Annotated in this window: 49 protein-coding genes and 1 tRNA gene; 23 read left to right on the forward strand and 27 right to left on the reverse strand. The window is 50.1% G+C overall.

Features of this window, described 5'->3' with window-relative positions; genetic code table 11:
• The coding region (locus F1593_RS28975) for a hypothetical protein (protein WP_216368870.1) at positions 1 to 209 on the forward strand (209 nt) is incomplete at its 5' end.
• Positions 210 to 296: 87 nt separating this feature from the next.
• Here the strand turns inward: F1593_RS28975 and recF are convergent.
• Together recF and dnaN are read right to left on the reverse strand one after the other, a co-directional pair.
• On the reverse strand, positions 297 to 1,496 hold the full coding sequence (gene recF / locus F1593_RS14165; RefSeq protein WP_149402217.1) for a DNA replication/repair protein RecF: 1,200 nt from the start codon (positions 1,494 to 1,496) through the stop codon (positions 297 to 299).
• A gap of 132 nt (positions 1,497 to 1,628) precedes the next feature.
• Complete coding sequence (dnaN, locus tag F1593_RS14170) at positions 1,629 to 2,765, reverse strand: DNA polymerase III subunit beta (RefSeq protein ID WP_172632117.1); 1,137 nt, start codon at positions 2,763 to 2,765, stop codon at positions 1,629 to 1,631.
• Positions 2,766 to 3,249: 484 nt separating this feature from the next.
• Between dnaN and F1593_RS14175 the strand changes: the two genes are divergently transcribed.
• Both F1593_RS14175 and plsX read left to right on the forward strand, forming a co-directional pair.
• Positions 3,250 to 3,636, forward strand: coding sequence for a response regulator (locus F1593_RS14175; RefSeq protein ID WP_149402219.1), 387 nt, complete (start codon positions 3,250 to 3,252; stop codon positions 3,634 to 3,636).
• A gap of 20 nt (positions 3,637 to 3,656) precedes the next feature.
• Positions 3,657 to 4,712: a phosphate acyltransferase PlsX gene (gene plsX, locus F1593_RS14180; protein ID WP_172632122.1), complete on the forward strand. Its 1,056-nt coding sequence runs from the start codon at positions 3,657 to 3,659 to the stop codon at positions 4,710 to 4,712.
• Between the two features lie 142 nt (positions 4,713 to 4,854).
• Here plsX and F1593_RS14185 read toward each other — a convergent pair whose 3' ends face one another.
• The 10 genes from F1593_RS14185 to F1593_RS14230 form a co-directional block, all read right to left on the reverse strand.
• Positions 4,855 to 5,601 carry a response regulator gene (locus tag F1593_RS14185; protein WP_149402221.1) on the reverse strand — a complete coding sequence of 249 codons (747 nt, stop codon included), beginning with the start codon at positions 5,599 to 5,601 and terminating at the stop codon, positions 4,855 to 4,857.
• A 26-nt stretch (positions 5,602 to 5,627) separates the two neighbouring features.
• On the reverse strand, positions 5,628 to 6,419 hold the full coding sequence (gene pstB, locus F1593_RS14190; protein ID WP_149402263.1) for a phosphate ABC transporter ATP-binding protein PstB: 792 nt from the start codon (positions 6,417 to 6,419) through the stop codon (positions 5,628 to 5,630).
• A 153-nt stretch (positions 6,420 to 6,572) separates the two neighbouring features.
• On the reverse strand, positions 6,573 to 6,797 hold the full coding sequence (locus F1593_RS14195; protein ID WP_149402222.1) for a hypothetical protein: 225 nt from the start codon (positions 6,795 to 6,797) through the stop codon (positions 6,573 to 6,575).
• 79 nt (positions 6,798 to 6,876) lie between these two features.
• The gene (gene pstA, locus F1593_RS14200) at positions 6,877 to 7,809 is read right to left on the reverse strand and encodes a phosphate ABC transporter permease PstA (protein WP_149402223.1); all 933 of its coding nucleotides are present in this window, start codon (positions 7,807 to 7,809) and stop codon (positions 6,877 to 6,879) included.
• Positions 7,806 to 8,771: a phosphate ABC transporter permease subunit PstC gene (gene pstC / locus F1593_RS14205; RefSeq protein ID WP_172632118.1), complete on the reverse strand. Its 966-nt coding sequence runs from the start codon at positions 8,769 to 8,771 to the stop codon at positions 7,806 to 7,808. Before pstC ends, pstA begins: the two co-directional genes overlap by 4 nt.
• 122 nt (positions 8,772 to 8,893) lie before the next feature.
• Positions 8,894 to 9,838, reverse strand: a complete 945-nt coding sequence (locus tag F1593_RS14210) for a phosphate ABC transporter substrate-binding protein (RefSeq protein WP_172632119.1) — start codon at positions 9,836 to 9,838, stop codon at positions 8,894 to 8,896.
• Between the two features lie 420 nt (positions 9,839 to 10,258).
• Positions 10,259 to 10,621: a hypothetical protein gene (locus F1593_RS14215; RefSeq protein ID WP_172632120.1), complete on the reverse strand. Its 363-nt coding sequence runs from the start codon at positions 10,619 to 10,621 to the stop codon at positions 10,259 to 10,261.
• A gap of 380 nt (positions 10,622 to 11,001) precedes the next feature.
• Positions 11,002 to 11,637, reverse strand: a complete 636-nt coding sequence (locus tag F1593_RS14220; RefSeq protein WP_149402227.1) for a 50S ribosomal protein L25 — start codon at positions 11,635 to 11,637, stop codon at positions 11,002 to 11,004.
• Positions 11,638 to 11,838: 201 nt separating this feature from the next.
• On the reverse strand, positions 11,839 to 13,599 hold the full coding sequence (polX, locus tag F1593_RS14225) for a DNA polymerase/3'-5' exonuclease PolX (protein WP_149402228.1): 1,761 nt from the start codon (positions 13,597 to 13,599) through the stop codon (positions 11,839 to 11,841).
• Positions 13,600 to 13,653: 54 nt separating this feature from the next.
• On the reverse strand, positions 13,654 to 14,118 hold the full coding sequence (locus tag F1593_RS14230; protein WP_149402229.1) for a hypothetical protein: 465 nt from the start codon (positions 14,116 to 14,118) through the stop codon (positions 13,654 to 13,656).
• Between the two features lie 148 nt (positions 14,119 to 14,266).
• Here F1593_RS14230 and F1593_RS14235 point away from each other — a divergent pair, with 148 nt between their 5' ends.
• The 3 genes from F1593_RS14235 (at position 14,267) to F1593_RS14245 (ending at position 15,868) form a co-directional block, all read left to right on the forward strand.
• Positions 14,267 to 14,881, forward strand: coding sequence for a chromate transporter (locus tag F1593_RS14235; protein WP_149402230.1), 615 nt, complete (start codon positions 14,267 to 14,269; stop codon positions 14,879 to 14,881).
• Complete coding sequence (locus F1593_RS14240) at positions 14,874 to 15,386, forward strand: chromate transporter (protein ID WP_149402231.1); 513 nt, start codon at positions 14,874 to 14,876, stop codon at positions 15,384 to 15,386. Before F1593_RS14235 ends, F1593_RS14240 begins: the two co-directional genes overlap by 8 nt.
• A 179-nt stretch (positions 15,387 to 15,565) precedes the next feature.
• Positions 15,566 to 15,868, forward strand: coding sequence for a GlsB/YeaQ/YmgE family stress response membrane protein (locus F1593_RS14245; protein WP_149402232.1), 303 nt, complete (start codon positions 15,566 to 15,568; stop codon positions 15,866 to 15,868).
• A gap of 322 nt (positions 15,869 to 16,190) precedes the next feature.
• Here the strand turns inward: F1593_RS14245 and F1593_RS14250 are convergent, their stop codons facing one another.
• Positions 16,191 to 17,636, reverse strand: coding sequence for a replication-associated recombination protein A (locus F1593_RS14250; protein ID WP_149402233.1), 1,446 nt, complete (start codon positions 17,634 to 17,636; stop codon positions 16,191 to 16,193).
• Positions 17,637 to 17,726: 90 nt separating this feature from the next.
• Positions 17,727 to 18,608 carry a DMT family transporter gene (locus F1593_RS14255; protein WP_149402234.1) on the reverse strand — a complete coding sequence of 294 codons (882 nt, stop codon included), beginning with the start codon at positions 18,606 to 18,608 and terminating at the stop codon, positions 17,727 to 17,729.
• Between the two features lie 145 nt (positions 18,609 to 18,753).
• On the opposite strand from F1593_RS14255, the gene F1593_RS14260 reads away from it, so the two are divergent.
• Together F1593_RS14260 and F1593_RS14265 are read left to right on the forward strand one after the other, a co-directional pair.
• The gene (locus F1593_RS14260) at positions 18,754 to 19,668 is read left to right on the forward strand and encodes an alpha/beta fold hydrolase (protein WP_149402235.1); all 915 of its coding nucleotides are present in this window, start codon (positions 18,754 to 18,756) and stop codon (positions 19,666 to 19,668) included.
• Positions 19,669 to 20,180: 512 nt separating this feature from the next.
• Positions 20,181 to 21,353: an alpha/beta hydrolase gene (locus F1593_RS14265; protein ID WP_149402236.1), complete on the forward strand. Its 1,173-nt coding sequence runs from the start codon at positions 20,181 to 20,183 to the stop codon at positions 21,351 to 21,353.
• A gap of 995 nt (positions 21,354 to 22,348) precedes the next feature.
• Here F1593_RS14265 and F1593_RS14270 read toward each other — a convergent pair.
• From F1593_RS14270 to mutL, 3 genes are all read right to left on the reverse strand, one after another.
• Positions 22,349 to 22,420 (reverse strand) — tRNA-Asn (locus tag F1593_RS14270).
• 419 nt (positions 22,421 to 22,839) lie between these two features.
• Positions 22,840 to 25,467, reverse strand: a complete 2,628-nt coding sequence (gene priA / locus F1593_RS14275) for a primosomal protein N' (protein WP_149402237.1) — start codon at positions 25,465 to 25,467, stop codon at positions 22,840 to 22,842.
• A gap of 5 nt (positions 25,468 to 25,472) precedes the next feature.
• Positions 25,473 to 27,581 carry a DNA mismatch repair endonuclease MutL gene (mutL, locus tag F1593_RS14280; RefSeq protein ID WP_149402238.1) on the reverse strand — a complete coding sequence of 703 codons (2,109 nt, stop codon included), beginning with the start codon at positions 27,579 to 27,581 and terminating at the stop codon, positions 25,473 to 25,475.
• A 282-nt stretch (positions 27,582 to 27,863) separates the two neighbouring features.
• Here mutL and F1593_RS14285 point away from each other — a divergent pair, with 282 nt between their 5' ends.
• Positions 27,864 to 29,234, forward strand: coding sequence for a dipeptidase (locus F1593_RS14285; RefSeq protein ID WP_149402239.1), 1,371 nt, complete (start codon positions 27,864 to 27,866; stop codon positions 29,232 to 29,234).
• 170 nt (positions 29,235 to 29,404) lie between these two features.
• Here the strand turns inward: F1593_RS14285 and F1593_RS14290 are convergent, their stop codons facing one another.
• Positions 29,405 to 29,656 carry a hypothetical protein gene (locus F1593_RS14290; RefSeq protein WP_149402240.1) on the reverse strand — a complete coding sequence of 84 codons (252 nt, stop codon included), beginning with the start codon at positions 29,654 to 29,656 and terminating at the stop codon, positions 29,405 to 29,407.
• Between the two features lie 124 nt (positions 29,657 to 29,780).
• On the opposite strand from F1593_RS14290, the gene F1593_RS14295 reads away from it, so the two are divergent.
• Positions 29,781 to 30,557 carry an enoyl-CoA hydratase-related protein gene (locus tag F1593_RS14295; protein ID WP_149402241.1) on the forward strand — a complete coding sequence of 259 codons (777 nt, stop codon included), beginning with the start codon at positions 29,781 to 29,783 and terminating at the stop codon, positions 30,555 to 30,557.
• A gap of 125 nt (positions 30,558 to 30,682) precedes the next feature.
• Here F1593_RS14295 and F1593_RS14300 read toward each other — a convergent pair whose 3' ends face one another.
• Positions 30,683 to 31,144, reverse strand: coding sequence for an NUDIX domain-containing protein (locus F1593_RS14300; protein ID WP_172632121.1), 462 nt, complete (start codon positions 31,142 to 31,144; stop codon positions 30,683 to 30,685).
• 181 nt (positions 31,145 to 31,325) lie between these two features.
• Between F1593_RS14300 and F1593_RS14305 the strand changes: the two genes are divergently transcribed.
• From F1593_RS14305 to lepB, 4 genes are all read left to right on the forward strand, one after another.
• Positions 31,326 to 32,594, forward strand: coding sequence for a glycosyltransferase family protein (locus F1593_RS14305; protein ID WP_149402243.1), 1,269 nt, complete (start codon positions 31,326 to 31,328; stop codon positions 32,592 to 32,594).
• A gap of 642 nt (positions 32,595 to 33,236) precedes the next feature.
• Entirely contained in the window at positions 33,237 to 34,796 is a 1,560-nt protein-coding gene (gene rny / locus F1593_RS14310) for a ribonuclease Y (protein ID WP_235932582.1), read from the forward strand.
• 138 nt (positions 34,797 to 34,934) lie between these two features.
• Positions 34,935 to 35,819: a PHP domain-containing protein gene (locus F1593_RS14315; protein WP_149402244.1), complete on the forward strand. Its 885-nt coding sequence runs from the start codon at positions 34,935 to 34,937 to the stop codon at positions 35,817 to 35,819.
• Between the two features lie 213 nt (positions 35,820 to 36,032).
• On the forward strand, positions 36,033 to 36,590 hold the full coding sequence (gene lepB / locus F1593_RS14320; RefSeq protein WP_149402245.1) for a signal peptidase I: 558 nt from the start codon (positions 36,033 to 36,035) through the stop codon (positions 36,588 to 36,590).
• Between the two features lie 14 nt (positions 36,591 to 36,604).
• On the opposite strand, the gene F1593_RS14325 is transcribed toward lepB, so the two are convergent.
• A complete protein-coding gene (locus F1593_RS14325) occupies positions 36,605 to 38,167 on the reverse strand; it encodes an acetyl-CoA carboxylase biotin carboxylase subunit (RefSeq protein ID WP_149402246.1) in 1,563 nt (520 codons plus the stop codon).
• A 276-nt stretch (positions 38,168 to 38,443) separates the two neighbouring features.
• Here F1593_RS14325 and F1593_RS14330 point away from each other — a divergent pair, with 276 nt between their 5' ends.
• Positions 38,444 to 40,582, forward strand: coding sequence for a methyl-accepting chemotaxis protein (locus F1593_RS14330; RefSeq protein WP_149402247.1), 2,139 nt, complete (start codon positions 38,444 to 38,446; stop codon positions 40,580 to 40,582).
• A gap of 53 nt (positions 40,583 to 40,635) precedes the next feature.
• On the opposite strand, the gene F1593_RS14335 is transcribed toward F1593_RS14330, so the two are convergent.
• The 4 genes from F1593_RS14335 to F1593_RS14350 all read right to left on the reverse strand — a co-directional run bounded on the left by F1593_RS14335 (position 40,636) and on the right by F1593_RS14350 (position 44,129).
• Positions 40,636 to 41,481, reverse strand: a complete 846-nt coding sequence (locus F1593_RS14335) for a TrmH family RNA methyltransferase (protein ID WP_149402248.1) — start codon at positions 41,479 to 41,481, stop codon at positions 40,636 to 40,638.
• Between the two features lie 74 nt (positions 41,482 to 41,555).
• Entirely contained in the window at positions 41,556 to 41,915 is a 360-nt protein-coding gene (rplT, locus tag F1593_RS14340) for a 50S ribosomal protein L20 (protein ID WP_149402249.1), read from the reverse strand.
• Between the two features lie 37 nt (positions 41,916 to 41,952).
• Positions 41,953 to 42,159 carry a 50S ribosomal protein L35 gene (gene rpmI / locus F1593_RS14345; RefSeq protein WP_149402250.1) on the reverse strand — a complete coding sequence of 69 codons (207 nt, stop codon included), beginning with the start codon at positions 42,157 to 42,159 and terminating at the stop codon, positions 41,953 to 41,955.
• A 266-nt stretch (positions 42,160 to 42,425) separates the two neighbouring features.
• Positions 42,426 to 44,129, reverse strand: coding sequence for a hypothetical protein (locus tag F1593_RS14350; RefSeq protein ID WP_149402251.1), 1,704 nt, complete (start codon positions 44,127 to 44,129; stop codon positions 42,426 to 42,428).
• 739 nt (positions 44,130 to 44,868) lie between these two features.
• On the opposite strand from F1593_RS14350, the gene rpsF reads away from it, so the two are divergent.
• From rpsF to recJ, 6 genes are all read left to right on the forward strand, one after another.
• Positions 44,869 to 45,384 (forward strand): 30S ribosomal protein S6, encoded by a 516-nt coding sequence (gene rpsF, locus F1593_RS14355; RefSeq protein WP_149402252.1) that lies wholly within the window; start codon positions 44,869 to 44,871, stop codon positions 45,382 to 45,384.
• A 112-nt stretch (positions 45,385 to 45,496) separates the two neighbouring features.
• Positions 45,497 to 45,898, forward strand: a complete 402-nt coding sequence (locus tag F1593_RS14360) for a single-stranded DNA-binding protein (RefSeq protein ID WP_149402253.1) — start codon at positions 45,497 to 45,499, stop codon at positions 45,896 to 45,898.
• 17 nt (positions 45,899 to 45,915) lie between these two features.
• Entirely contained in the window at positions 45,916 to 46,194 is a 279-nt protein-coding gene (rpsR, locus tag F1593_RS14365; protein ID WP_149402254.1) for a 30S ribosomal protein S18, read from the forward strand.
• A gap of 342 nt (positions 46,195 to 46,536) precedes the next feature.
• Positions 46,537 to 47,967 carry a peptidylprolyl isomerase gene (locus F1593_RS14370; protein ID WP_149402255.1) on the forward strand — a complete coding sequence of 477 codons (1,431 nt, stop codon included), beginning with the start codon at positions 46,537 to 46,539 and terminating at the stop codon, positions 47,965 to 47,967.
• 206 nt (positions 47,968 to 48,173) lie between these two features.
• The gene (gene hemW, locus F1593_RS14375) at positions 48,174 to 49,412 is read left to right on the forward strand and encodes a radical SAM family heme chaperone HemW (RefSeq protein WP_149402256.1); all 1,239 of its coding nucleotides are present in this window, start codon (positions 48,174 to 48,176) and stop codon (positions 49,410 to 49,412) included.
• Positions 49,413 to 49,449: 37 nt separating this feature from the next.
• Entirely contained in the window at positions 49,450 to 51,297 is a 1,848-nt protein-coding gene (gene recJ / locus F1593_RS14380) for a single-stranded-DNA-specific exonuclease RecJ (RefSeq protein ID WP_149402257.1), read from the forward strand.
• Positions 51,298 to 51,427: 130 nt separating this feature from the next.
• Here recJ and F1593_RS14385 read toward each other — a convergent pair whose 3' ends face one another.
• Positions 51,428 to 52,681 (reverse strand): Glu/Leu/Phe/Val family dehydrogenase, encoded by a 1,254-nt coding sequence (locus tag F1593_RS14385; protein WP_149402258.1) that lies wholly within the window; start codon positions 52,679 to 52,681, stop codon positions 51,428 to 51,430.
• Between the two features lie 683 nt (positions 52,682 to 53,364).
• Between F1593_RS14385 and rocF the strand changes: the two genes are divergently transcribed.
• Both rocF and F1593_RS14395 read left to right on the forward strand, forming a co-directional pair.
• Positions 53,365 to 54,258, forward strand: a complete 894-nt coding sequence (gene rocF / locus F1593_RS14390) for an arginase (RefSeq protein ID WP_149402259.1) — start codon at positions 53,365 to 53,367, stop codon at positions 54,256 to 54,258.
• Between the two features lie 221 nt (positions 54,259 to 54,479).
• The gene (locus F1593_RS14395; RefSeq protein ID WP_149402260.1) at positions 54,480 to 55,415 is read left to right on the forward strand and encodes a branched-chain amino acid transaminase; all 936 of its coding nucleotides are present in this window, start codon (positions 54,480 to 54,482) and stop codon (positions 55,413 to 55,415) included.
• 352 nt (positions 55,416 to 55,767) lie between these two features.
• Here the strand turns inward: F1593_RS14395 and F1593_RS14400 are convergent, their stop codons facing one another.
• Complete coding sequence (locus F1593_RS14400) at positions 55,768 to 56,280, reverse strand: hypothetical protein (protein WP_149402261.1); 513 nt, start codon at positions 56,278 to 56,280, stop codon at positions 55,768 to 55,770.
• 177 nt (positions 56,281 to 56,457) lie between these two features.
• The gene (locus F1593_RS14405; RefSeq protein WP_149402262.1) at positions 56,458 to 57,003 is read right to left on the reverse strand and encodes an ABC transporter permease; all 546 of its coding nucleotides are present in this window, start codon (positions 57,001 to 57,003) and stop codon (positions 56,458 to 56,460) included.
• Between the last annotated feature and the right edge of the window lie 195 nt (positions 57,004 to 57,198).

Below are 57,198 nucleotides of genomic sequence, written 5' to 3' on the forward strand. Positions count from 1 at the left end.
GGATAGGCGGGCCGCTTGCCTGTCATGGCGACGCGATGCTGACTTCTTCTCATCTCTTTTGCTCCTTCTGCTTTGATCTTTCTCCTTTCTTTATCGGCATTCTGATGGGAATCAAACACTATCTGACAAAGTGTTTGATTCCCATCACCATCGGGATACCTGCTGGCAGGCGCATGCGCGCCTGCGCCCTTTTTTATTATGTGATGTAGAAAAGGTTCTTCGAACCTTTTCTACATCACATAATAAAAATCTGTTTGAGCACCGCAGGTGCGAAAACTCATGCACCATGATCTTCGCTAATACTCCTCGGATACAGTGAGAGTGCCATTGGAGACGCGATAGCGTCGAAAGCGGCGCGCCAGTTCATCGGGAAAACCTTCGAGTTCAGTCGCGGTCAACAGGACCTGTTGATATGAGGCAATCTGGCAGAGAAGATATTCTCTACGCTGAGCATCCAGTTCGCTGAAGACATCATCGAGGAGAAGGATCGGTTGGTCACCGGTAGTATTATGCATAAAAGCTAATTCTGACAGTTTAGCGGCCAGGGCAGCGGTGCGCTGCTGGCCCCGCGAGCCATAGGAGAGCATATTGACGCCATTGACGCGAAATTCCAGATCATCACGATGAGGGCCACGCAAGCAAACCCCCTGATAAATCTCTTTTTTACGCACCGCATGTAGCTGCTCCATGTAATGTCCAGGCGCTTCCAGGGGATTCCAGTCAACATCGACCTGGAATGAAGGATGGTAGATGATACGCAATTCTTCCCGCCCACCACTGATCGCCTGCTGGAACTGATTGGCCTGCTCATTGAGCGCCTTAACCATCCGCACACGCTCATAGATGATCTGATTGGCGAGCTGCACCAATTGCTCATCCAGATAGTTCAACATCTGTGGATCTTCTTGATTTTCACGCACACGTTTCAGTAACGCTGAACGCTGGGTGACAAGCTTGCGATATTTGATGAGGGCAACGCTATAGAGCGGTCGCACCTGGCATAAGGCCCGGTCCAAAAACTTACGCCGCTCCTCGGGGGCTCCATCCACCAGATGCAAGTCGGTAGGAGCAAACATCACCACTTTCATCTGTCCAATAAAATCGACGGTTCGCTTGGGCGCGCCATTGACTTTATAGCGCTTGCGAGGCGCATGGGCAGGCAACTCAATGCTGCGGGCCGATGACGATGATCCAACCGTAGCGGGTATCAGTGCAGGTGAAGGGTCCAGCAAGGTAATCTCAAGTTGAGCCTGGCCTTCCTGCCGCTGCAACATCCCATCCAGATGCGCAACATGGGCTGGTGCCGACCAGCTAACAACCTCACGATCACTGGAGGCATGAAACGAGGTTCCTGTCGCAAGCATACTGACAGCTTCTAATAGATTGGTCTTACCCTGCGCATTCTCCCCATGGAACAGGAACAAACCTGGTCCCAGGGATACCTCCAACTGCTCATAATTGCGAAAATCGGCCAAAGTGAGGCGAGAAAGATACATGCACCCATCCGTGGAGAGAAAATTTGATCAACAATGAGAGAAAAAGGGCGAGGGTCTGCCTCGCCCTATAGAACTATTCTTAGTACCCACGCTAATCCAGGAAATTGTATCCAGATGCAGGACCACACAATGCTAGCGATTGGTACTCATGGGCATAATGACATAGGTATAATCAGCGGCGCTGACAGGCTTTACGACACCAGGGCGAGCGGCAGAAGTGACTTCTAGCGCGACTTCAGGTGTGTCCAGAATGCTCAGGACATCGGTCAGATAGCGCACGTTGAAGATAATCTCTTGGTCCGGACCATCCACAGCCGCATTAATTGTTGTGACGTTATTCCCAATATCTTCTGCCGTAGCTTCGAGGGTTAACGAACCAGCTTCAACACCATCGCCACCGCTCGAAATCTTAATGCGGGTAATATTGGAGCTATCGCGGGCAAATGGGGTAACGCGCTTCACAGCCGCTGCAAACTCTTTGGTCTCAATCACGGCACGTGTGGCATGCTCGCGGGGAATAGCCGCTTTAATATTGGGAAACGTCCCTTCGATCAGGCGGGATACCAGATCAACATGCTCGGTATGGAAGAGCACCTGGCTGCGGTTGGGCGTTACGACCATCTGAACAGCTCCCTCGGAGGGTAAGATGCGCGCCAGTTCGCTCAGGGTACGGGCCGGGATCAAAATGGAGCTATGGCTGCTGACATGTCCGGGCAAACCAGAGACACGTAAGGCCAGGCGGAAGGCATCCGCCGCCGCGAAAGAAACCTGCTCATTCGCCACCTCGACCAGCACACCCGTCAAAACGGGACGTGAGTCATCGTCAGCCGCCGCAAAGACGACCTGCGCGATCATATCTTTGAGCAAGTTGGCATCCAGCAGGATGGGCTCCTCATCGCCTTCTGCACTGGGGATCAGAGGAAATTCCGAAGGGTCCATGCCTTTAATATTGGCATTGCTTCCAGGACTCTTCACATTCACATCATAAGAGTCTTCAGCCACCGTCAGCTCTACCTGATCCTGGCGTAAGCTGCTCACCAGATCAATAAATGTCTTCGCAGGCACCGTTGTGGTGCCATTTTCGATGATCTCAGCATCAATCAGACAATTAATACCAATTTCCAGATTTGTCGCAGAGAGCTTCAGGCTCCCCTGCTCAGTTGACAATAAAATATTTGCCAGGATTGGGAGCGTGCTCCGGCTTGAGACTGCATGACTCACTGTAGAGAGACCACGGCTCAAATCCTGTTGCTTACATTTGATTTTCACGAAAGATGTTCCTCCAGACACAACCAAAACGCAGACTTTTCCACGTTAGTATAGCGCATGTTGATCTCGATTGTAAACGCGAGCGCGCCAAGTCATACCTACTCTTTTTATAGTACCTCATATGACCTACTACCTGCATCTTCACGCAAGGCGCTCCTTTCAAAAGCGGCATGATGGGCTGGACGATGAAGGATAACAGAGGGAGCGAGGACGTAGTCCTTGATCTGAGGTGTGAAGCGCTGTCCTGCGTTTTTCGTTTATGCACGCATTCCCTCTTTGCAATCCTGTTCTGATAGGAAAATAAAAAAGAACCATAGTCCTACTCTAAACGCAAATTGGAGGACGGAAACATACACACCATGTCACGTAGTGCTATAATACACTTATCTGCGCAGAGAGGCCCATACACTTACGCTCTGGATGAGTCCAGGGGGCCATCACTGTATGCCATGTTGTTTTTGAGAGACGAGGGGATGATGCTTCCATGGCCAAAAAAATTCTTATAATGGACGATGATCCAACAATCGCTGATCTTCTCACCGAAGCCCTGGCAGACGAGGGATATGAGACATTTATGACTACCCAGAGTCTGCGCTTCTATGACGCGGTTCGTGAACACCAACCCGACCTTGTCATGCTCGATCTTATGATGCCCTATCTGGATGGGCGTGATGAACTCAAATTGATGGCAATGGCGGTTGAACGTCAGGTGCCGGTAATTGTCGTAACCGCCTTCCTGAGTGCTAGCAACGAAGAGCAAGCCTTCCGCGAAGCCGGTGTAGTGCATATCGTCTATAAACCATTTGACCTCGACAAGCTGGTAGAGCTGGTCAAAGAAACTATCGGAGAGCCGGAGGGAAGAAAAGCATGAGTGCTTCCGAAAGTGCTCCTATTCGCGTGGCCCTTGATGCAATGGGTGGCGATAAAGCACCTGGTGAGATCGTTTTAGGCGCGGTACAGGCGGCCCGTGAATATGGCATCGGGGTCTATCTGGTTGGACGGGAAGAGGCCATTCGCGCCGAACTCGCGAAACATGATACCACGGGACTCGATCTGCCTATCATCCATACAGATGAAGTTATTGAAATGGATGATCATCCAGCTACTGCTGTCCGACGCAAGAAAAACGCATCGATGGTGCTGGCATTACAACTGGTACGCGATGGGAAGGCACTGGGAGCAGTCTCGGCTGGCAATAGTGGCGCGATGATGGCGGCATCCCTCTTTACCCTTAAGCGTATCCCGGGTGTGGATAGACCCGCCCTTGGTGGTGTCTTTGCGACGAAAAATAGCCCCTGTATGGTTATCGATATGGGAGCAAACACGGACTGCAAACCTGAATATTTACAACAATTTGCCCTGATGGGCTCTATTTATATGGAGCGCATCTTCAAGATTTCCTCGCCTCGTGTCGGGCTCCTGGCGAATGGCGAAGAAGAGACCAAAGGCAATCAGCAAGTCATCGAAACTCACCAATTGCTGAAAAAAGATGCGGCTCTGTTAGGCCTCAATTTTATTGGCAATGTCGAGGGACGCGACATCCCTGCTGACGCCGTCGATATCGTGGTCTGTGATGGCTTTGTCGGCAACATTGTACTCAAATTGAGTGAAGGACTGGCCGAGACAATCCTGGGATTGATACGCGAACAAATGACCAGTACCATCTGGGCCAAACTGGCTGCGGCAGTCCTCAAACCACGTTTGCGCAAAGTTTTTAAGAAACTAGACTATGCTGAATATGGCGGTGTGCCACTGCTAGGAGTCAATGGATCGGCGATCATTTCACACGGACGCTCCAATGCCAAGGCCATCAAAAATGCTATCCGCGTGGCCCGTCAGACAGCTGAAACAGGCGTAGCCGAGGCTATTGCTGAAGGATTGGCAAAATTGGAAAAGGACAGGCCAGCGTCCGCACAGGCAGAAAAGATGCCACAAACAGAAGCCTGAACACCATAATATATAAAAATCTTCGCACCTCTGTGCTCAAAAAGATTTTTATAAAGGATGAAAGCATTGAGGATCATGTGTATTGTGCATGGTCCCCAATGCTTTCATCCTTTATAAAAATCAAAAGAAAAAGAAGGTTGCTTTAAAGGCGGAATACGTAGCCGACACCACGAACAGTCTGGATGAGTTTTGGGCTGGCCGGTTCTTCTTCGAGCTTCTCACGGAGCCAGCGCACATGGACATCCACGGTCCGTGTGTCACCCGCATAGTCATAGCCCCAGACATTGTGGAGCAGTTGATCACGAGTCAACACGGTTCCCCGGTTACGCATCAAGTAGGTCAACAGATCGAATTGCTTGGGCTGTAACTCTAGCTCCTGCTCACGGCAAATAACGCGCCGACCTGCCAGGTCTATCCGCAAAGGGCCAGCGGTCAGTTCATTACGTGGGAGGCGCGGGGTCATCCCATCAGTGCTATCATCCAATGGGATGGCACGGCCATCAGTGCCGGTAGGATAATCGACGCGACGAAGCAGGGCACGAACACGAGCCAACAATTCACGTCTTCCAAAGGGTTTGGTGACATAATCATCAGCTCCCACTTCCAGGCCAACCACGCGATCAATCTCATCACCTTTCGCGGTCAGCATAATAATGGGTACGGTCGCGGTGCGCTGCTCACGCCGCAGTTGACGACAGACCTCCAATCCATCGATGCCCGGCAACATAATATCGAGCACGATCAGATCGGGTTCCTCACGGCGGGCGATCTCAAGGGCACTCAGACCATCCATAGCCATCACGACCTGGTAGCCAGATTGCTCTAGATTATACACAATCGTTTCAACCAGAACCGCCTCATCATCCACAACGAGTATTTTACGCGCCACAACGGCCTCCTGCCTGCTGCTCAATCCTAGCCGAAACGTCCACTGATATAATCTTCAGTTTCTTTATGGTGGGGATGCTCAAAAATATCAGCAGTCGAGGCCACTTCAACCAGCTTACCACTCAGGAAAAAGCCAGTAAAGTGCGACACACGCGAAGCTTGTTGCATATTATGAGTTACGATGACAATCGTGTAGTCTTTGACCAGTTCAGTGATCATCTCTTCGATTTTCAGGGTCGCGATTGGATCCAGGGCCGAGCAAGGCTCGTCCATCAGGAGGACTTCGGGTTCTACGGCCAGCGCACGAGCGATACACAGACGCTGCTGCTGTCCACCAGAGAGACCAAGGGCCGAAGTATTCAAACGATCCTTCACTTCATCCCAGAGGGCAGCCCCATGCAGGCTCTTCTCTACGCGCTCCTTGATAACGTTTTGAGGCTTCCCCTGTACTTTCAGGCCGTAGGCGACATTTTCAAAGATGGATTTCGGAAAGGTATTTGCACGCTGAAAGACCATACCAATGCGCTGGCGTAACAGCACAACATCGGTTTTAGGATCGTAGATATTAAAGCCATCAAAGTTCGCCAGGCCCTCAACACGAGCGCCGGGAACCAGATCGTTCATGCGGTTCAATGTGCGCAGGAAAGTCGATTTGCCACAACCTGATGGACCAATCAATGCCGTCACCTGACGATCACGAATTGGCAATGAGACATCATAGAGAGCCTGCTTGGCTCCATAGAAAAAGTTGGTATGCTGGACATCTATTTTTGTAGTGGCATCGGTTTTTAAGGTCTTCGTTGGATCAAATGAGCCCATATGTTGGGCCTCTTTTGATACCTCTGGTAAATTCTCAACCTGTGTCTTATTCAAAGGATTAATCTCAACCTCGTTTTGTGCCAGATAGGCAGGTCTCTGAGATTGCTTCTCCATTACGGCTCCTTTAAAGTTCTACCCTATTAATAGGACATGTTAAACCAGGGGATATTCTTTATGTAGTGGAATCGCAGCATCGACAATCATCCGATCATCGACAACAATCAAACGAATGTACCGTCCAGCTAACGCCTTACTGATAAAGTATGGACGTCCCTCGTAGGAAATATGACCACTTCTCGCTACTTTGCGCGAATAGATGCTTGCACCTTCGGGCAGGGTCATATTATCCGACATGCTATTTGCAGAAAGATTTATCATTATCTGATCCTTACTTCTCATGGTTTGGTACCACATTTAGCACACACATGTATCAAGGTCAGTTCACAATGCCTTACTGCTAGGCAGCCATGACTTTGCGCTGGATAAGGCGACCAATTGAGCGTGAACCAATATTGATAACCAGTAAAATGATAATGAGCAACGCTGCTGATCCCGCTGAAACAGCATTCGCAACATTGTCAGGAATAGTTCCAGCACCAACGGTCTTTAAATACCAGATATGAATGGTCAGGTTATCTGTACTGATCATGGGATTCAAAGTATAGACGTTGGAGGGATTGGATGAGCCCATCGTGAAAATGAGGGCCGCCGCCTCCGCGATGACTTTACCTGCCGAGAGGACGATGCCGGTGATGATACCGGGCAGCGACGATGGCAGTACCACGGTCCGAATCATATGCCATTTGGTTGAACCCAACGCCAATCCGCCTTCACGTTGCTCACGTGCAACGGAGGTCAGGGCGTCTTCAAACAGGCGCAACGCCACAGGAAAGTTCAGGCAAAGCAGAGTTAAAGTACCGGTCAGGCGTGTCAGGCCCAGATGTAAGACAGTGGCGAAAACCAGATAGCCAAACAGGCCCAGTACCAGCGATGGAACACCGGCCAGTGTCTCAGCCGCGAAATGGATCACCGTCACTAATGGCCCCTGGCGCGCATATTCCACCAGGTAGATCGCCGCTGCCAGTGCAATCGGCACCAGAATGATCTCAGAGAGAATCAGCAAGTAAAGGGTATTAAAGATCTGCTGACCCACGGTCCCCGTACCAGTGCTGCCATAAAAGTCTGGATTGATAAGATAGGGAATACCATCCCAGAGAACCTTGATCACGATGAGAATAAACAGCAGTGCGCCCAGGAGCGTGATTAACGCGAGAATGCCACTGGCAATATTGTTTTTGAGATGGAGCCGCTGCGTCAGACGCTCTAACGACAGTAAGCGCTGCCTCTCATCACTCTCAACAGAAGTCGAGATCTGTTGCTGAGCACTCATTTGTATACACTCCTACTCGCAATATAGCGGCTCACGCAGATGAACAAGAATGAGATGATCAAGAGCACAAAGCCGAGCATAAAGTAGCCATTGCGCTCGGTACCGGATGCTTCACTGAAATAGAGCACAATCGCGTTGGTGATATTGATATTAGGTTGGAATAACACACTCGGTGTCAACAGTTTAGCTGGCAGGTGAATGTCACCACCCAGCACCATACTGACCGCCAGGGCCTCGCCAATCGCGCGCGTCATACCCAGCACAATAGCTGTACCCAGCCCGGTTGCAGCGGCTGGAAGGACTGCATCCTTCATCATCTGCCAGCGGGTAGAGCCCAGTGCCAGACTGGCCTCGCGCACACTATCAGGAACCGCTCTCAGCGCATCAATGGAGACGCTGACAACCGTGGGGAGAATCATAATAACCAGAATCAAGGTGGCCGCAGCCCAACCGTTACCTGCATTGGCTGCCGAAGGCGCGATAGGAGCCGCGATATTTGCGATCCAGGGAACCAGGACGACCAGACCCAGGAAACCAATCACCACCGATGGAACCCCCGTAAACACCTCTAAGAGCGGGCGTAGCAGGGCATTCACCCATCTGGGGGCCATCTCAGTCATATACAGGGCCATTCCAAAACCGATAGGCGCCACAATGATGATGGAGAGCAGGGTCGTTACAACGGAGCCGAGGATGAAGCCAAGCGCACCATAGCTGGGGGAATCAGCAGAGGGATCCCAGCTGCTACTGGTAAAAAAGTTTCTGGCAGCGGGATCCTTGAACATCTGTAATCCGTTGATGCCCAGGAAAACAAAAACGCCGAAAATAATCACGACAACCAGAACAGCACAAACGAAAAAAATTCCGCGTGCAATCTGATCGCTCAAGCGACCTCGGCGGGTTCCGATACTCCTGGCTGTATTCGTGTTTTCGGTCTTTACATTTACACTATTAGCCGCCACAATGCACAACTCCTTGTTGGGAACACTCTTGAAACAATCTGTAATCGTGAGAGATCCCCTGGAACAGTCAGCCGGCTGTTCCAGGGAAATCCCCTTGGTAGCAGTTGCGTTTCCGTTTCCGCTTACTTGGCAGCGGCAGGAGTCTTGGCTGCAATGGCATCTGCGCTAACCGCGCTCAGGTCCATGAAGCCGTCCTTCTGACGCAGGCTGGCTGCATCAGCACTCTTGACATAATCGATGAAGGATTTGGCCAGGCCAGTCGCATCACCTTTGGTGTACATGTGCTCGATATTCCAGAATTTGTAGGTGTTGGTTTTGACGTTGTCCTGGGTAGGAGCGGCACCGTCGATGCTAACAGTGGTCAGGCTATGCTTGGTCGCAAAATCGATGGTGTCATAAGCAATCGCACCGGACTTGCTGCCAACGTTCGAGGCAACATCACCAGAGCTCTTGGCGGTGATATGGTTGGCACCGGAGATGGTCTCAGGCGTAGCGAGAATGTATTTCTCGAAAGTGTTGCGGGTACCGGAGCCAGAAGCACGGCTGATCACAGTGATCGCCAGATCTGGGCCACCAACCTGTTTCCAGTTGGTTACTTTACCAGTGTAAATATCTTTAATCTGAGCTGATGTCAGGTTGGTGACACCAGTCACGTCTTTGCTGATAATGACAGAGAAGATAACAACAGCAACCTGGTTGTCTGTCAAATCTTTGTACTCAGGATTTTTTGTCAGACTGACGAAATTGTCGGAACTACCGATGTTTAAGCTACCATCATGAGCCCCTTTTAAGCCAGCGCCACTGCCTGTCAACTGCGTTGTGATGGTCGCGCCGGAACAAGCTGCCTGATAAGCCTTTGCAGCATCCTGTACCAGGGGTCCCAGAGCGGTCGAGCCACCAGTGGCCAGGTTCCCTGTCGCACAATTAATGCTGCTGGTTTTAGCGGCTACAGTAGGGGTCGAAGTGCTCGGTGTTGAACCACCAGTGCTTGAACCACAAGCTACTACAAATACACTCAGCATTGCCAAAGCAGTTAAAAGGAACGCAATGCGCCACTTCTTTAACATAAATACTCCTACTCTCCTGATGAGAGTTCTGAAAAATATTTGATCAGAAAATAAAAAGAAGATTCCAGATATAGACCTTCTTTCGCTATCGTTGCCGTATTCATAAATTAGCATTTGAGAATTAACTATGCTTTATGGATATGTTAATTTAGTGTTAAAATTCATCAGTTTTTGTTTATTTCTCCAGGTAGAAGAAATATTGGTGCTCAAAAGAGCCTTCTCGGTTTACGATATTGCCCTCAATGTAATATCCTTTAGCTTTTATCCCAAAATCCCATTCCCGACATATCCTGGTATAAAGCTACGTAAAAAAGATAGGCGCCGCAGAGATAAAAAGCGCCCATCCATCATCTGAAAGGCTTAAAAACTCTTTCAGATGATGGATGGGCATATATATATATTTGCTAACAGCGATATTGATTATTCAGTAGTATCCAGGGCTTGTTCTTCTGCTTTTTTCTTATTGCGTTTTGCCGAACCCCCTAATTTGCCGATGCGGCGATAGAAATCCGGCCCCTGGCGAGCCTTGGTTGTATTACCACCCTTCTTCCCCATGGCGGAAAAATGTTTGACACCGTATTTATTCACGTTCGCCTGACCACCTTTTTGGGCAATCTTACGATAATACTCACTGCCACGCTTCTCTCTGAGCGTTGTGCCTCCCATTTTTCCGATACGACGATAGTAATCATCACCATAACGATCTCGTACCGTACTTCCTCCCTTATGACCAGCTTCCGACATTAACATAGGTACGGGTTTCACATCATCTTCAGACAACATCACACTAACCCTTTCCCCGGACTGAGTAGCCAGGCACTCTATAGGCGCTTGCACCATTTACACGACGCAGCTTCCACCACACACAATACATCTACATGTTCTGAAATAGCGCATAGGAACATGCCGTTAGAACAGTGATAATTCTGTGTTTAGAGTATACTGGATAAATTCTCTTTTTGTCAATAAGCCAGGAATATAATCATCTAATGTACTACTATGCTTATGATGTAACCATAGAAAGTGCATCCTTATGCTGTAACCTGAAATATATGCTATAAATCAAAAAATCCTGCACTCGAAATTGACTATTGAAATAATAAAAAGTGAGCAACCAGAGAGGTTGCTCACTTTTTATTATCCCATTTGCTAAGGAAAATCGCTTATTTCCCTTCTTCGGTTGTGGCGGCAGGAGCAGCTACAGGGGTCTCAGCAGCCGGAACTATCTCTGGGACCTCCAGACGTGGAGCAGACACCTTAACAATCGGCTCTGCGGGATCTGTGAGCAGTGAGTAATTGGCTGGCAACTTTACATCGCTGGCATGCAGTACATCATCAAATTCAGCCAGTGAGGAGATATCCACATCCAGGGTATCGACGATATCAGATACGGAACATTCAACACCCAGGGCCTCTACCAGATGCAATAACACGCCACCCTGGATTTTTACACCGGGTGCCTCGCCCACAAAATTCAGAGGAATTTTGACTTCAAGTTTCTCTTGCACATCGACGCGCGAAAAGTCGATGTGAATGATGTTCCCGGTCACTGGATCACGTTGTACGTGACGTACCAGCACTGTCTCGGCAGCGGCATCAGGCAGGTGCAAGGAAATTATATTGCGCAGTCCATGTTCACGGCGAACACGATCAAAAGTCACAGCATCAACCTGAACGGGAGCTGAGTTTTGCTTATGTCCATAAATGTTGGCCGGGATCAGTCCCGCTTTGCGCAGACGATTGTTTCCTTTACCCAAAACCGTACGTGGAGCCACTTCTAATACTGTTTGCTTTGCCATAACTAACTTCCTCCTCTTTCCGTTATAACCATCTATTTAGTCCACAGAAGCTGGGCATCCTGGCAGACAGGCAACAGATCTGTTGTGATAAGCACCGGACCAAATGAAAAGTTATGCTATCGTTTTCTGAAATCCTCTCAGTCCATTCCCTATACAGAGGCCATCTATTCATCTATCTCACTATCGGCAGACTGATGAGAACTACTTCTTACTTCTTCTTACGTGAAAGAAGGTCACTAACGCTTCAAAATCTTTAGTATTGAGTACATCGCTGGCACGTAACCATCCTTTGCGGGCAACCCCTATACCATAGCGCATATCATCTATTCCCACAAGCGCATGGGCATCTGGATCAATTGGAATCTGGATCCCTTTATCACGGGCCTTACGCACATAGCGCCAATCCAGATCGAGTCGTGAGGGATGTGCATTGATCTCAATACACGTTCCATGTTCGGCCGCTGCCTCAATAACCTGATCTAGATCCAGAGGATAACCAGGACGTCCTAACAGGATGCGCCCGGTCGAATGTCCAATGATATCGACGTAGGGATTGGCAATAGCCCGCAACATGCGCTGTGTCTGTTCTGCTTGAGGAAGATTAAAATTGCTGTGGATCGAGGCCACGACAAAGTCCAGACTGGCAAGGGTCTCATCGTCAAAATCCAGCGTGCCATCACGCAGAATATCGCACTCGGTCCCTTTCAGAATATGGAAACGTCCAGCGAATTCTTCATTCAACCTGTCAATTTCTTCGCCCTGACGCTTAAGATCATCTGCATGTAGGCCGTTAGCATAGGAGGCTAACTTACTATGATCGGTCAAGCCCATGTAGCTATAGCCACGCGCTATGCACGCCTCAGCCATCTCACGGATGCTATTCTGACCATCACTCCAGGTGGAGTGGACATGCAATACCCCGCGTAGATCGCTCTCCTGTACCAGGGTAGGCAGGGCATGGCGGGCTGCTGCATCGATCTCGCCAGTATCCTCGCGTAACTCAGGCTCGACATAATCCATCTGCAAAGCAGCATAGATATCAGCCTCAGTTTTGCAGGGGATTAACGTCTCCTGACCATCCTTCATCTGAAAGAGTCCATAATCATTGATCGTCATATCCATGCTCAACGCACGCCGACGCAGTGGAATATGATGCTCACGTGATCCTGTAAAATGATGCAAGGTATAGGGAAACTGGCTATCGCCTACCACACGCAGATCCATGGCGATCCCACTTTGCAAAATGACGCTGGACTTCGTTTCGCCCTTGCCCGTAATCGCTTTGACGGATGGTTGGCTGGTAAAGAAATCCATCAGTGCACGTCGTACATCACTGCCCGCCTGGTCATCCACACTCAGCACCATATCGATATCTTTGACCGTCTCACGCCGTCGTCGCAGGCTGCCAGCTATCTGGAGCCTTACCACGCCCGGTTGTTCGACCAGAGCCGCGCGAATACGCTCGCCCTCCGCCTCACCGACGCTATATAAATAGCGATCCGCATGCTGACTTACGAACTCCAGCCCCTGCAAGATCTTATCCTGAGTCTTCTTGCCAAAACCCGGCAGGTGAGCCACCTTATCATCCTTACACGCCTGCTCAAGCTCTGCCAGACTGGTTACATTCACCTGTTGATAGATCAAATTGATACGCTTGGGGCCCAGACCTGGAATACGTAGCATATCCAATTTCACCTGAGGAGTATTTGCCACCAGCTCATCATAAAAAGCGATATGCTCAGTCGTCACTGCCTCTTCAATACGCTTGATCAGCGTTGGGCCCAGGCCAGGCGTCCCTTTCAATTTTCCCTCGCGGACCAGTTGTCCAATCTCGCCTTCCAGTGAGCCAACAGCGCGGGCGGCATTCTCATAAGCTCGGATCTCAAAGCTGTTGCTCCCCTCTTTCAATGTCAACAGGACAGCAATCTCTTCCAGCAAAGCAGCGACTTGATTCTTATCCATAAAACCCTCTCAAGGCAGATAATAGATAATAGGTGCTCAAAATCATTCACGGTGCTAGATGCGCATATCAAAGAACTCTGGTGCTTGCGCAGATACTTCAAAAGGATGGCGGCCCTTTAGATCCCGGGCGAGATAGCGTTTACAATCAAAATGAGCAAGCAGCCAGCAATAGAGATCCTTTTGCACAAACACCGCATCCCACGGCTTCTCCTCGCCCATATCCAGCACCTGATTGCAAACAAAGCAGCGGGCCATTCCGGCCACGACGGCCCGTTCAAACCACGTCAACACAAATTCATGCATATCGTCCAGATTCATCATATCCAACGCTTCATCTGGATAGCCAAACAGGACCGGATCAGGACACTCACGAAAATCATGGCTTGCACGGCTCAATGCTAGCAATGGTGCTCGGACAGAAATTTTAACCTCATCCTGCTCAGGATCTTCAGCAGACGAGAGAATATTGGTCAAGAGTAACCCTTCGCGGGCAAACCAGATTAAAAGTTCGTTTCGCATACCACTATTCTATAACATTGCACTGCTCAAAGCGCGCTATGTCGCTCCCACGAAGAACCGCCATCAGCATTGCCAGATCAATATTTAATAATGTATAAATGGAAGACAGGCAATAGTTGCCGATCTTTAGCACAGTAAAGGCTGCATCATGCAAGTATTACAGACAGAAAATAAGCCCACCAGTAAAAAGCTCCTGCTCATCTGGACCAGTATTGGTCTGCAATCATTTGGTGGCGGTGCCACCACGGTCCTCCTGATCCAGCGTGAATTCATCGAGAAACGTAGCTGGCTGAGCAACGAAGATTTCGCCCACTTATGGAATCTTTGCCTGCTGGCCCCTGGTATTAATCTCATTGCTATTACTATTCTGATTGGGAAGAAGCTAGGCGGAACTGCTGGTATCTTTTATTCACTTTTTGGTCTCCTCTTTCCCAGCGCACTGATCACCTGCTTTATCGCGGCTGGCTTTCAACAGATAGAACATCTGCATGCTGTACAAGCCATTCTCAAAGGCGTCGTGCCCGCCACGGCTGGAATTATGCTGCTGGTAAGCGTCAATTTTGCGTATCCACAGCTCCGTCTCGCCTACAAAGAGGGGCCGCTTAACCTGCTGCTCTGTTTGCTACTGATCATCTTCTGTAGCGTTGCGATTTTCCTACAGGTGCCCGTCTTTGTCGCCCTGAGCATTACCGCCATCCTGGGCATCCTCTGCTTTACCCGTCCTCTCTTCAAAAAGAAAGCTGTCATACAAGAGCATGATTAATCCAATGATTTATTTCTTTCTTTTCTTCAAAGCTACGATCTTCTCATCTGGTGGCTTCAGCAATCTCCCGAGTCTGCATCAGGATCTTACTGCCCGTGCCTGGGCACCTGAAGCAGATTTTGGAGAATCACTCTCCATTGGGCAGGTGACGCCCGGCCCCAATGGTTTATGGGTTATCGTCCTGGGCTATTTAAGCTATGGCTTTCTCGGAGCCCTGCTGGCATTAATAGCCATCACAATACCACCTTTCTTTGTCCTGCTGATCGCAGCCATCTATACTCGCCTGGAGCATCAGCGCTGGATACCTGGCCTGATGCGTGGCATCTCGCTAGCCGTCGTTGGCACCTTCCTGACCGTCTTCTGGACCATCAGCAAGCCATCGAGCGGAGACTGGCATAGCTGGCTGATCTGCCTGGTAGCATTTGGGATGGCCTTCAGCCGTCGCATCAATATCCTCATTATTTTGATCATCGCCGCTATTGCAGGTTTCCTACTTTACCGCTAAGACCGCATCCGACGCATAGATGCATCGACCTACCGTTTTTCTGCATCTGTTTCGAAATTTGTATCGTACTAAACACGGAGATCATAAATAAATTTGTGATTAGGAAGAAGATTAGTAAAGGCTCCAATCACGAACAACACAAAAGGTATCGTTGATTAAATTACTAAGGAGATTTGAACATGTTAGTACAAGCTTTGGTTCTTGGCGCAGCCTTTAGTCCAACAGGTCTTATTATCTGGCTGATTATCGGCCTGATTGCCGGTTTCGTCGCCAGCCGTGTCATGCGTGGTGGTGGCTATGGAGTCATTGGGGATATCATTGTAGGTCTGGTCGGGGCATTCATTGGTGGTATCCTTGCTAACTTGTTGATCCCCGATGCCAACTTTGGCTTGATTGGTAGCATCATCGTATCGATCATCGGTGCGTGTATCCTGATTGCGATTCTGCGTGCCGTTGCACCTGGTAGCCGCCGCCGTCTATAAATCTTACTCCAAAAAGTTGTATAGACGTTACTAATATTGCTCAAACCTATCGATAGAGATAAGCAAAAGAGCAAGGGGGCATTGCACGGAGCGTAAGCGCGAGTCAATGCCCCCTTGCTCGTACGACTCTCTCGCCCCAACGCTCTGCACTGTTCCCTGAGAGGGATGTTGGGGTGGCAATGGCCTACGGGCGGGATACTCGTACGAGGAACGGAGCACGGGCCTGCGCTGCGCTTCGTGCCGTGCCTACATCTTCCATCATATCTACCGATTCCTCATATTTTCTCTTTATTGAAGCGGTATTGCCCGTGAAGAGTGGTTGCTACGGGTGGGTATTGTCCGATGGTGAGGAACGCCGGAGCTCCAGCCACTTTTGGATACTCGCCTCTTTCCCCTGCCGCCCGGGTTCATAGAAATGCCGTCCCTGCAAGCGTTCAGGGAGATATTCCTGGACTTTAGCAGCTGGTGGACGCTCTGGATCAGTAATCTCCGCATCCTGATAATAGTTATGGGCATATTTATAATCTTTACCATAGCCTAGATTCTTCATGAGAGAAGTCGGGGCATTGCGAATCCACATCGGCACGGGATCAATCTGACCGCCAATAATCTCGGCGCGAATCTGATTATAGGCATTATAGACCGAATTGCTCTTGGGGGCCGCAGCGAGATAGGCCACAGCCTCAGCCAGGATTACTCCCGCTTCAGGCATGCCCACAAAATGAACTCCCTGCTGGGCTGCGACACAGATTGACAACGCCTGCGGGTCGGCCAATCCAATATCTTCCGCGGCCATACGCACCACGCGACGAGCGATATACAAAGGATCTTCGCCTGCCTCAAGCATACGTATCAACCAGTACAGACTTCCATCGGGATCAGAGCCACGGACCGACTTATGCAGAGCTGAAATCATATCATAATGCTGATCACCGCCCTTATCATAGAGCAGGGCACGATGCTGCATGGCATCCTCGATCATCTCCGTCGTCAACTGCACAGGTTCGGCCTGATTAGCGGAAGTGCGCAACTCGCCACATCCCTGCACCGCGAGATCCAGGATATTTAAAGCAGTCCGAGCATCGCCATTGGCAAACACAGCAATCTGATGCAACACGGTATCCTCTACCATCACATTCCATGTCTCCAATCCGCGCTCCTTATCTTCAAGCGCGCGCCGCAAAATCGCCACCAGTTGTTCAGCGGTCAATTCCTGTAACACGAAGACCCGGGAACGCGACAGCAGGGCTGAATTGACCTCGAAACTGGGATTCTCAGTCGTCGCGCCAATCAGCGTGACCACTCCGCGCTCAACATGTGGCAAAACCGCATCCTGCTGCGCCTTATTAAAACGATGGATCTCATCCACAAAGAGGATAGTGCGCTGTTTGGAAAATTGTCGCAGCTTACTGGCCTCATCCACGACACGCCGCAGATCAGCCACCCCGGCCGAAACCGCGCTCAGCGTCACAAAACGCGCATGCGTTAACCGTGCCACCGATTCCGCCAACGTCGTCTTGCCACTCCCAGGAGGTCCCCAGAAAATAATCGAAGGAATACGATCCGATTCAATAATGCGGCGTAACAGCTTACCAGGTCCCAGTAAATGCTCCTGCCCGATAATTTCATCGAGAGAGCGAGGGCGCATACGGGAAGCCAGTGGCTCGCCGCTGGCTGCTGATGCCTCCTCTGAGACTGGCTTGCGTGAAACTGGAGTTGGTTTTTCCTGAGGTGTCTCATCAGAACCGAAGAGAGACGATTGATGCATCAAAATACTCCGTGGGCAGCTATACGATAGCACATTTCATTCATATCTTCTTACATAATTATATCACTGCTCGTCCCGCTTCATTGCGGATCACAGATTGACCAGAAAGATGCCCAGGAAAATAATCACAATACCAAGCCATTGCGAGCGATACAGACGTTCACGCAAGAAAATCCAGGCCAGCAAGACCGTGACGGCACTGTAGAGTGAGGATAACATGGTGACAAGCGAGATCTGACCCTGTAACATACCAGTTGTATACGCGATATATGCCAATGTATCGAATAAGCCAGTAGCCAGCAAAGGCCACCAGACGCTCCCACGTGGGACGGCCAGGGATTGTCTGGTGATTGGAGCACAGACCAACAACACACATGGCGTCATCAAGCGGATAAACCAGATCGGTGTCAGATTCCCAAGGCCAGGAGTGACAAAAAAGCCCAGGAGCCAGAAGGTCAAACCATAGCCCAGAGAAGCCACCAGGGCCAGAAGAATGCCTTGCAATGCGCCACCTCGTAAGTGCAAGAGAGCGCGTAAAGAGCCACGCTTGCGTCCAGCAGGCGTTGAACAGACAATCACGCCCAGCAAAACCAGCACAACCGCGAGGCCCTGGAGCGCCGTCATAACCTCGCCGCTTAACAATGCCAGTACCACTGTTACCGCCGCATAGCTTGAAGCAATCGGCGATACAAGCGTCAAAGTCCCTATCTCAAAAGCTCGATAGAGAGCAAAGGAGCTAACAATATTCAGTAGCACCGCCAGCACAGCCCAGCACCAGATCTGCCAGGAACTATGCGTCAACACATGTTGTAACTCACCAGTGGATAATAAATAGAGTGTCAGGCCTCCCAGACCGACAAATTGCTGATAGCAGAGAGTACGTAAAGTGCCAATACGATGAGTTGAAGTACGCGCCAGAAAATCGCCCAGGCCCCAAAAAACAGCCGCAAATAATCCATAGAATATTCCCATGGAAATATTCTATCATGTTTAACTCGACCTTGAGGATGTCCTCTTTGTTTGATTTTTGACAGTTCTCATACAGAATCTTGACTTTTATAGAGTATTGTATAGGTATTAGCAGATATCTTTTGAGGGAAACAAAAGAGGTGAGTATATGCATGGTAAACGTTGGTTATTGACTGGATCATTGCTGGCAAGCAGTATTATTGGCTACACGGCAGCCTATCGGGAATGGCATCGTAAGGATCTGGCCCGCCTGATCGCTGGCAGCGAGGTGATCTCTACCAACCATGGCCCAATCGAATATCGCAAAATTGGATCTGGCCCAGCCGTATTATTGGCACATGGCACTCCCGGTGGCTATGATATGGGATTAGCTTTTACACAACTACTCTCTGACCCACACTATACCTATCTGGCAATCTCACGCCCGGGCTATTTGCGCACTCCGCTAGAAACAGGATTAACACCAGAAGAGCAGGCCGATGCCTATGCTGCCTTATTGGATACATTAGGAATTCAACGGGCCACGATTGTCGGCATTTCCGGCGGCGGCCCATCTGCAATCCAATTCTCGCTACGCCATCCTGAGCGCTGTAGCAGCCTGATTATGGTCAGTGGTGTGGCGCAACACTATTCAGAGCAAGAGGTCTGGCAAACATTGCCTCTCTTCAAACGTCTCACAAAACAACTGTACAATAAACTGGTAGCCTTTGATCCTTTCATCTATACTATCTTACCCCTGGCAGGACTGCAACCTGCCGGTGCGGCTGCTACTGATCTGGTACGAACAGCCACACTCTATAGCCAGCGTCGGCGTGGTTATGAAAATGATATGCGTCAGTTTAGACAAATCACGCGCTATCCCTTAAAAAATATCTCAGTGCCCACTCTCGTTGTTCACGGCACCTCTGATGATGAAGTCCTCTTTGAGAATGCTGAAGCGTTAGCCAGCGAAGTACCACACGTGCGCCTGTTAGCCATCCCAGGCGGATCGCACATGGCTTTTTATACCCATGCCAGCATCGTCATGCCTGCCATCAAAAACTTTCTCCAGCGTACATCCTGAAAAATCTCATTTCTTTTCTTATTCAGCCTGGAACTGGCATCCCTGTCACCTATATTCGGCATCCCCTGACACTCGTCAAATGGAAAACGATGAGGCGACAGCCTCTTGACTCAGAGCTATTTGGTGGTCCCGAAGTGCATCTCCTTTCCGATCGACTGACCGAAGGTAGATGCGAAAGCATCGTTGTCGATCGGAATACAAAGACATCGGGCCCCAATATTTTCTCTCTCCTCCGAACCACCGTAGGCGGCAAGTAAAACAAGCAAAACGGGAAAATAGAAAATTCTGATAAAATTTACTGTAGGGTTGATAAAACATCATTTTAATGATAAACTGCTTACATAGTCGATAATGTTTGTAAATACTGAAACAGCAAAATACTTTGAATAACGATTGGAGGTTTTATACGCAAATAGCAATATATTGCTATCTAGCTTTCTAATAATTATATTTTTTTTATATGCTATAAATTTAAAACGTGCATTTTGCATTTAGTAGTGAGAATCACTTACATGGATACATTTTACAATCGTATTGCGCGCTACACCCGTTTATTCTCTTATGTGGTGCTTGCGATGACATTCCTTGCTCTCATAGTTTTTATTGGACAGTCCCATGCAGATACAGTTGCCCTTGGACAGAATGGACAGTCTGCCCCGCCTGCAAACAATGGTGGTGCTGGTACTTGCAAATCAATGTACGTCAACAATCTTGCCCTGGCGGCAGGACAATCGGCCAACAATAGGATCTATGGTGAGTTATGTAATCCTCGTTATGGGGCCAGCCAGACGGTTGAGCTACTGGTTGCAGGCCTTACATACGACTATCAGTATTGGGATTGGCCAAGTACCTCTCAGAATCCACAGGGGTCTCAAGACTATTCGGCTGTACGATATTTTACTGGCTATTACAATCCCGCCGGTATTGGCTATAGCACATTCAGTATTGATCGCATTGGGATCGGTCTGAGTTCACATCCTGTGAGCACTGATGTTAATCTGGCTTCGAATACCTATATCCTGCATCAGATTGTATCCCGATTAAAAGCTGGTCTCATTGGTAACACCAAATTCCATCGTGTACTCCTGATTGGTCACTCTTTTGGTTCCCGTGTCTCCCTTACAGAGGCTGCAACCTATCACGATGTGAATGGCGTTGTGCTTACTGGTGCACTGCATGATCAGAATCCCAATGTAACGACGATCGCTCCCGCTATAGAGGCTAGCTCTGATCCCGCTTTTGCCAGCATGAATCTAGACTCCGGTTACCTTACTAATGGACCAGGTTCTATCCAGGCAGCGTTCTACTATAAGCCTGGTACATACAGCGATGCGAACGTCATTGCGTACAATAATCAGATCAAGCAAACGATGACCGTATCAGAGTTGGTCAACCTTAAAGCTGCACTCACAAGTACTCTCTCAAGGCAGATCAATGTGCCGGTTCTGTTAGTCGTAGGACAAGAGGACTTGCTTTCCTGCGTCGATGCGGTGAATTGCTCAAGCTCTGCGACGGTCTATCAAGAGGAGGCTTCTTTCTACTCACCACAGGCCCAGTTGCAAGTGCGTGTTATTCCGAATACAGGCCATGACCTGAACCTGCATTATTCAGCACATACAACCTATGCAACAATTATGCGGTGGGCACTGGCACACGTTGCTCCCCGTAGTGATCTGGATGCTTGATGTAAGCCTGTGACTCCCATGGGATGCGTAACGAGATGAATGCAAACAAGATGTATCGTGCAATGCGGCTTCTGAAGTCATCTTGATCATAGCACTTGCTTGTGGCAATAGGATGGGCAATGGTCTAGGGCCACTTCCTTTGATCGTGCATTTCGTTGCTCATTCCGTGTGCGCCGTGTCGCGCTTGATTGTATCCCTGGTGCAACCAGGAAGTACTCAGAAGGAGGTACTTGGATCACCCAACCTACCTGGATCCGAAAGGTGAAGGGGAAAATAGCATGTTGTGGAGTGCGGCGATCAGCTGAAGATATGTAGGCTGATGAGCTGCAAGATCCGCGCACTATGGCGAGAGCTAGACTGCCCAAAGCCCAATTCTTAGAGGAGTATGCGCACTCCCATCGACATCATATCTGAAGTCGATGCCATCCTGAACAGAGATTGCCACGGGAGATCACTGTTCCTTCTGCTGGATGGACGATGGCCAATGAGGTCATTAAAAGGAATGAGAGGCTGCCTACGGTGCGCTCGATACGTACAGTCAGGACGAAACACGGGATGCCCTAAAAGGCGCGAGCCTCATGGGCACGGAGCGGTCATAGTAGTCAGACCTGGGGAAAGCCCAGGACAAGGCGAAGGGCCGCAGGATGGACGGAAGCCAGCCGGGAGGCGTGCGAGATGCACGAAAGCCAAAACGGTGTCACTTCCAGCCGCCATCAGGCGGAAATCCATCTGGAAAGCCACGTGCATGGAAAGCGTGCATGCGTGGTTTGGGGAAGGGCGGATGGAAAAGGGTCTGAAAAGATACCTCGCCAGCCGCCTATTCCACGGGAACAGGTGCGACGTGGGATGCACTATTCCTGTGCATGGCTGAATTGACGTTTGGCTGGAACTATTCGACGCTTGTCGCTCTGGCTGAACATTCCAGTTAGCCGTCCCTCCTCCAGCGGCTCGAAAACACAAAAAAGAGCCATCATGACGATGACTCTTTTTAAAAACTCCTTGGGTAGGATTCGAACCTACAACCAATCGGTTAACAGCCGATTGCTCTACCGTTGAGCTATCAAGGATCATTGCTCTCTCTAGAACATGACGCATTGCATATGATCTGACGCGCTTTGTCAACATCTTTTTCTCCTTGACAGAGACATCATGTCCCAATAGGTTTCCCTTCCTCCGAGCCGCCACAGGTGGCGAGTAAAAACAAGCAAAAAGGAAAAACTGAAATGCCCTGCTCTTGACTGGGGAACATAATATGAGTCATCCCGGATTTTGATACCGTTGGGAAACCCTGTTACGAAACATCTTTTGAGCGTACTCACTCCAAATAGATGAGCACCGCGCAAGGGTTTCCCAACGGTATCGGGGGATGACTCATATATGTTCGCACCTATGGGGCTGCCGCCCCTTGTATCCCCGCTCTGGTCCATTCAAATAAACTTTGACAAAGCACTACGTTTTTCGGCATTTTCTCATTTTATGAGCGGATTTAGAGGGTGCTTACAGGGTCAATGTCAATTTCCCAGTCGGGAGCGTCGATGACGCGTAGCAGGCGATGCAGATCTGGTCCGCGGGCAATGAGTTGCCAGCGGTATTTGTTGCGCACGCGTTCCATCAGGGCTGGAGCGGGTCCGACGATATCAGTATCTTCCAAGCCGAGGCGCTCAATCCATTGATGGAGTTGCTCGTAGAGTTGGATGGCTTCATTCTTGCTGCGTTGCTGATTTTCATGACTATAGGTAAATTTGACAAAATGTCGAAATGGCGGATAACGATAGAGTTGCCGCGAGGCAATTTCAAGCTCATAGAAGCTGTGATAGTCATGATGCGAGGCCGTTTCGATGCTAAAATGTTGTGGATTGAAGGTCTGGATGATAACTTTTCCAGCTTCAGTACCACGTCCAGCACGTCCTGCCACCTGGGTGAGCAGCGTAAAGGTTCGCTCGGTTGTTGCATAGTCAGGCAGGGCCAGCGCGATATCCGCTGAAACGACGCCAACCAGCGTAACACCTGGAAGATCCAATCCTTTTGCAATCATCTGGGTTCCAATTAAAATATCAGCCTCGCGATTAGCAAAGCTATCCAGTAACTGTTCATGGGCCCGACGATTGCGGGCCGTATCCCGATCCCAACGTAACAGGCGTGCCTGCGGAAAGAGGCGCTGAATCGTCTCCTGGATCTTCTCTGTGCCTAATCCAAAATAGCGAATGCCGGAGCTTTTACACTGCGGGCAAAATTGGACAACCTTATTCTGACGCCCACAATAGTGACACAGCAATATGTGCTCGGTTGAATGATAGGTCATCGGAATATCACAACGATCACACATCACGGTATAGCCACAATCGCGACAGAGGATACAACTGGCAGCGCCACGACGATTGAGAAAGAGGATCGCTTGCTGCTGGCGCTCTAATACCTGCGTCAATTCCTCCTGCAAACGTCGACTGATAATGCTGGTATTGCCAGCATGCAATTCGTTGCGCAAATCAACCACCTCGACAGGCGGCAGGCTCGCATTGATACGCCCCCGCAATTCCACCAGATGATAGATGCCTTGCCGAGCGCGGTAAAAGGATTCCAGCGCGGGTGTGGCACTGCCCAGGACGATAGGAATGTGCAGAATTTCACCCAGCATCAATGCAGCATGCCGTGCATGATACGTCGGACGGCGTTCACCCTGTTTATAGGCTGCCTCATGCTCCTCGTCGATAATGATCAGGCCAGGATTTGGCAGGGGCGCAAAGAGGGCCGAGCGCGAGCCAATCACGACATCAACTTCGCCGGAACGAATACGTCGCCACTCATCATAGCGCTCGCCGATACTTAATTCGCTATGAATAATTGCCACACGTTCCGGAAAACGTCCGGCCACACGCAACACGGCCTGCGTCGTCAGAGCAATCTCCGGCACCAGTATAATTCCCTGCTGACCCTGCTCGATGATCGCCGCCAGGGCTTGCAAATAGACCTCTGTCTTACCGCTACCGGTGATACCATGCAACAAGATGGGGCGTCCATCATACTCATCACCTACGATACAATTCACGGCATGCTGCTGATCCGGCGTGAGTTCCAGAGGTGTCGTCCCCAGGGCCAACGCCCTGCTAGCGAGAGGATCACGGCGTACCTCGATCTCCTCAAGCACCAGGATCTGCTCTTTGACCAACTGCTGCAACTGGGCCTGTGTCATACCACTGGCTTTACATAAGGCGTTGGCCGACCAGTGCACCTGCTCATCAGAATTGTGTAGCAAGAGATCAACTGCCGCCAGTTGATGCTGGGCGCGCAAGCTCTCTTTGTCCCGCTTCCCCAATTCCAGGGTAGCCGTCGCGCTCACCGCTTCCGGCGAGGCCCAGGGATTAACCAGCGTTTTCTGAGCGTCCTTTTTTCCGCGCGACCTGGGACGCATTATATGATCTGGAATGATCTGGACAGGAGCCAGAGGAGCGTTGCGCTCCGCCAGGATTGTCATACGCGCACGCCATTCATCCAGCACAGTATCCTTCGCCAGCAGCCGAACCACACGTTTAAAGCGAGCTTTGGCACGGGGCGCATCCAGCTCAGAGTTCTGCAGGAAGAGCTCATGTGAACGCGCCTCTTTCAGGACCGCCTTTGCCTGCTTAGGACCCAGCAATTCTTTGACACGCTCAACATCAATACTCCCCTCGGACAACAACAATCCAATCAAGGCACGTAGCTGTAGCGAGCCTTCCTGCAACGCAGTATCCAGCATCTTCCCATCATGATCGGCAAGACGCAGTACCGCACGCGAGCGCTGCATCAAGCCAGGAGGCAACATCATCTGCGCCACATATGCCAGTGGTGTCACATAATAATCGGCCAACCACTGCGCCAGTGCCATCTGATAAGGCTGAAGCGCCGGCAACGGGTCCAGGATGGTATGGAGTGGGCGCAATTCATCCCCTGGCTCAAGCTCCACCCACTCATCCAGACTTGTCGTCCAGACAATGCCCTCGACCAGACGCTCACCATAGGGAACGGCAACCAATTGTCCCACCTGTAATTCAGCCACCAGCTCTTCGGGCACTACATAGGTGAGCATTGAACGCTCACCCAGCCAGCTGGCGGCAGACGTTAAAACATCAGCAAGCATGTGGTTTAACGCCTCTCAAATGCGCGCGCCAGGGCCGTTAAACCAAAATGCACCATCGTAGGTCGACCATGACAACAACTAAAGGGAGCCTTCGTCTGCTCCAACTGCTCAAGCATCTCACGCATCTCACTCACTGTCAGGAAGTAGTTTGCCTTAATGGCAGCCTTACACGCCACATTCGCCAACGCGCGCTCCTCCCAGGTGGAGGTATCACCCAGGCTCTCCGCCGAGGTCAGTTCAATTAACAACTCATGCAACGAATGGGCATTCATCTGCTTCACCAGCACGCTCGGTACAGCGCGAACTTCTAACATGCCAGAACGATCATCGACCGCCAGCTTAAAACCAATCTGCTCTAGCTGAGCCTGATGCTCTTCAATGGCTTCCACTTCCTGCGGCGACAATTCTAGCTGCATAGGTGTCAGCAGCAATTGAGATAGGGGCGTGCGGGCCTTCATCGTCGCAACCATGCGCTCCAGCAGGATACGCTCGTGGGCGGCATGCTGATCAATCAAATACATACCTCCCTCACCCTCGGTCACAATATAGCTCTGCGCAACCTGTCCCACTACGCGCAGCTTCGGCAGATGGCGTGCCGAGCGCGGATCAACGATATCTAGCGCCTGCCCAAATGCTGGCTCACCGGCTGGCATCATTGAAGTCTGCTGCGGTACCTGCGCCGCCACCGTCTCACGCGCAGGTTGAATACTAACCGGAAGTTCTGCATACTCATCCTGTACCTCTCCAGCCAGTTCCGCTTCTGATGCAAATTCAGCAGATGAAACTGCCGCTTGCTTTTTCCCGGGGCGGCCTGTTTTACCAGCAGGTTCATCGGCATGCACATGACTTTGCCACAGGCGTCCCAGTTGTGGTGGTCGGGTACCAGTCTCTTCTTCCGTAAAGGTCATCCAGGGATTGTCATTCGGGATAGCATTTTGCGAGGGTACTGTTGCGCCAGGCTTGCTCTGATCGCCACCGCCGGTCTGATAGACCTCACCCGTCTCTTCATCAATCTCAATATTGCCCAGGCTCTCAAGCTTATCCTTGGAGGCTGGAGCCGCAAAAGAGCGCACCGGGGCAGCCTCCGATGGACCAGGTTCCCAGGCTGGCATCTCTGGCTCCGCAAGCAGGGCCGCACGTACAGCCCGCAGGATAGCTGCATAAACCCGTCGTTCCTTCAAGAAGCGAATCTCTGTCTTGGCTGGATGAACGTTGACGTCCAATACGGATGGATCAATTTGAATATTGATGACCGCGATAGGATGTCGACCCGTGAGTAGCAATGAATGATAAGCACCTTCAACTGCCGAGGTCAGCATACGGCTCAAGACCCAACGGCGATTCACAAAGAAGGAGATGTGCTGGCGATTGCTTTTGTAGGCCGTCGGGCGGCTGGTATAGCCGGTTATTACTGGATAGGTGGAATCAGTTTGCTCTTCACTATGCACCGGAATCATCTGTTCCACGATCTGAAGGCCATATACCTCGACCAGCACGCTGGAGAGCTGACCATCGCCTGGTGTCGCGAAAATCTGGCGGCCATCGCTAAACACGTTAAAACGGATCTCTGGATAGGCCAGGGCATACTGCTCAAGCAAATGATGGCAGTGACTCACCTCGGTATTGCGACTCTTGATAAACTTGAGGCGCGCTGGAACGGCGCTGAACAGGTTCCGCACGGTAATAATCGTACCTTCAGGGGAGGCCGCCGCCGTCACCTCTGAGAATTGTCCATTTTGCGCGCTTAGCTGGGAGCCCTGATCCAGAGCGCGGGGACGGCTCTGCAAGGTCACCTCGGCCACGGCAGCGATACTTGCCAGCGCCTCACCCCGGAAACCCAGCGAGTGAATATGTTCCAGATCATCAATAATAGAGACCTTACTGGTTGCATGGCGTGTCAGAGCAAGAGGAAGCTCATCGGGAGGAATGCCACAACCATTGTCGGTAATGCGGATCAATTGTAGACCACCATGGCTCAAATCAACGCGGATCTGGGTTGCGCCCGCATCAATACTGTTCTCAATCAATTCTTTTACAACGGAGGCTGGCCGCTCTACCACTTCTCCCGCAGCAATTTTCGCCGCCACATCAGGCGCAAGTTGTCGAATGGGCATATTTTATCTACTCCACAAATCAGGCAGATCGTGTTTCTCTACAAAGGTGAGTAAGAACGAGTGTTCCTATGGCATTATAGCACAGTGTTCGCGTTCTATTGCCTCCAACGGGCCAATGGGGGACTTTTTAGATAGTGGTAATAATCAACCAAAAATGAGAACATTTGACGATACCGATCCATATGATGACGATGGAGACCCGGAATAGACGGGAAACTACTGGACAATTCTCTCCCCCCCTGTTAGGATAAAGCAAAATGAAACAACCTGGAAGGAGAGCTTATGACCCAGATCGAAACCTATATCACAGGACATAAAGATCAATTTGTGGAGGATTTGAAAGCCTGGCTACGCATTCCCAGTATCAGTACGGCGCCCGAGCATAACGGTGACGTGCTGCGAGCGGCAGAATACGCAGTAGAGCAACTCAAACAACTCGGCATCAAACAGGCAGAACTCATCCCAACCCAGGGACATCCTCTGGTCTATGGTGAATGGTTGCAGGCAACAGGAAAGCCGACATTACTCATCTATGGACACTATGATGTCCAGCCGGTTGATCCAATCGAACTATGGGAGAGCGCTCCATTTGAGCCGACCATTCGCAACGGCAACATCTATAGTCGTGGAGCGGCCGACGATAAAGGGCAGGTGATGCTCGTCCTCAAAGCCCTGGAAACCCTTATGAGTGTCAATGGGGGTCTGCCTATCAACGTCAAAGTCCTCCTCGAAGGTGAAGAAGAGGCGGGCGGAGAATCCATCGAGCACTATATCAAAACATATCCCGAGCGCCTGAGCTGCGACGCCGCCTTTATTTGTGATACCCACATGCCCTCAACAGAGATACCAGCTCTGATCACCGGCCTGCGCGGCATCATTTATACCGAAGTTGAAGTCCACGGGGCGAGAGGGGATCTCCACTCCGGCACCTATGGAGGTGTAGCGCCCAATCCATTGCACGCCCTTGCCATCATCATCAGTCGCTTGAAGGATGCGGATGGACATATTCATATTCCCGGTCTCTTTGACAACTACCAGAAACCGAAACACGAAGAAAAAGAATTCTGGGAACAAGATCCGCTGCATATGCATGAAGCCTTCTTACATGAAATGGGTGTCTCACAATTATCCGGTGAGCTAGAATATCCTCCCCTGGAACGTGTCAGCAGTCGTCCAACCCTGGAGGTTCACGGTATCACTGGAGGCTTCACGGGAGAAGGAGCCAAGACGGTTATCCCGGCCGTTGCTAAAGCAAAAATCAGTCTGCGCCTGCCACCAGACCTGCAATTGAAGTCCCAGGAAGTCTTCGAACTCTTCAAAAAAGCGGTGGCGGAAGTCGCGCCAACCGATGTCACGGTCAACGTCATCAATCTCCATGGCGGAGAAGGGGTACTCGTTGCGTCAGATACACAGGTCATGCAAGCCGCCTCAGCCGCCCTGGAAGAAGTCTACGGCAAATCACCGGTCTACCTCCGCGAAGGAGGCTCGATCCCGATAGCTGCTCTCTTCGATGAAATTCTCAATGTACCCGTTGTACTGATGGGATTCGGGTTACCAGATGACAATCTACACGCCCCCAACGAAAAATACGCACTCAGCCAATTTTTCAATGGCATCAGAACCGTTGTCAGCTTCCTGCAAAAACTGGCCTGACACTGGAATGGGAGCTTTATCTATTTTAAATAGGTGAGGCTCCCATTCCGTTTCTACACCTCGGGCCGCCGTATAGCTATGTAGCAGCTACGGTTCGTTTACACGTATGGAAGAGAGAATGGGGAGAATGGTACAGCATTGTACCGGGGGATGAGCAGCGATGTCGGGACTCAGGATTGGACGGAATCGTAGGCTGTTTTTTGATCTCCGCGTTGGAGGAGATACCAACGCCGAAAGGCAACGATAGCCCAGATGCCTTCAACGACACCAAACGGCCACGTTCCTGCCAACCAGCCATAGGTTGAGGATGCGGCACAGGCACAGGCAAAGATCAGGACCCACCAGTGGGCACGATGTTCCAGGGCATATGAGATCAACATTACTGAGACGGCACAAGCGCCAAAAATTGTCAATGTATCCATCAAGCTACTTTCTTTGCTACTAATCATGAAATCATATACGTAAAATGGTATGTTACAATAAATAAAGGACTAACCGCAGAACTCTTTAGCAAAAGAAAGCCTTAAGGATAAGGAGTGACTGGATATGACTGAGTATACATACATCCTCACTGAGCGCGAACAGCGGGTGGGCATCGTTATCCTGAACCGTCCTAAAGAATTAAATGCCCTGAATTTCCAACTGGTTTCAGAGCTGGCTAACGCGCTGGAGGAGATGGATCGCGATGAGGCGATTGGCTGTATTGTGCTGACAGGCGCAGGGGATAAGGCTTTTGCCGCTGGCGCGGATATCAAGGAGATGGCGGATAAAACGCCTATTGAGATGATGGGGGCGGGCTTTGAAGCCTGGCAACGTATTCGTAAAATCCATACTCCGATGATCGCCGCCGTAAATGGCTATGCGCTGGGCGGTGGCTGCGAGCTAGCCCTCCATTGCGATATGATTGTTGCATCCGAAAATGCCCGTTTTGGACAGCCAGAAATTCAACTGGGTATCATCCCTGGCGCGGGCGGGACACAGCGCCTGGCACGCGTGCTGGGGAAGTATCGTACCATGGAAATGGTGCTCACGGGCGCGACACTTCCCGCTCAGGAGCTGGCACAATTAGGACTGATCAATCGAGTTGTCCCGGTTGGAGAACATCTGGTAGAAGCAGTCAAGCTGGCTCAAAAGGTGGCAAAACAGGCCCCACTGGCGGCTAGACTGGCGAAAGAGGCTGTCCTGGCTGCCTTTGAAACCTCTCTGGAAGGTGGACTGGATGTGGAGCGTAAAAACTTCTTCTTGCTCTTCTCCAGCCAGGATATGCGCGAAGGGATGCAAGCATTTATTGAGAAACGGCCCGCCGAGTTCCAGGGCAAGTAAACTTTTGAGACGGATCGCACCGAGGGCGCTCAGGAAAGTTTCTTTCTTCTGCGCTGCAAACATCTATGCTGAGCAGACGTTTGCAGCATAGATGTTTGCAGCACAGAAGAAAATAATAGGCTAAATCACACCACACGGTCACCATGGAGTGCGGATGTATAAGCCTCCTGTAGTTTGGGAACTGTGTCATAATTGGTCAACTCGTCGGGTTCGATCCAACGCATGTCGACAGCTTCCCAATCTGTCTTGATCTGCTCCGGTGTCAGAACAGCAAACAAGAAAGGATGAACAGACCAATGCCGGCCCAGTTCCACGTCCCTATATTCAACAATCTGACCACGGCGCAGCATACGAACCTGAGTGCGCTGCAAACCTGTTTCTTCACCAATCTCAACGAACGCTTGCTCATCAGGCGACACATTGGGCTCGACAAAACCGCTGATACCAGCCCAATGCGCATGATAACTGCCCACGCGCTGGCTCCGTTGCACAATCAACAAACGTGGTGAAGGACTATCCTCACGCAACAAAAAGCAGCTTACAACGTGGGTCGGACGCATAGTTTGAGAGGGACGTGATGAACTCATTCGCAACTCCTTCATTTATAATAATGACATAAACAACGCTTTTCTTGTATACTTAAGGGGCGCAGCATTCACGAATAACCTATGGGTAACTTTATGCCATCCAAATTTTCTCTCAATCTCGGCCAACAACGCTACACATCTGACTGAAGAGTATATTACTTACATAGGAGCCTATCCTTGTATGCAAGCACAAGATACAACAGCTATCCCGAGCGGATCAGTACAAGATACCGCTAGCCTGAAACAACTCTGGTCAGGCATGTTCAATGCATGGTGGAAAGCTGGTCGGGCTGTACTTCCCACCTTTCTGGTGACACGTCTCCTGTTGATTGTTTTGACCTATCTGGGCGGGGTCCTTTTTACTGTGCAAACCAACTCAACCTTCGCCCTGAACGGACAAAGTTTGCTCTACAACTGGTATCACTGGGACGCGATACGCAATCTGACTATCACCACCCAGGGATACACCGATCCAGCCTATACAGCCCTCTTCCCGCTTTATCCGGTACTGATCCATCTCGTCAGCACTCCCTTGCATCTCGATATCTTACTCACCGGCATGCTGATCTCAAATATGGCCTTGCTGGGAGCATTTATGGTCCTGTTCCGTCTGGTGGAAGAGGAATTTGATGCTGGAACAGCGAAACGCTGTCTGCTCTATCTGGCCTTGTTTCCCAGCGCCTTATTCTTTTTTACCGCCTACAATAGCGCCCTCTTGCTCTTCTTTGTGGTCTTAAGTATCTATCTGCTTCGCCATCAATCCTGGTGGCTGGCCGGTTGTATTGGTGGTTTAGCCACCCTGACCGACTTCACAGGGATATTCCTATTTGTCCTTTTCCTGTGCGAATTTTTCCGCCAGGAAGGATCTATCCTGCGCGAAAGCTGGAAGCAGCACAAGCAAGCAGGCTTTATTCTGGGCTTACCGCTGGTAGCCTCCCTGTTGATCCCTCTGGGGCTGGTTATCTATTGCTCTGCATTACGCAAGCCATTTCACGATCCTTTGATCTTCTGGCATGCGAATGCAGATAGCCGTCCGGCCCTGTTAGGAGGATTATTCACTGCTCTACATACGTTAGTCAGTGGTTCGTTGAACACATTTGCCGCCACTCACAGCATCTTTGAACTGCTTATCCTGCTGGCAATGCTCCTCTTGCTGTTTGCCAGTTGGAAAGGACGCGAACGCCTGGCACCCACGCAGTGGCCTTTGATTGTTTTTGGAGCGCTGGTTATCGTGTATGCTTTACTGGTACCCAATCAGCCAGGGGTCGCCTTTAGCCAGTATGATCCATTGCCATCTCTACAATATGCAGCCCTGATCTTCATACCGGGTTGGTTGATAATGGCACGCCTGGGACGCTATCCCTGGGTACATCAAAGCTATCTGTTATTCTCAACACCGCTGCTCGCATTCCTGGTCTTTCAAATGTTTAAAATGCTCTGGGCTATGTAAAATCTAAAAAATCTGATACATTTAAGAGATATCCGCACTGACGCATCAAATTGATAGGCGAAAAGCCTGTCATGTCGTCGTTAAAAGATAATGCGTCTGCCGATAGACTAGCAAACGTATTTCATTGAAAAATGGAAACATTATCAGAGCTATGGTATCACACAAAGAGTGCAAGTGCATGGGTCTTCACACCCAGGGCGCTCAAAATATTGTTTAGTAGGTGTTGCAGAAAAAGTGTATAGCTTTTTTCTATAACACCTACTAAAAAGGGTATAGGACGATGAGCATCTGCCCGCAGGTACGCAATGTTCTCTGTAGCCCATCGGGAAAGGAGTCAGCAATGAAGCCGACAGCCAACGCACGGAGAGCTGAGAAATGCAGAATAGTGCTCAGCGCAAAGCAATGACGTTTCATGACAAAAAGTCTAGAAATATATAATATAGGTGGATACTTCTACCACATATTTTGTATTTCATCCTAGTTTTCTCCTTGACGTATGGTTAACACTCTTATATAGTATGCTTGGCGCATAGTGCACTTTTGCATATTGCCCATGGTATAAAAAATGAACTCAAGTACATTAAAATAGTTTAATTCGAGCCTTTATAGGCCTGATTACCTTTACATTGGAGGTAGGCCGACGTGCAAATTTCGACTGCCTTTGCCATCATTATCTTTGCAATTCTGGTTGTAGGAGCTAGTGCAGCTCTGATGGCGGGCATATTCATAGGTTTAACGCGCAACAAAGCCTCTTATGAAGAAAAAATGCGTACTTTGAAAGAAATGAGCGAGCAGCGTTTATTTCAGGTACAAGAACAGCAGAGTATAGCTTTACGAGAAGCCCGCGATGAGACCTCCCAGATCCGCACAGCGATAGAACGAGATAATGCGGAACGGCGCACAGAATTGCAGCGCCAGGAACGGCGCATTCAACAAAAAGAAGAGAACCTTGAGCGCAAAATGGATGCGCTTGAACAACGTGAACGGAAGCTCAATACCAAAGAACGCAATCTGGATCAAACCCGTGAAGAGCTGGAACAGATAAAACTTCAGCAAACAGCCGAGCTCGAACGCATTGCAAAACTGACCGAAGACCAGGCACAAGAACTCCTTCTTGCCCGCATTGAACAACAGGTACGCACCGAAGCGGTACTACGCACCCGCCGTATCGAGGAACAAGCCCGCGAGGAAGCCGAATCCAAGGCACGTGAAATCATTACGCTCGCCATCCAACGCTGTGCTTCAGATCAGGTTGCGGAAGCAGTGGTTTCAGTTGTTCCGCTCCCCAATGATGAAATGAAAGGTCGTATTATTGGACGTGAGGGACGCAATATCCGCGCACTCGAAGCTGCAACCGGCGTTGATCTCATCATTGATGATACTCCTGAGGCAGTAATTCTCTCAGGCTTCGATCCGGTACGCCGTGAGATTGCACGAGTTGCATTGACAAAGTTAATCATGGATGGTCGTATCCATCCGGCACGCATTGAAGATGTGGTTGCCAAAGCCCGCCAGGAAGTGGATTTGATCGTACGTGAAGCAGGCGAAAACGCGGCTTTGGAAGCCAATGTACATGGTCTACAGCCTGAATTGCTCAAGATCCTGGGGCGCTTACGCTTCCGTACCAGTTACGGACAAAATGTATTGGCGCACTCGGTTGAGGTTTCGATCCTGGCTGCGACTATCGCACATGAGCTGGGGGCAGATGTCAATGTCTGTAAGACGGCTGCCTTGCTCCATGATATGGGGAAAGCTATCGACCAGGAAGTGGAAGGTCCACACGCCATCATTGGTGGAGAGATAGCCAAACGCTTCGGGAAATCACCGAAGATCGTCCATGCCATGGTAGCTCACCACGCCACCGAGACTGAGCCTCAGACGTTAGAGGCTGCGATCGTGCAGGCCGCAGATGCCATCTCAGCTGCCCGTCCTGGGGCCAGAAGAGAGACGATTGATCTCTATATCAAACGTCTGGAAGGGCTTGAGCATATCGCAAACTCATTTACAGGGGTCGAGAAATCCTTTGCTATCCAGGCTGGTCGTGAAGTACGCATTATCGTCAAACCTGAAGAGGTTGATGAATATGCAGCAGGACGCCTCGCCAGTGATATTGCACATAAAATTGAAGAAGATATGGATTATCCAGGACAAATCAAGATTTGTGTGGTACGCGAAACACGCTCCGTGGATTACGCACGCTAGTCGTTTGCTGCATGGATAGCCTGACTCTATGGTTGTAATAGATAACACAAATGTTGTTTATTACAACCATAGTTTTTTATTTACATTTGAGCGCAGCATTTCTGATCTGCGCGTGATACGGGGAAAGAAAACAACTCGATGACAAACATAGTTGATTTACATACCCATTCAACAGCCTCCGATGGCTTATATAGTCCCACTGAACTCTTGCGGCAGGCCCATGCCGCCGGCCTCAAGACTCTGGCACTGACCGATCATGATAGTACCGAGGGGATTGAAGAGGCCAGAGGTGCCGCCAGTGAACTAGGAATCGATTTTATTCCTGGGATCGAACTGAATACCGATGCCGATGGTGGAGAGATTCATGTCCTGGGCTATTTTCTAGAGTATGAGCGTCCGGCATTCCAGGCGATTCTCAAAACGCTACGCGACGCACGGGTACGGCGTGGACAACGCATCGTTGAACTGTTAAATGAGCAAGGCATTCAAATTTCCTGGGACCATGTACGTGAACTGGCTCAGGGCTCCGTTGGTCGTCCCCATATCGCCAAAGCATTGCTGGAAGCGGGCTATGTACAATCCATTGGAGAGGCATTTGACACATATATCGGGACCAAAAGTCCAGCCTATGTGCCACGCTATAAGATTCTACCCGAGGATGCTGTGCGCCTGATCAATAGCGCTAATGGATTGGCCGTTATAGCGCATCCACTTACGACACCTGGATTGGAAACATTGCGTACGTGGCTACCTGGCCTGCAAAAAGCTGGCATGGTAGGATTAGAGACCTACTATGGTCCCTATACCCATAAAGATGAGGAGTCCCTGCTCTCGCTAGCCAGCCAGTATCGGCTCATTCCCACGGGAGGTAGCGATTTTCATGGACCGGGAATTCATCCAACACCGCTCGGAGGACGCTTCGTACCACCCACGGCGGTTGAACGCCTGAAGGCTCTCCAGGCGGAACGACAGGGTACCATACCACCGACCTTTGAACTGCCACCACCAGTCGAAGAGAAATAATACCAGATATTGTCCGGCCGCCTTTTTCCATCTCTGCCTATCCTGTCTCTCGACAGGGAAGAAGAGATGGAAAAGGATAATATACAACCGGGCAAGTCTATCCATGAAAGAAAAAGCTGAAGAAGGCTCTTGACTGAACAGGAAATAATAGGCCTGAGCATGCTACAATACAGAGAGAGAAATGCAATAAAGCTACTCATAGAGGAGTAACACGTGAGCCAGATAGCACGTTTAATGCGCACTCACCTATGGCTACATCAGATGCTCGAAACTACTGCTCTGGTCTGTCTATCACTCTTAATCATTCGCGTCACAGTTCAGGATTTTTATATCCGTGGGCACAGCATGGAACCAACCCTGCATGACCAGGAATCGATACTCGTCAGTAGAGCATCCTATCTCTTCCATCAGCCAGCACGTGGAGACATTATCGTATTCCACTATCCCCTGCATCCTCAGGATGACTATATCAAACGTGTCATTGCCATTCCAGGGGATACAATTAGCATCCTCCAGCAAACCGTCATCATTAACGGAAACAAACTCAATGAAAAGTACATCGACAAAAATGATCTATCCAATCCATTCCCCTCATTTCGCTCGCGTAAGATTGGAGCCAATCAATACTTTGTGATGGGAGATAATCGGGGCAGTAGTTCCGACTCGCGGCTCTGGGGAACTGTCCCACGCGCGGATATCATAGGAAAAGCCATTATTGTTTACTGGCCTCTGGAGGCCGATAATCTCGGCCTCCTCACCCATACTCAATAGATTACCTGCAAGGATCAGACACGTCTTAAGCCTTCTTTGCGGCTCATATCGCGCCAGCGGCTCTGCTCGGTACCATCCTGCGTGGTGGATTGATAGCGGGCCTGCTCATGCAGACTTTGCTCCTGAAACAACAGGCCAGCACATAAGGCTGCGATCTGCTCAGCAGTAAATTCCTCACTGACTGGTGGAATGGTTGCAGTATGTCCATGTCCATCCCATTCTTCGGCAATGAAGTCGGTTGAGAGGTCGGCTGCGAGGAAACGTGGCTGCTCCAGGAGCCAGCGAACAAAGGGCAAGGTTGTACGCACACCGACGATTTGATACTCCTCAACAGCCCGGCGTAGACGTGCGATGGCCTGGGTGCGATCCCTTCCCCAGACGATAAGCTTGGAGAGCAATGGATCGTAATAGAGTGGTATCTGCAGGCCCGCATAGAGACTACTATCCACGCGCACACCAGGACCAGAGGGTTCCTGCAATGCCTGTATCGTTCCGGTCGCAGGTAAGAAATGATTGGCCGGATCTTCAGCAGAGATGCGACACTCAATCGCAGTGCCGCGAAAGAGCACCTCCTCCTGTGTAAAGGAGAGCGGCAGGCCAGCCGCCACCCGTAACTGCTCCTGAACCAGATCAATCTCGGTACACCACTCGGTGACTGGATGCTCGACCTGAATACGTGCATTGACCTCCAGAAAATAAAAATTGCCCTCGGGTCCCAGCAAAAACTCCGCTGTACCAGCGTTGACATATTCGATAGAGTGCACCAGATTGAGTGTCGCCGTGGTCATCTGCGCACGCAATGTCTCATCCACAACCGGCGAAGGCGACTCCTCAAGCAGTTTCTGGTGGCGGCGCTGAATACTGCATTCACGCTCTCCCAGATGGACCGCATGACCATGGGCATCGGCGATAAACTGTACCTCGATATGGCGGGCAGGCATAATCGCCTTCTCCAGATAGACACGATTGTCACCAAAGGCAGTCTGCGCCTCGCTACGTGCGCTACGCAAGGCTGCCAGCAACTCATGTGGCTCACGTACCAGGCGAATCCCTTTTCCACCACCACCTGCCGCAGCCTTTAGCAGGAGAGGATAGCCCAGACGCTGTGCACTGGCCTGAATCTCATCATCATCCGCATTATCGGTCAATGCCCCCGGAACAATCGGTACGCCAGCCGCCTGGGCAGCACGCCGTGCCGCCGTTTTCTCACCCATCGCACGTTGCGCTGCCGCAGAGGGACCCACAAAAATCAAACCCGCCTGCCGACACGCATCCACAAACGCTGCATTCTCCGCCAGAAAGCCATAACCTGGATGTATAGCCTGCGCACCCGCCTCTTGCGCTACCGCGAGCAAACGTGGAATATTCAAATAGCTCTGTGCCGCCGCTGCCGGACCAATAGCATATGCCTCATCCGCCATACGCACATGTAAAGCATCCCGATCCACATCACTATAGACGGCCACGCTCTGTAAGCCCAGCTCGCGGCATGCTCGAATCACCCGTAGCGCAATCTCACCTCGATTCGCAATCAACACCTTCTGAAAAGGCCAATCAGCCACCGAAAGACGTTCCATGAAGAAGGCTCCTTTCCACCAGACATGGTAGTTCGTGTTCATTGCAATCATAGTACCATCATTCGCGCAACATCACCTACCCTGTATGTTTTTTCTTGAGAAGATTACAAAAAACATGCTATTAGCAAATAAAGGCTATGGATGGATAAAAATTTGGTTTTTCAAAAATGAAGGGTAGACTGAATAGTAACTGCTACCATCGTCAGGTAGCAGCATATGTTGCTCCGTGCGGATATGTTGAGGTGTTCTGGTGTCTGAGGAGGAGCCGAACTAGCTATGTTCAAATTGTTATCTACTATGCAGATTTCCCGCCGTCTCTTGCTAGCATTTTTGCTCGCGGCGGTCATACCTGGCATTGTTATTTCCACACTCGGTTTCACCTTTTTAAGAGCCCAGGCCGAGCGTAATCAGATCATTCGCATAAATATTAGCGCATTCAAGTCTGCCACCACGGCAGGAAGTTACTTATCTGAGCTCAATTCACTACTCGTAACCACTTATTTAGAACAATATCAAAGCCGGCCCGTGCTGGATAGAACGCCGGATGATGCAAAGATTCAACACATCTATGAGAATAACCGCCTCTTTGAAGCCACGCTTCATCATTTCAAACGAAATTATAGCTTGCTTACATCCCTGCGGATGCGCGACACATTACATATACTCAGAACCAATCATCTAGATGCGTCACTTCCCTTGCAACAACAGCAGGATCTAGATCAAATCTCGTATGTGCTCTGGCCCGATTATCAAGCAGCTCAGGCGCTTGCTATTGCGGCCCTTAAACAAAAAATGCCGCTAGCCAGAGCCCATCCATTGATTGCCAGCGCCAATAGTGCTTATACCATTCTCGCCACGAAATGGGACGAGATTGTCAATATCATGGATCAAATCAATACACGTATGATCGCTACTACTCCAACGCGCACCAATGAGATCGCCTTTATGGTCGTCATGGCCTTTTTCGGCATTATTATGCTGGTAGTGATTATTGGCACAACCACATATCGCTCCATCATGCTACCACTACAACAAATAACGCTCCTGACGCGGAGAGTCGCACAAGGTGATCTCCATGCTCGTGCTCCTATTACAGCACATGATGAAATTTCACTCGTGGCTGCTTCAATCAATAAGATGCTCAATAGTATCATGGTCGTAATCGAAGAGATGCAAACGCAGAGTGACGTTACGCAAGGACATATTGCGCGTCTGGTTTCGGAGGTGCGGGGGATCGCGGATGGAGATTTGAGTATCCAGACCGGAGTTAGTGATACCTCAGTAGGTATACTGGCAGACACCTTTAACTATATTATCGAAGAATTAGGAAGCGTGGTAGTGCGTATCAAAGAGGTAGCGCATAAGGTCGCCATCTCCTCTAGTGGCGTTTTGGACTATCTGGCAGAGACGGTAGATAGCAACAACATTCAATTGCAACAGATGAGTAAGGCCAGTGCTGAAATTGAGACAATGGCAATCTCAAGCCGTGCAGTAACCGAGCGAGCCCAGGTTCTCTATGAGGTGGCGCGCGACGCACGTCAGGAGGTCCAGCGAGGAGATAAAGCAACTGAAAAGATTGTGAGCGGCATGGAGCGCATCAATACTCACGTCCAGACTGTCTGTGGCAAAGCGCAGCTACTGGACGAACACGCGCGGCATATCGATGAAATCATTGAGATTATTTCCGGCATTGCCCATCAGACTAACCGGCTGGCCCTGGACGCAGCCATTCAATCCGCTATAGCAGGAGAAAGTAACCAGGGCTTTGGTGCCATAGCCTCCGACATCCGACGACTATCCGAACGTACCAAGGACCAGGCAACGTTAATCACCCATCTCGTACGCGATATCTGTGAGGAGGCTGGCAACATAACTACAGCCATGCGCACCATAGAAAAAGAAAGTCACCTTGGCATCCGTCTCAGCAAAGAGGCGAGATGCGCGCTTGAAGCTGTCTCCGGCGCAGTAGAACAGCAGGCCCGTGAAATCGAAAACATCAATGCGATGTCGCTTCAGCAACTGCAATCATCCCGTATCGTGATACAGATCATGCAGGAATCTACAACATCCACGCAACGCAATAGTACCAGAACTCGTGAGGCATCCCATACAGTTGAAGGACTGGCACACCAGGTAGATCATCTCCGACTCTCGGTAGAAATCTTCAAATTGCGCTACAACCAGACCTATTATGTTGTTCCCAGGACGAATCACAGCAAAGGCATCCCATTGACAGTCAATGACATCTTTAATCCTGACAATCCAATACTCAATAAGGTGCCCCTTTATCATGGGCACCATGCGCCCATCGGCCATCCCACCTTTCCCGCATCAACCGCCGATTATGCCAGAACCGGCGTGCCCAAAACTGAGCAAGAGAAACCAGATAGCCATAATAACAAAACGCTTTCCTGACGCCAATCAAGCCTCCGCATGTTCATTAGCTATTCACCAAAATTGGTGAATAGCTAATGAACATGCGCATTCTGACGTACAGTCTCATAGAGGATAATTCCAGTTGCCATCGCCACATTCAATGACTCCACGTCATTTGCCAGTGGAATGCTCACTGAGAGCGTCGCCAGGGCATGGGCCTGCGCAGAAGGGCCATGGGCCTCGTTACCAACGATTAAAGCAAAAGGCTGCGTCAGATCCTGAGCAAAATACATTTGATCACTACCAGCCTCCGCCAAGAAGACACGCGGCTGGCCTGCGCAATGCGCAGTTATGTGCTCAGCAATTTCATCCCATGTTACATGGGCCTCTACAGGCAACGCCACATGCGCACCAGCGGCTGCACGCACCACCTTGGGACTATAATGATCAACACAATGAGCGGTCAACACAACCCGCTCCACATCAGCCGCCAGGGCGGTACGCAGGATAGTTCCCATATTCCCTGGATCAGCCAGATCATCCAAAATCAGCAGGCAGGGGCGTTGCACTTGAGGACGTCGAGCCTGTATCTGAGCACACGCTAATGTCTCCAACGTCAGGACGCTAACCACACCCTGAGAGGTTTGAGCTTCGCCCAGAGCCTCAATTACACGCTCGCTCACTTCAATCAGTTGCGTAGCAGGATGAATCGTTATCAGAAGCAGCAAGCGTTCCAGCAGTGCGGCTCCTTCAGAGGTACGTTGCAGCAAAGCAGGCTCGTAATAGATTTCAGTGGGCCAGAGCTGAGCATTCAGTAAAGCCTCAAGTAAATGCGGACCCTCCATCAAGAAAAGGCCACTTTTTTTGCGCCCACGCGACGTATGTAATGTTTGGAGCTTGCTAATGCGTGAATTAGAGGGACTGGTAATGAGAGTCATACATTCCTCAAAAAAAAACAAAGGACCCACCCTATCACAACGGACAGGCGGGTCCTTTACGTATGAAAATGCTACTATGCTTTGGCAGCATCCAGAGCTGTTTTCACAAGTGTACCAAAGGCGGCGATATCATTGACAGCCAACTCGGCCAGAATCTTGCGATCAACATCAATATTAGCAACGTGCAAAGCATTCATCAACTGGCTATAGCTCACACCATGCATACGAGCAGCAGCATTGATACGGATAATCCACAGACGGCGCATGTCGCGTTTGCGGTTACGGCGGTCACGGTACATGTACGCCATTGAGCGCATGACTGACTCATGAGCGGGGCGGAACACATTACGGCGCGTACCACGGTGGCCTTCCGCAAGTTGCATTATCTTTTTATGTTTTTTGTGGGAAGTTACTCCACGTTTTACTCTTGGCATGTTCTTTCCTTAATCCTTTATCAATCTCAACTACAACTTAGAATGCGTAAGGTAACAAGCGTTTCAGACGGCGTGTATCGGCAGTAGCCAGCGGAAACAACTTGTCCATGGAACGAACAGCCTGAGGCGACTTATTGCGGCGCAAGTGGTTGATAGCAATTTTACGACGCAAGACTTTACCGCCAGCGGTCACTTTGACGCGCTTGGCCATAGCTTTGTGTGTTTTTAACTTCTGCTTTGGCATAGCTCTTTCTTTCCTTATGGGCAGGGCAACGTTTATTTGTGCAACTTCTAGCGTCTCACCCTCTGTCACAAGCACCATTAAGGACCTATCAACAGTAGGAAAAAGGACGTAGAAAATGATTGAAAACCCTTCAATCTACCAGCACATCTATCAAAGGCGAAGAGAAGCCTTTTTCAAGAAAAATCCCCCGCACGCGGCGTGTATTATAACATACCCATCCTCAATCAGCAAGGGCCATAGCAGAGGGAAAATCGCTGCACCCTCTCTTAATAAGGACGAGAGGCCCAGGGGGGATGTTCGATGGGAAAGGTAGGGCTATTGTTATCATCTTCCAGAGGTTGATTTGAGCGACCAAGCGCCATTTGCCAGGTGGCATAAAAGAAGATACACCAACCCCAGAGCAGGCAGGGGATGCCAATTACAGCCAGCCCCTGTCCGGTCCAGACATCGGGCCACTGCCAGAAGTAATAGCTCGCTAATGCTCCCAGCATAAGCAGTAGCGCACCCCATGCTGTTTTGCGACTCGCTGAACTGAGGGCCAATACGATGGGTACGAAGAGATAACAGGGCCAGTATAACGGCTGCAAGATAGCCCAGAGCAGCAATAACCAGCCGCAACATTGCAGCATCGTCTCGATACTATTGGCGAACCAGAGAGAGAAGAAGAGATAACAACCGATAATTGTCAGGGCTCCTAAGGACCAGTTCTGGGGCAGGATGAGCCAGGATAAGTTGGCGGGTAGATGGACAGGCATGTTCAGAATGGCGGCATCCAGAGAGTTGATGGCATGTGCTTGCCAGAAGATGTCGCGCAGGTTTAAGAGGATACCTATCACTCCCCAGCCCTTCCAATAGGGAATGTAAGCCAGAAAAATGACCAGAACGGTGACAACCAGCATGCCCAGGGCACAAAGGAAGAACCAGCCACAGCCTTGCAAGCTGGCACGGCGCAACGCGAAGACAAATAAGAGCGGCAAGATGATCAAAGCATAGGGACAGACCAGAAAGGCCAACAAAGCACAAACCCAGCTCAAAACGTTGGCTCCGCGCTGCAAACAGAACAGCGCTAACAAGAGAAAAGAGACCAACAAGATCTCTGGATGGACCAGTGCAACACCGACCAGGAGAACCAGGGGATTCCAGGCGTAGCTCAGCGTCACGCCAAGACGTTGCAGTGGCTTCTGGTTGGAGGTGAAATTCCAGAGCAAAATGGCATTAAATATATGCACTCCCAGGGCCAATACACGCCAGGATAGAATCATCTGGGCGGGATCAGAACGCGAGATCAGTGCAATCAATATACTCAGATCCATCCATAGCGGTCCTACACTGCCGGGCGTAAAAGATGGCTGGGCGGGCAAGTAGTTCAGCAGAATTTGTACAGGATCATGTGCCAGCAGTGCACTATGCGCGATATAAGGATTGAGATAATAGAATTCGACCATCCGACCATAGAGACCTGAGACCAACATGGTACGCGTCAACTCGTTGAGGGAGAGCGGGGCAATGACCATTGTCACCGCAAAGAGGATACTAAAGAACAGAATCAAGCCGAAGAGCGGGCCCAGATAAAGCGTCGAACGAATAAGAATACGCCGACCAGCCCAATTTCCAGCCAATACCGCCAGCCAGATACAGAAAAGAGATGCACCTAACAGGACAAGCAATGGATACAGATGTCCATACAGCAGGCCGTGCCAGGGAAACCACGATAAGTTTACATAAGGAATCCAATCGAGACGCTGATAGGCCCATGTCAGCCCCGGCCAGAACTGCTCCCAATCATGTCGCAGTGGATCAACCTTCGCCCCACGGCCAGCCAGCCAGGGGTACAGTGCCAGATAGCAGAGCTCCAGAGAGCAGCCCAACACTACCAGCAGAAAAAAGGTCAGGCGACGTGCCCTGACCTGCCTCCGCAAAACTGACACATCACGCACAGGATAGATTGCCAATGTATTCACCGCAGGCATCGCAGCTGCTCCTTATCGAAAGATTTCTCTGAATTTTTCTCACGCTGCTATCAATTCAGCGTTCGTCTATCTATGCCAGGTTACCGCTTGCGTCGCTCCGCGAACGAAGGCGCTGTTTCTGTATGGAAATATACTCAATAATATCCTGACAATAGTATGAGCTATTGTGTATACCCTGTCAATAAAGCAAACGCAGACAGCGCCTCTTTCTAGCCCCCTTCTTTCCGCCCTCCACCAATAAACACATACTCTTCTACCCATATATGTAACAGGAAACGTAGGTGTGGGCCGACGTCGGCCCACACCTACGTTTTGTACGTTTTTAAAAGTAGGAAGATAGTCATGTTTTAGGGCAAAGAAAGGCGAGCATTTCCAGATTACCAACTTGTGCCAGTATAAAAAGAATAGGACCATAGAAAACAGTAGTAAAGTTGTACACCTCGGCTCTATTGTCAGACATGGGGAACAGTGCTATAATGCGTGGTATTGATGGCTTCCACAGGCTAGCGGACAGATTTTATGTTTATATCAATCCGCTCGTTTGGCTTGCCCACAAGCGAGAGGGAGCATCACTGCCACCCACGAATATCGTGGGACGATTTTTTTACTGAGGCCGCAAATAGGTAAAATAAACTTACTAGCGGCATCTGAGTTTAGCATCAAGTATGTATTGATGCTCCACCTGCTCGGGCAGAAAGTTCTCTGACCACGAGCACACCCAGAGGAAGGAGGTGGCTTCATGAGTCGAGATTACGAATTAGGCGTAGTCTTCAGTCCAGAAGCCAGCGAAGAGGAGACACGATCAGTATTAGATCGTATCGAACAGATCGTCGCTAAACATGAAGGTCACATTGTAAAGGTTAATCAGTGGGGACGTCGCCGTCTGGCTTATCCCATTGACCGCCACCGCGATGGAATTTATGTGTTCCTTGATATGGTTCTGACTCCTGAGACCGTGATTGAAATCGAACGTACCCTGAAGGTTTCGGAGATTGTTCTGCGCGAAATGGTTCGCAAACGCGATCCCAAAGCCGTCCAGAAAGAGCGCGAAGAGCGCGAAGCACGTGCTGCCGCTGCCGCCGCCGCTGCTGAAGCAGCCGAAAAGGCTCCTGAAGCAACGGAGACACCATCTGCAGAAGAAGCTTCAGCAGAGCCAGTAGCCGAAGAAAACCCGGCTGAAGAGGCTGCTGCTCCCGCAACCGACGAGACCGCTGCCCCTGTTGCGACCAGCAACGAAGAGCAGGTTCAGGCATAATTGGTCGGCATTGCCGTTCCAGAATGCTGAAAAATGAGACGTTTGGGTGCATTCGATGAAATCTCTCTGCATCAGGTTGAGGTTGTACAACACGTCGAAAGGATTTTGAGTCATGAACAAAATTATGCTGATCGGGAATCTCGGAAAAGATCCTGATATGAGCTACACAACCAACGGTACTGCCGTAACGAAATTTTCGTTGGCCGTGACCCGTCGTGGCAAATCTGCTAGCGGCGAGCGCGAGACAGATTGGTTTAATATCGTTGCCTGGAGTCAACTGGCAGAGACGTGTAACAACTACCTGAAAAAAGGTCAAAAAGTGTTTGTTGAGGGCCGCCTGGATCAGCGCCGCTATACCGATAAAGATGGTGTTAGCCGCACTGCTATCGATGTGGTCATCAATGACATGGAAATGCTGACACCTAAGAATCAACAACCGAGCAATACTAGCTCCGGTAGCGATTCCTATAACGTGGCCGATGACCTTGGAGATTTAGAGGATCACCCCTTCTAGATTGAAGGAGAAAGACTGTGCAGAGACCATCAGGTCCACGTCGTGAGCGACGTGAGCGTGGCGAGCGCTCTTCTCGCCGCAAAATTTGTCAATTTTGCCACGACCACGTACGAGAAATCGACTACAAAGATGCAAGCCGCTTCGTGAAACGATACATTTCTGATCGTGGAAAGATCGAGCCTCGCCGCAAGACGGGCACCTGCGCCAAGCATCAGCGTGGTTTGAGCACTGCAATCAAGCAGGCCCGCTTTATGGCCCTGCTCCCCTATACTGCAGAACATATGCGTGGGATGTAATACCCTATTGTTACTCCCTGCTTGTAGCTGATGAGGGATCTGGAGCAGTGAACTATACAAGGTTCCGCTCCAGATCCTTCGGGGTCCGACCTGCTCAATACTCTGTAGCACGGAAATTCAGTTTTTATTTGTAGCGAGAAGATAGTTCTCAATCCATAGGACAAACTGACACCGATACACGCGATCCGTTTCCAGGCAACTCTTCTGCGAGGTGTTGACATGTACAACAAGCAGAAGCGTGAAGCGACCGCAACCACCCTATTTGTGTGTATCGTGCAACCCGTGCCGGGGAGAGGGTTTTCCTGATGGCACAAGCCAGGGATATCCACGTTGGAGGTTTTGATGAAAAATCAAACGGCGCGTCGGCCTGAAGGTAAAGGCACCACGCGTTCTGCCCGAAGCAAATACAATAACAAGCAAACGGCGCATGTTGAAGCCCGGCGCGATGGTCAGCCCCTTATTTTTGGCTGGGGAGGCCACCTGAGCCGTGCTCAAAAGACACAGCTTCAACGTCTGGGTGTCTGGACATTTATTGGCTTCATTACGTTCCTCATCATTGTCGTAATCGCCGCATTCTGGATCAATTTCAACATTATCATTCCGAATTTGTCGGTTGCAAATGTCAACGGCCAAACCATTCCCCAATCTGATTACCGTAAACTGGTAGCCCTCAAAGGTCAGATCGCAGAGAATACCTTTAAAGGGCGCAATGGCACCCTGGCCCAGGAAGCAAGCATAAAGACAAAATCAACGGATCAGCAAAAAGTGGTGGATGCCGATACGAAGAAGGTGAATGATCTGACGACACAGATCAAAGCTCTTCCAAAGAATTCGAATCAGCTCACTGACCTCCAGAATCAGCTTACCGCAGCAAAAACACAGCAGACCAGTGATCAGAAAATCAAATCAAATTACGACAGTCAGTATGCTTCCCTCAATCAGACCGACCAACTTCAGGAACAGCTCTTTACCCAATCGCAAATTGGTACCGAGAGCGTGCAATGGCTGCAGGAAGATATTGTCATTCGTAACTGGCTGTCCAAACAAAGCACAGCCATTCAGAATAAGGTTAATCCTACCAGTAACTCGGTCAATCAAGCCTTGAATGCAGTGAAGGCAAACTTGCCCCGAGGCACAACCTACAACGGTTTCCTGCAGAACTCCAATGTCAGTGATGCGGATTTACAGTCGATGATGACCCTGATTCAGCGCCGCAATAATATGCAGAACTATCTGGCTTCGCAGATTACTTCGCCAACACGTCAGGTTCAGGCGCGTGACATCACATTGAGCACACAGTCAGCGGCTGCAAATATCTTAAAGCAACTCAAAGCCAATGGCGACTTCAATGCGCTCGCCAAAGCTCAATCCCTGGATAGTAACACGAAAACCAAGGGTGGTGAGCTTGGTTGGTTAGCTCCTGGTCAATATATGTTGAGTGATGGTGCCAATACAGCCGCCACTGTGGATAGCTGGATCTCTGATCCTGCCCGTACAGCGAATGAGCTCAGTCCAGTGCTGTCAGAAAACGGGACATTCCACATTGTACAGATCGAAAATATTGACCCATCACACGCGATTGACAGCGCCACATTGAAATCCCTGCAAGGGAATGCCCTGAAGTATTGGATCGAAGTCCAGAAGGTTCATGGCGTGAAGTTCAGTGATCCCGATTCGACCATGTTGTTTGATGCCTCCAACGTGCCGAGCTGGATTCCTCAATCACCGCCAACGACCCCGACACCTCAGATCGGTAGTACAACAGGTCAGTAAACACAACTTTGTTATCCATGTTGTAGGAGCATTTTTCGAAGCATCTTATAAATGACGGATAGATTGGTCAGCGCACTGCAAACCAGGGACTGACCAATCGATCTGATCCCGTAGCGCTCATGCCTACGCAGCAGGTGCGGAAAAATGCTCTCTATCCATTTTAGGCACACCCATCAGGCATACAATTAAGGGATAAAATAACACCCATGACGTCCATCGAAACACAGATACAACAACAGCCACGCGTACCTCAATCTCTTTTACAGATGACTGAACCAATTCAGGACCTCCTGGAAACAGCTTCTCTCTACCTCCATGTTCCATTTTGTCATACCCGTTGTTTCTATTGTGATTTCAATACCTTTGCGGGCATGCTCCCACTGCGAGAGCCCTATGTCCGGGCCCTGCTCACCGAAATAGCGTTGGCCGGTCAGCAGGCGCAACATGAAGATGGACGTAAACGCCGTTCACGCACAATCTTTCTGGGCGGGGGTACTCCAAGCCTGTTAAATGTCAATCAGATCACGCGTATACTTACCGCCTGCTTCCAATCTTTCGCGGTTGACGAAAATGCAGAGATCACCATGGAGGCCAATCCAGGTACACTCAATCAGGAACAACTCCAGGGCATTCGCAAAGTGGGTATCAATCGTTTGAGTATGGGCGCGCAGAGCATGGATGCAAAATTGCTCAAAACGCTAGGCCGTATTCATTCGCCAGCAGAGATCGTCCAGGCCGTTCGCTTCGCACGTGCCGCTGGCTTCTCATCTATCAATCTAGATTTTATGTTTGGATTACCAGAGCAGACCATGCAGCATTGGCAAGAGACACTCAAGCAGGCTCTCGATCTGCGACCCGAACATCTTTCACTCTATTCACTGATCGTCGAAGAGGGTACGCCTTTTATGGATTGGTTTAAAGAGGGACGTATCATTCCCGGCGATGAAGATCTCTGCGCAGATATGTATGAGTACGCGGACGAGCTGTTGCGGCAGGCTGGCTATGTCAATTATGAAATTTCTAACTGGGCGCTCCCCGGCTATCATAGCCAGCATAATCTTACCTACTGGCAAAATCTGCCTTATATCGGCATGGGTACGGGCGCGGCCTCCAGTTTTGCCAATCGGCGTTTTTCAAACGAACGCGAGCCCGCCACTTATATCAAAACGCTCAAAAGCGGTCGCCTGCCGGAGGTTGAAAGCGAAATCGTGGAGCATGCACAGGCCATGTCCGAGACAGCGTTTCTCGGCCTGCGCACCGCGATGGGAATCCATCTCCCCACCTTTGAAACGCGCTTCAAAGAAACATTTGCACAATTTGTGGGCAACCGCCTGCAACGCGTCGAAGAGGCGGGCTTATTAGAATATGAAGATGGCTGGCTACGCTTGAGTGACCGTGGACGTCTGCTGGGCAACGAGGTCTTTATGCGCCTGCTACCAGAATAACGACCATTGCCTGAGTTACCAGTAAGGAAAGAGACACGTGGAATTATCATCTCATCTGGCGGCCACATGGGAAATAAAGCCCAGACTTGACGACGCCTTTTTTGCGGAACTAAAACATACAAATATTACCCCGATCCAGGCACAATTACTTGCCAATCGAGGCATACACGACATAAAAGAAATGCAGGCTTTCATTGCTGCCAGCTATGAGGACACACGCGATCCCCTGACATTGATTGATATGCCACGTGCCGTTGCACGTATACTGCAAGCTATCGAACAAGAAGAACATATTACTGTCTATGGGGACTATGATGCAGATGGCGTGACCTCTTCGGCCCTGCTCTATCGCGTATTACGTCAGCTTAAACATCCCACTGCCGAACTGGATCATTACATTCCCAATCGCCTCAAAAATGGCTGTGGACTCAACGACAACGCTATCGAAATATTCAAAAAACGTGGAACCAGATTGATTATCACGACCGATTGCGCTAGCTCGGATGTCAGTCAGGTAGAACTGGCGAATAGCCTGGGCATAGATATCATTATTACTGACCATCACCATCCACCAACGGAATTACCAAAGGCGTATGCCATGGTCAATCCCTGGCGTCCAGACTGCAATTACGGCGAGCGCAACCTGTGTGGTGTCGGTATAGCCTTTAAGCTAGCACAGGCTCTCTATCGGGCATATAAACGGCCCACAGAGGAGGAAATGGAACTGCTCGATCTGGTTGCCATCGGCACAATTGCAGATATCGCTCCCTTGCTGGGTGAAAACCATACTTATGTACGGTTGGGATTAGAACGCTTAAATGCTACCCGCAAACCTGGCCTCCAGGCCTTGATCCGTAACGCCAATCTGCAACCGGGCAAGATTCGTGAGCGCGATATCGCCTTTGGTATCGCGCCCTGTATTAACGCTGCCGGGCGGATGAAGGAGGCCAGTATTGCCTTTGAGCTGCTGGTGACTGATGATAGCGCTGAAGCAGAGCGGATCGCGGAAGAGCTTAAGCAACTGAACATCCAGCGTCAGCAAGAGACTGAAGTTTTGGTAAATACGGTGCGCGAACAGGCCAGCAATTATCCCAATGACGCCGTAGTCCTGGTCCATGGTGAAAACTGGCACGAGGGTATTATCGGTCTGGTAGCAGGCAAGATGGCCGAAGAGCTGGATAAACCGGTCCTCGTCCTCAGTGATGATCCAGAAAGACAGACCAGCAGAGGATCAGCGCGGAGTCAGAAGGGCTTTAATATCATTGAGGCGCTACGGGACTTTAGTTCGCAACTGGAGCGCTATGGCGGTCATAAGCAGGCAGCTGGATTTACTATTCTCAGTGAGCGCGTTGAAACATTGCGTGCCCATCTCTTACGCTGGCAGAAAAATGATGGGGCCACCACAGCCTTGATCGATGGCAGTAATATGCCAGATCCCACTGGCATTGTCACCGAACAGGAAAGTAGCGAAACCGCGCCGCCCCTTACTCCCCGCATGGTAGATCTGACCATCACACAAATGAGCAAGCTTGATTATAAAACGTATAAGGAGCTACGCCAGCTCGCTCCATTTGGGGCAGGGAATCCAGAGCCACTCTTCGCGATAGAACGTCTGCGCCTGCTCAATGCGCGGGCCAGCGGCCCCAATCGACAGAATATGCTCATGCGCCTGGCAGTCCCGCAAAAAGGAAGTGACCCGCAAACAGCACAGCAGCCTTCCAGACAAGAGATACTGCCCAATGGTATCTATACACGTGGGGCCAGCGAGATAGCCCGCTTCCAGAATGTCAACGAGGTTGATGTGATCTTTCGTCTCAGCTCAGCCGAAAACGACAGCAAACCAGATGTCTGGCTCAAGATTCTGGATGTTGAGCCATCCAACTAACCTCACAGCAGAGGCCAGCCATGTAACATCGCATGGTTGGCCTCTTACTAAAGAATTCAATAATATGAATATGACTACGGAAAAAAACATTCGTTCAATGATACAGTAGCCTGGCGGCTTCATCAAATGCTTACGGATAAATGCCCCGCAACTCGGTAGCTTCAGCCACACGACTCACAGCTAACAGATACGCGCCCATACGCAAATTGGTCTCTTGCTCCTGCGACTTTTGTAGCACTGCCTCAAATGAACGAGACATAATGGCATCCAGGCGCTGATTGATCTCAGCTTCTGACCAGAAGAAATGCTGAAGATCCTGGACCCATTCAAAGTAACTCACCGTCACACCACCCGCATTCGCCAGAATGTCCGGTATCACCAGGACCCCATTCTCATTGAGGATATGATCGGCCTCAGTGGTTGTTGGACCGTTGGCGGCTTCAATGACCACACGGGCCTGTACACGGGCCGCATTCGCACCCGTAATCTGATTCTCAAGGGCTGCCGGAATGAGGATATCACAGGGCAGTTCCAGCAACTCGGCATTCGAGACTGGCTCGACGCCAGGCAGGCCGCGTAGATTACCATGTTCCCGTGAAAAACGCATTGCCGTTGGAACATCGATACCATGAGGATTATACACACCACCACTGACATCACTTAATCCAATCACCTTACAGCCCAGTTCATGCAACAAACGGGCACTGATACCACCGACGTTTCCAAAGCCCTGGATCACCACCGAGGACTGTTCAGGAACCATACCGAGATGGCGCATAGCGGCCTTCGTCACTACCAGTACTCCGCGTGCAGTCGCCTCCAGACGTCCTTCGCTCCCGCCGATTGCCAGTGGCTTCCCCGTAATCGCCGCCGGGACCGAATAACCCTGATGCATTGAATAGGTATCCATCATCCAGGCCATAATCTGTGGGTTGGTATTCATATCAGGAGCGGGAATGTCACTATTGGGACCCATCAGAATGGAAATCTCGGTCGCATAACGACGGCTGAGGCGCTCAATCTCGCCGCGCGACATCTGATGGGGATCACAGATTACCCCCCCCTTCGCACCACCAAAAGGAATATTCACGACCGCACATTTCCACGTCATCCACATTGCCAGAGCCCGCACCTCATCGAGAGACACTTGAGGACTAAAACGAATGCCTCCCTTGGCCGGACCACGATTAATGTTATGCTGTACTCGATAGCCAGTAAAAACCTGGACATCGCCATTGTCTAAGCGTACAGGAAAATTCACGCTAAGCTCGCGTTTAGGAGCCCGGAGAATTGTACGCATCGCCTGCGATAATCCCAGACGATCAGCCGCCTCATCAAATTGCGCGACGGCCACAGCATAAGGACTCACAAAATCGACAACCATAATAAACGGAACCTCCTCTTACCTGACCCGAAAAGTCAGGCTGCTACGTCGCATGAAAAGCATCATTGCTTCCCTCTCACCACATGCTAAGTTCCCGATAATAAGATACCTGGTAACGGTAAAAACCCGCCCATCCGGGCGGGCTCGCGTATAGTCCATATAACCTACAGTATAGCATCAATCCTTAAATACTATCAAGTCAACAAGTCCATAATTATCTCGCTTCTCAGACGATATATAATAAAATTATTATTCACAAAACAACTTATAGTAACGAAAACTATCACGGCTAAAATAAGAGTTTTATTTTTTACAGGATATAATTCCATGTATTATCGTATTTTCTGGCGAAAAGAGCCTCTTCCACGCAGGCACGTATCCCCCAGGCGATACACAGCCATTCCTGGTCATCCAATCACCTGAACACGGTTTGCCTGTGGACAGACAGGGACTTTCAACACGCCTGGCGAGCGGCTCGCCAGCGCGCTTCATCCTGTTGTAGCTCACAAAATTATGTAAAAAGTATCTACTACAGCAGCAGAGGAGAGCATAGACAAATTTACTGAGCAGTGCATATAATGGAAAAGAACACCTCTATCGCTATACAGCGAGGCGGTTTTATGGCATTGTATCTGAGTACAGTATTTATCTGTGTTTGAAGGGGAGTCGAGGTATACACTTTTATGCGCATTCGTGTTATAGGAGCACCCATTGATTTAGGTGCAGACCGTCGTGGCGTTGACATCGGACCACGAGCTATCCGCTACGCAGGCTTAAACGATCAACTACACAGGCTTGGTCATACAGTCAATGATGTCGGGAATCTCGATGTTCCCCTGCCTGAAAACCAGCCCACCGGCAATCCCCGCTTAAAATATCTTGAGCCAATCACAAAACTGGCCGAAGATCTGGCCCACACTGTATCAGATGCCCTGGCCGAGCAAGAATTTCCTTTAATCCTGGGTGGTGACCATAGCATGGCATTGGGATCAATCAGCGGAGTAGCATCCAAGCATAAAAACCTGGGAGTCATCTGGGTAGATGCCCATGCCGATTTCAATATCGAATCCACTACCCCTTCCGGCAATATTCACGGCATGATCCTGGCTGCCCTCGCTGGTTTAGGAGAAGAGCAACTGGTCAATGTATGCGGCTGGGCTCCCAAAATTGATAAGAACAAAATCGTTATCCTGGGCGCACGCGATCTGGATGAAGGTGAACAAAGGCTGCTACGAGAACAGCATATCCACGTCTTCACCATGTCGGATATTGATCGGCGCGGCATCGCCACCGTTATGCAGCAAGCGATTGAGATCGCAGGGGCGGATAATGGTCCGATCCATCTCAGCCTGGACCTCGACTCCCTCGATCCCAAGGAGGCCCCCGGTGTTGGCACCCCGGTACGGGGAGGACTCAGCTATCGTGAGGCCCATTTTGCCATGGAAATGCTTGCGGAAAGCGCACGTCTGGTCTCAATGGACGTTGTAGAAGTCAACTCTATTTTGGATCGCGAAAACGCCACCGCTCAACTTGCCGTTGAGCTCACACTCTCAGCCCTGGGCAAAAAGATCCTCTAATGGTGAAAGCTTATCCCATCAGTACGCTTTCCAGGCGGGAGTACGAGGAACCGCAACTTTTATAGATAATCCTCACATTGTATAAATGTCTCGTAGGCGTTATCATCAGGTCATTGCAGATATATATCCATGAGGTTTTAATACATCTTCTAGCACTCGATCACAACATTGGAGAAGGAGGAGACGATAAGTAGCAACAGTGCGGCTTATCCACAAAAATAATGGACGCAAAAATACTTTACATGAACGGTGAATACCTTCCAGCCGAGCGTGGTTTCATTTCAGTACGTACCCACGCGTTTGCCTACGGAACCGGTGTGTTTGAAGGCATTCGCGGTTACTGGAATGCCGAGACCAAACAGGTCTATTTATTCCGTCTGCGTGAGCACTATCAGCGCCTGCTCAATTCCTGCAAGATCCTGCGTATGAGCCTGCCCTATTCGGTTGATGAACTCATCGCCAGCAGCGTGGAGTTGGTCAAACGCAACGATCAACACGAAGATGTGTACCAGCGCCCGGTAGCCTATAAGAGCAACGAGATCATTGGCGTCCGTCTGAACGGCCTTACTGATGACTATATCCTCACCTCCGAGCCTCTAGGTGATTACGTAAGCACTGGCGGCCTACGCTGCGGTGTCTCATCCTGGAGACGTATTGATGATAACGCCATTCCTGCACGTGCCAAAGTCACTGGCAGTTATGTCAATGCCGCCTTTGCCAAAACGGAAGCCCTCCAGAACGGCTTTGACGAGGCTATCATGCTCAATCATGACGGACACGTCTCCGAAGGTAGCGCGGAAAACATCTTCTTGATTCATAATGGAGAGATCATCACCCCGGCACCTTCAGAAAACATCCTGTTGGGTATCACCCGTGAGACCGTCATTCAGTTAGCGAAAAACGAACTGGGACTCACTGTACACGAACGCCAGATCGACCGTACCGAACTCTATACAGCAGACGAAATCTTACTTTGTGGCACCGGCGCTCAGATTGCTCCGGTCATCGAAGTGGATCATAATCCCGTAGGGAACGGGCAAGTAGGACCGATCAGCCAGAAGCTCCAGAACCTCTACATTGACATCGTCCGCGGACGTAATCCCAAATATCTCGACTGGTGCACGCCAGTCTACGCTGAAGTCGCTGCCCAGCGTTAAGCTTGCAAGCAGACATAGAAAGAGAGCCAGGGACAGATAATTGCTCAGCTTATTATCTGTCCCTGGCTCTCTTCATAGTAGGCCTTTGCGCCGATAGGGAGGCGGTTGATTTTCGTTGAAGTGCCTGTTTCCTCTTTGTGCTCATAGCGTTTATTGCTCCATCTGAGATATTTCCGTTCGCGAAGACGTTGAACCCATGCCCTGGCCATTGCCTCCACGATCTCTGTATGAGGCAATGAGACCTCGCTGTCGTAAGCTCCTTTCCAAGATTACTCGTAGCGCAACAGTTCGCGGATGTGCAGGCGTGACGCGGTGAGAGCCAGACCCACGCAGGCCAACGCGCGACTCTTCTCTATGCACCAATTCTGATTTCGCTATTATATGTCAAGGTTGCATGAGCGCTATTCACCTTCTGAGACAAGATGTAGAATCCGGCTTTCAGGTTTTTATCCAACTGAAAGTCATATTGGTACGTTTTATTCGTCCAATCATCTGTTTGAATCACAGGCATCGACTTGACGATGGTTCCAGTCACGCCTTGCGGTGTCATCGCCTTCTTCATAGCATCCATTGTCGCGTATGGCCCTCTCAGATCCGCGTAGATGCTCACAGGCGAGGCGGAAGATTCAGTTGAGTCGCTAGCGGCCAGGGAAGTCCACTTGAGCGAAAATGAAGCGCCTGAATTGAAGGTGTAGAACTCCTCGCCCGCTTGCGTCCCAGTCCCTGATAGATTCTTTGTAAAATTTTCATAATTATAGGTTTTATGGGGAGTGCCACAACTACACAGCACAAGCAGAATCATCACACATAACAGACTGGTAGTCAGAGCAAACGGATGACGAAGCTTTGAAGGTGCGATAAACATATCTTATTTCTCCTTAGGCATGGTTCAGAATGAGCTCAGATCAATGTGACAACTTTGAACAACCCACACTGTGAAAAATAAATCCTGAGAGGGCCTCCTGAGCGGCTTCAGGATTTATTTGTGGGTGTTTCCATCGTTCACAACTGTCACATCCATTTGAACCTTGCCTTATATTTTTTATTCATAGCGCAGGATATCGGCAATGCGCAGATGAGCGGCATTCAACGCAGGCCCAATACTGGCAATAGACATGATACCCATAATGACCACGAACATCTCAACAATCACCAGAGGATCAAAGGCGAAGGAAACTGATAATAGGACACGATTCAGAAAGTACACAAATCCATAGGCTGCGGGGATACCCAACAAGACCCCAAGAACCCAGGCCAATATCGAGAGCGACGCACCCTCAATCCAGAATACGCCTGCAACATTGCGCCCCGTGGCTCCCATTGAACGCCAGATGCCAATCTCGCGACTGCGTTCTAAGACCGACGTTGTCAACAGATTAATCAGCGTGAGCAAGCCAACGCAGCCAATCAAAGAGGCAAAAGCATAGAGCAGCAACGACACTGGTTGAAACTGATTTTGTGCTTGCTCGATAATAGCTTGCATGGCAAGCACATTTCCATTCAGATTGTCCTGCGTCAAGGTCACACCGATACTACGCGTCAATCGATCAACCATATTGCTACTGCGATCAGTTGCCTGTATAATCAAACTTGAGGCTTGATCAGTGGGAACCTTATTAAACTGATTTAGCCCAGAAACGCTAGTGATTCCGACCCCTAAGAACTTATCCGAAAACCTACAAGGAGGAAACGCGATCACATTGTTGAAAGCAAATGAGCGCACAAGCCAAGCACAACAAGGTCTGATAGGAACGCGGGCGCTTCTCCCAGCGGATCAGCAGAC

This window comes from Dictyobacter arantiisoli (assembly GCF_008326305.1).
GTDB lineage: Bacteria > Chloroflexota > Ktedonobacteria > Ktedonobacterales > Ktedonobacteraceae > Dictyobacter > Dictyobacter arantiisoli.

Excerpts from the sequence above, each read along its gene's own strand:
- recF (WP_149402217.1), bottom strand. The coding sequence starts at position 1,496 with ATGTATCTTTCTCGCCTCACTTTGGCCGATTTTCGCAATTATGAGCAG.
- F1593_RS14350 (WP_149402251.1), bottom strand. The coding sequence starts at position 44,129 with ATGCCTGCGGTGAATACATTGGCAATCTATCCTGTGCGTGATGTGTCA.
- F1593_RS14300 (WP_172632121.1), bottom strand. The coding sequence starts at position 31,144 with ATGAGTTCATCACGTCCCTCTCAAACTATGCGTCCGACCCACGTTGTA.
- F1593_RS14400 (WP_149402261.1), bottom strand. The coding sequence starts at position 56,280 with ATGTTTATCGCACCTTCAAAGCTTCGTCATCCGTTTGCTCTGACTACC.
- F1593_RS14245 (WP_149402232.1), top strand. The coding sequence starts at position 15,566 with ATGTTAGTACAAGCTTTGGTTCTTGGCGCAGCCTTTAGTCCAACAGGT.
- pstB (WP_149402263.1), bottom strand. The coding sequence starts at position 6,419 with ATGGGCTCATTTGATCCAACGAAGACCTTAAAAACCGATGCCACTACA.
- pstA (WP_149402223.1), bottom strand. The coding sequence starts at position 7,809 with ATGAGTGCTCAGCAACAGATCTCGACTTCTGTTGAGAGTGATGAGAGG.
- F1593_RS14215 (WP_172632120.1), bottom strand. The coding sequence starts at position 10,621 with ATGTTGTCTGAAGATGATGTGAAACCCGTACCTATGTTAATGTCGGAA.
- F1593_RS14260 (WP_149402235.1), top strand. The coding sequence starts at position 18,754 with ATGCATGGTAAACGTTGGTTATTGACTGGATCATTGCTGGCAAGCAGT.
- F1593_RS14385 (WP_149402258.1), bottom strand. The coding sequence starts at position 52,681 with ATGGTTGTCGATTTTGTGAGTCCTTATGCTGTGGCCGTCGCGCAATTT.
- F1593_RS14250 (WP_149402233.1), bottom strand. The coding sequence starts at position 17,636 with ATGCATCAATCGTCTCTCTTCGGTTCTGATGAGACACCTCAGGAAAAA.
- mutL (WP_149402238.1), bottom strand. The coding sequence starts at position 27,581 with ATGCCCATTCGACAACTTGCGCCTGATGTGGCGGCGAAAATTGCTGCG.
- F1593_RS14315 (WP_149402244.1), top strand. The coding sequence starts at position 34,935 with ATGACAAACATAGTTGATTTACATACCCATTCAACAGCCTCCGATGGC.
- F1593_RS14290 (WP_149402240.1), bottom strand. The coding sequence starts at position 29,656 with ATGGATACATTGACAATTTTTGGCGCTTGTGCCGTCTCAGTAATGTTG.
- F1593_RS14230 (WP_149402229.1), bottom strand. The coding sequence starts at position 14,118 with ATGCGAAACGAACTTTTAATCTGGTTTGCCCGCGAAGGGTTACTCTTG.
- F1593_RS14335 (WP_149402248.1), bottom strand. The coding sequence starts at position 41,481 with ATGACTCTCATTACCAGTCCCTCTAATTCACGCATTAGCAAGCTCCAA.
- F1593_RS14195 (WP_149402222.1), bottom strand. The coding sequence starts at position 6,797 with ATGATAAATCTTTCTGCAAATAGCATGTCGGATAATATGACCCTGCCC.
- F1593_RS14240 (WP_149402231.1), top strand. The coding sequence starts at position 14,874 with ATGATTAATCCAATGATTTATTTCTTTCTTTTCTTCAAAGCTACGATC.
- F1593_RS14220 (WP_149402227.1), bottom strand. The coding sequence starts at position 11,637 with ATGGCAAAGCAAACAGTATTAGAAGTGGCTCCACGTACGGTTTTGGGT.
- rpsF (WP_149402252.1), top strand. The coding sequence starts at position 44,869 with ATGAGTCGAGATTACGAATTAGGCGTAGTCTTCAGTCCAGAAGCCAGC.
- F1593_RS14305 (WP_149402243.1), top strand. The coding sequence starts at position 31,326 with ATGCAAGCACAAGATACAACAGCTATCCCGAGCGGATCAGTACAAGAT.
- F1593_RS14210 (WP_172632119.1), bottom strand. The coding sequence starts at position 9,838 with ATGTTAAAGAAGTGGCGCATTGCGTTCCTTTTAACTGCTTTGGCAATG.
- F1593_RS14265 (WP_149402236.1), top strand. The coding sequence starts at position 20,181 with ATGGATACATTTTACAATCGTATTGCGCGCTACACCCGTTTATTCTCT.
- priA (WP_149402237.1), bottom strand. The coding sequence starts at position 25,467 with ATGCTTGCTGATGTTTTAACGTCTGCCGCCAGCTGGCTGGGTGAGCGT.
- rocF (WP_149402259.1), top strand. The coding sequence starts at position 53,365 with ATGCGCATTCGTGTTATAGGAGCACCCATTGATTTAGGTGCAGACCGT.
- hemW (WP_149402256.1), top strand. The coding sequence starts at position 48,174 with ATGACGTCCATCGAAACACAGATACAACAACAGCCACGCGTACCTCAA.
- F1593_RS14325 (WP_149402246.1), bottom strand. The coding sequence starts at position 38,167 with ATGGAACGTCTTTCGGTGGCTGATTGGCCTTTTCAGAAGGTGTTGATT.
- F1593_RS14395 (WP_149402260.1), top strand. The coding sequence starts at position 54,480 with ATGGACGCAAAAATACTTTACATGAACGGTGAATACCTTCCAGCCGAG.
- polX (WP_149402228.1), bottom strand. The coding sequence starts at position 13,599 with ATGGATAAGAATCAAGTCGCTGCTTTGCTGGAAGAGATTGCTGTCCTG.
- F1593_RS14370 (WP_149402255.1), top strand. The coding sequence starts at position 46,537 with ATGAAAAATCAAACGGCGCGTCGGCCTGAAGGTAAAGGCACCACGCGT.
- F1593_RS14360 (WP_149402253.1), top strand. The coding sequence starts at position 45,497 with ATGAACAAAATTATGCTGATCGGGAATCTCGGAAAAGATCCTGATATG.
- F1593_RS14330 (WP_149402247.1), top strand. The coding sequence starts at position 38,444 with ATGTTCAAATTGTTATCTACTATGCAGATTTCCCGCCGTCTCTTGCTA.
- F1593_RS14295 (WP_149402241.1), top strand. The coding sequence starts at position 29,781 with ATGACTGAGTATACATACATCCTCACTGAGCGCGAACAGCGGGTGGGC.
- F1593_RS14235 (WP_149402230.1), top strand. The coding sequence starts at position 14,267 with ATGCAAGTATTACAGACAGAAAATAAGCCCACCAGTAAAAAGCTCCTG.
- F1593_RS14255 (WP_149402234.1), bottom strand. The coding sequence starts at position 18,608 with ATGGGAATATTCTATGGATTATTTGCGGCTGTTTTTTGGGGCCTGGGC.
- F1593_RS14285 (WP_149402239.1), top strand. The coding sequence starts at position 27,864 with ATGACCCAGATCGAAACCTATATCACAGGACATAAAGATCAATTTGTG.
- rpmI (WP_149402250.1), bottom strand. The coding sequence starts at position 42,159 with ATGCCAAAGCAGAAGTTAAAAACACACAAAGCTATGGCCAAGCGCGTC.
- F1593_RS14175 (WP_149402219.1), top strand. The coding sequence starts at position 3,250 with ATGGCCAAAAAAATTCTTATAATGGACGATGATCCAACAATCGCTGAT.
- rplT (WP_149402249.1), bottom strand. The coding sequence starts at position 41,915 with ATGCCAAGAGTAAAACGTGGAGTAACTTCCCACAAAAAACATAAAAAG.